The following is a 57,671-nucleotide window of genomic DNA, read 5'->3' as shown; positions in this document are numbered from 1 at the left end:
GCGCAGCACGAAGGCGGGGTCGACCTGGGCAGCCAGGTCGGCCCCCGTCCGCTCGTTGCCCCAACTCTGCGCGTTCTTCAGGTGGAAGTGGACCATCTGGCTCGTGTACCGCTCCCAGTCCCGGCGCTCGTACGAGGCGTCGACCGCCTTCTGCAGCGCCCGGAGGGAGCGGCGGTTCTCCTCCTCCAGGAGCTCGAAGCGGGGCGGGCGCCCCTTCTCCATGGCGCGCACCCAGTCCGAGTGCCCGACGGTCACCAGGAGGTCGTCGCCTACCTGCTCGCGCAGGAAGTCGATGTCGTCCTGGCCCTGCACCTTGTTGCCGACGACCGCGAGGCTCACGCCGAAGTCCCGGGCGTACTCCTTGTACTGGCGATAGACGGAGACCCCCTTCTTCGTCGGCTCGGCCACCAGGAACGTCATGTCGAAGCGGGTGAACATGCCGGAGGCGAAGGAGTCCGAGCCTGCGGTCATGTCCACGACCGCGTACTCGTCACGGCCGTCGACCAGGTGGTTCAGACAGAGCTCCACTGCTCCCGTCTTGGAGTGGTAGCAGGCGACACCGAGGTCGGCTTCGGTGAACTGCCCGGTGACCATCAAACGGACGGTGGCGTCGTCGAGTTCCACGGGCCGTGCGCACGCGTCGAACACCGGGTTCTCCTCGCGCACCCGCAGGAGCCGCGAGCCCTCACCGGGGGGCGTCGTCTTGATCATCGTGTCCGAGGAGGCGATCCGCGGATTGGAGCCCCGCAGGTAGTCCTTGATCAGAGGCAGCCGCGCGCCCAGGGCGGGCAGCTCGGCGGCCGCCGCCTCGTCGAGGCCCAGGGCGGGTCCCAGGTGCTGGTTGATGTCGGCGTCGACCGCGATGACGGGCGCGCCGGTGCTTGCGAGGTGACGGATGAAGAGCGAGGACAGCGTGGTCTTGCCGCTGCCGCCCTTCCCGACGAAAGCGATTTTCATAACCACGTAGCGTAGCGGCTCGATCACTCCGGGTGCGCCATGTGCGTGAAGAAGACCACTCCTTCGTGGAGGGGAGCCCGGAAGTACGTAGGGTCGTACTCATGAGTACGACAGCCGATCCCATTGCGGCCCTCGGGGCACTCCCCGGCGTGGCCGACTCAGTGGACTCCGTGCGCAAGGCCGTGGACCGGGTCTACGGACACCGGGTCATGCGACGCCGCAGCAACGAGATCACCTCCGAGGCGGCGCTGCGCGGTGCTCGGGGCTCCGCGGCGCTCTCCGGCGCCGAGTGGGCTCTCGAAGAGGTGCGTCGGCGCACCGACTTCAGCGGTGACGGCGAGGAGCGCACGGTCGGCGCGGCCCTGCGGCTGACCGCGGAGGCGGGCCAACTCCTGTCCATCTGGAGGCAGTCGCCGCTGCGGGTCCTGGCGCGCCTGCACCTGGTCGCCGCGGCCGACTCCGAGGAGGGTGCGGGCCGACCGCGTCTTGCGGGCGAGCCCGTCGACGAGCCGTTGGTCGAGCTTCCGCTGCCGGACGCGGACGAGGTGGCGGGCCGCCTGGAGGGCCTGTCGCAGCTGATCATCGCGGGCAGCGCGGCGCCTGCGCTGGTGACGGCGGCCGTCGTCCACGGCGAACTGATCAGCCTGCGCCCCTTCGGCTCGCACAACGGCCTGGTCGCGCGCGCGGCCGAGCGCATCGTCCTGGTGGGCAGCGGCCTCGACCCGAAGTCGGTCTGCCCGGCCGAGGCGGGATACGCGGAGCTGGGGCGGGCGGCCTATGTGGCGGCCCTCGACGGCTATGCGTCCGGCAGACCGGAGGGCATGGCGGCCTGGATCGCCCACTGTGGCAAGGCGGTCGAGCTCGGCGTCAGGGAGTCGACGGCGGTCTGTGAGGCGCTGCAGCGCGGCGCGGCGTGAGGGGCTGGCCGAAAAGGGCCTGAACAGGGTTGCGGCGGTACGGAATCCGTACCGCCGCTGGCATGTTCACCGGGTTACCAAGCGTCCTCGAAGTGTTGCCCATCAGGTCGGGACATTGCCCGTCACCTGGTGCGGCTGGCCCGTAATCGACGGGTCGACGTCGCGTGGGTGCTCGGTGTTCATGCTTCGGTCCGTGGGGCCTTTGCTGCGTTTGAAGGTGATCCTCTCGGATGTCCTTGGTCTCGCGGGCCGTTGACTCCTTTGTACTCCTGTCCTGGGATAAGCGGAAGTGCTGGCTGCACTTCTTTACTTTTAGGTTCAAACAGGAGCGAATCAGACAAGTCCGTCGGGCGGGTGCCAGATGGGCTTTCGGGGGCGTCGGGCCCGGTCAGCCGGTGGCCGCGCGGCGTCGGCTGGCGAACCAGACCAGACCCGCCGTGGCTGCCGCGGCGCCCACCGCGGCAGCGGCGACGAGGGCGGGCCTGGGCGGCGCGGGCAGGCGCTGCTTCAGGCGCACCGGACGGTGGAAGTCGAGGATCGGCCACGCGCGCGTGAGGGCCTCACGGCGCAGTGCGCGGTCCGGGTTGACCGCGAAGGGGTGCCCCACCGACTCCAGCATCGGCAGATCGGTCGCCGAGTCGCTGTAGGCGTAGCAGCGGTCGAGGTCGTACCCCTCCGACTGGGCGAGCTCCTTGACCGCCTCCGCCTTGGTGGGGCCGTACGCGTAGTACTCCACCTCGCCCGTGAAGCATCCGTCGTCCCCGACCACCATGCGGGTCGCCACCACCCGGTCCGCGCCGAGGAGCTCCCCGATCGGCTCGACGACCTCGGCACCCGACGTGGAGACGATGACGACGTCGCGGCCCGCGGTGTGGTGCTCCTCGATGAGGGACGCCGCCTCGTCGTAGATGATCGGGTCGATGAGGTCGTGCAGCGTCTCGGCGACGATCTCTTTGACCTGTTCCACGTTCCACCCGCGGCACAGCGCGGACAGGTAGGAACGCATCCGTTCCATCTGGTCGTGGTCGGCGCCGCCCGCGAGGAACACGAACTGCGCGTACGCAGTGCGCAGTACCGCTCTGCGGTTGATCAGGCCGCCTTGGTAGAACGACTTGCTGAAGGTGAGAGTGCTCGACTTCGCAATGACCGTCTTGTCCAGGTCAAAGAACGCGGCAGTGCGGGGCAAGGAGTGGTTTTCCACGAGCCCGAGCATAGGCGCCCACCATTCGGCGTAAGCTGAGGCGCGTGGGTTTGCCTGAGAAGGCTCTCGGGTACACCATGGAAGTCACGGATCGTTCGCGACCGTGCTAACCCGGTCTGGCTCCTCCCCCCCCGAGTCGGACCGTGGGGACGACCCCCGCTCTCCCCCCCGGCGGGGGTCGTCGCATGTCCGGATGGGTTTTTGAACCCTCCGCTGATCCTCTTCCGGCCCTTGAGCCGTTCTCATCCCCTTCTCGACCTTCTCGCGCCCTGCCCAAGATCCGTCACGGAGCGTAGTCGTAGGGCTGCTCTGTGGAAGTCAGCGTGAAGGCAGTGCGATGTCACCGGTATGGGTGATGGAGATATTCACAGGCGCCGTCTTGTCCACAGTTATTGACCAAGATCCACATGTTTTCCGGCGCCGCCGCACGCTGATTCCGCCCGTTCCACTCGCGAAGTTCATGGCCGGATTGCTTTGCCGGTTCTTCGCGGATGACGAGCGCGGCATTCACAGGAGTCATGTGCCAAGAGGGGGACGGGGATCGTGGGCGGAGTCATTTCGAGTGACGTGGCCGCGCAGGCCGAGGGGCGGCAGGGCGGACCGCTGATCGTCACGGAGGACGTGGAGCTGCTGGATGACCTGCTGCGGCTGTGCGCCGCGGCGGGAGCGCTGCCCGAGGTGCACCACGGAGGGCCCGAGCGCAGGAGGAGCTGGGACACCGCCCCGCTCGTCCTGGTCGGGGACGACGCGGCGGACCGGGTGCGCGGAGCCGTGCGGCGGCGCGGAGTCGTGCTGGTGGGGCGGGATCAGGACGATCCCGGTGTCTGGCAGCGGGCGGTGGAGATCGGCGCCGATCACGTGCTGGTCCTGCCGGACGGCGAGCAGTGGCTCGTGGACCGCATCGCCGATGTGGCCGAGGGCGTGGGCCGCCCCGCGCTCACCGTCGGGGTCATCGGCGGCCGCGGCGGCGCCGGGGCCTCCACCCTGGCCTGCGCCCTCGCCGTCACGGCGGCCAGGGAGGGGCGGCGCACGATGCTCGTCGACGCGGACCCGCTGGGCGGCGGCCTCGACATCCTCCTCGGCGCCGAGAGCACCGAAGGGCTCCGCTGGCCTGCCTTCGCCGCTTCGCGGGGCAGGGTCGGCGGAGGCGCGCTCGAGGAGTCGCTGCCACACGTCCATGCGCTGCGGATCCTGAGCTGGGACCGGGGAGAGGCGGTCGCGGTCGCCCCCGAAGCGGTGCGGGCGGTCGTCGCGGCGGCCCGCAGGCGCGGCGGCGCGGTGGTCGTCGACCTGCCCCGCCGGGTGGACGAGGCGGTCGCCGAGGCGCTGGCCCAAGTGGACCTGGGGCTCCTCGTGGTGCCCGCGGAGCTGCGGGCGGTCGCGGGGGCACGCCGCGTGGCCTCGGCTGCGGGCATGGCGCTGCGGGACCTGCGGGTCGTCGCGGCGCGGGGTCCGGCACCCGGCGGGCTCGACCCCGAGGAGGTCGGGGGACTGCTCGGACTGCCGCTGGCCGGTGAAGTGCCCTGGGAGCCGGGGCTTGCGGCGGCGCAGGCCGCGGGATCGCCGCCGGGGGGCGCCGCACGCGGGCCGCTCGCACGGTTCTGCACCGCGTTCTGGAGCCGCCTGCCGGCCGACGCCGTGGGAGGGGGCGTATGAGCGCGGTGGTCGGGGCCCGGATGCTGGACGGAGTGCGGCAGTGGCTCGCGGAGAGCGGCACGGAGCCGACCCCCGCCCGGGTCGCCGAAGCGCTGCGGGCCCAGGGCCGGGTGCTCGGTGACACCGAGATCCTCGGCGCGGCGGCACAGCTGCGCTCCGAGTTGGTCGGGGCGGGCCCTCTGGAGCCGCTGCTCGCGGATGCCTCCGTGACCGACGTGCTGGTCTCCGCGCCCGACCGGGTCTGGGTGGACCGGGGCGGCGGCCTGGAGCTCACGGGCATCACGTTCCCGGACGCGGCCGCGCTGCGTCGGCTCGCGCAGCGCCTCGCGGCCGTGGCGGGCCGCCGCCTCGACGACGCGCGACCCTGGGTGGACGCACGCCTCCCGGACGGCACCCGCCTGCATGCGGTCCTGCCGCCGGTGGCGGTCGGCTCGACCTGCCTCTCCCTGCGGGTCGTGCGCCCCAGGGCCTTCACCCTCGCGGAGCTGGTCGAGGCGGGCACCATCCCGCCCGGCGGTGATCGGATCCTGCGGGCCCTGCTCGACGCCCGCCTGTCCTTCCTGATCAGCGGCGGCACCGGCACCGGAAAGACGACGCTGCTGAGCGCGCTGCTGGGCCTGGTGGGCCCGAGGGAGCGGATCGTGCTGGCCGAGGACTCCGCGGAGCTGAAGCCCGAGCACCCGCACGTGGTGCGTCTGGAGTCCAGGCCCGCGAACCAGGAGGGGGCTGGCCTGGTCGGCCTGGACGACCTGGTGCGCCAGGCCCTGCGGATGCGTCCGGACCGCCTGGTCGTGGGCGAGGTGCGGGGCGCGGAGGTGGTGCACCTGCTGGCCGCGCTGAACACGGGACACGAGGGAGGCTGCGGCACGGTCCATGCCAACGCCGCAGGGGACGTGCCCGCCCGCCTGGAGGCCCTGGGCACGACCGCGGGTCTCGACCGGGCAGCCCTGCACAGCCAGTTGGCGGCCGCCTTGTCGGTGGTGATCCATCTCGTACGCGACCGGACGGGCCGCCGCCGCATGGCGGAGGTGCACGTCCTGGAGCGAGCCGCCTCAGGCCTGGTGGTGACGGTACCGGCGCTGAGATGGGGCGAGCGGGCCTTCACCCAGGAGCAGGGCTGGAACCACCTGAACACCCTGCTCACGTCCGGAGACGGGGGCGAGGACCGATGATGACCACCGCCCTATGGACAGCGGGGACGGCGATGTGTGCCGGAAGCGCAGCCTGGCTGATGGCCCGACGGAACCACGAAGCCCACCGCTCACAAAAGCTCTTCGCACCTCACACACACCAGCCGCCCCGAGCCTCGCCCTGGCACAGGCTGATCGAAGCGATCCACGGCCGGTTGCGCCCTGAATGGTGGTGCCTGGTGGCCGGGTTGGCGGTGGCGCTGCTGGGGGAGTCCGTGGTGCCGCTCGTCGTGGGCGCGGCCGGGGTGCCGTTGGCGGCGCGGGTGCGGCGGGCCCGGGAGGCGCGCGGGGACCGGGAGCGGCGTGGCGACGCGGTGATCGCACTGTGCGGGGAGCTCGCGGGTGAGGTGCGGGCGGGACGTCAGCCCGGGGAGGCGCTGCGACTGACTCTCCGCGAGCCCGTCGACGCAGGTGTCGGCCCCGGAACCGCCCGGAGCGCGGTGCTGGCGGCGGCGCGGTTCGGAGGAGACGTGCCGGAGGCGCTGCGGGCGGCGGCCCAAGAGCCGGGTGCTGAGGGCTTGCGGGGGCTGGCGGCGTGCTGGCGCGTCGCGGTGGACCGAGGCGCGGGCCTGGCCGCGGGCCTGGAGCGACTGGAGGGCGCACTGCGCTCCGAGCGGGACCAACGCGCCGACCTGAGAGCCCAGTTGGCAGGCGCCCGGTCGACCGCCGTGATGCTGGCGGCCCTCCCCTTGCTGGGCCTGCTGATGGGCGGCGCGCTGGGCGCGGACCCGCTGCGCGTGCTGCTCCACACCGGCCCGGGACTGACATGCCTCGCGGCGGGCGGAGTCCTGGAGGGCGTCGGGGCGTGGTGGGCGCTGCGCATCATGCGCGGGGCGGAGGAGCGATGAACGTTGTCCACAGGCTGGGGGTGATCGTGTGGGTATCGGCGGCCCTGCTCTGGCTGGCACTGACGGCGCTGGCAGCCCGAAGGGAAAGAGCACAGCGACAGCGCGCAGAAAGCGCCCTGCCCACGACAAGGCCCCCAGCACACCACCCCAGAAAACCATGGCCGAACCGCCTCGGGGGCAAACGGGACTGGCTCCTGGCATCCGGCACGGCGAGCGCCACCTACGCACTGCTCACCGGCCTGCTCGGCGCGCTGACAGCGGCGGCCGTCGGATACCTGACCTGGCGCCACTTCCACCGGAAGCACGCGACCCCGCAAAGCCAGGAGCCCACGAACGAGTCAGCACGAGAAGCGGCAAGCCAACTCCCCCTGGCGGCAGATCTCCTGGCGGCCTGCATCGCATCCGGGGCGAGCCCCATGGCGGCGGCCCAGGCGGTAGGGGAGTCCTTGCGGGGCCCGATCGGCGCGCGCCTGTCACACGGGGCGGCAGAGGTACGCCTGGGCGGCGAATGCTCATACGCATGGCGCCAGTTGGGCGCGATCCAAGGCGCCGCACCCCTGGCCCGCCTCCTGGAGCGCGCGGGGGACTCCGGCGCGCCGACCGCGGACCCGGTGGCCCGCCTGGCCGCGGACGCGAGGGCGGAGCGCGCCAGAGCGGCGACGGCCGGAGCACGCCGAGCAGCGGTCCTGATGACGGCCCCGGTGGGTCTGTGCTTCCTACCGGCGTTCGTGGCGGTCGGGGTGCTGCCGGTGGTGATGGGTCTGGCAGAGGGCTTGCTGAGCACGGGCTGACGAAGAGCAAGGCAGAGCACGGGCCGGGACCGAGAAGAACCCAACAACGGAGGTAGCAATGCGGGGGCGAATGATGCGAGGGCTGCGCGGTCTGAGGCGACGGGCGAGTGCGCTGGACCGGGATGCAGGGATGGTCACGTCCGAGTACGCCATGGGCTTGATCGCGGCGGTGGGTTTCGCCGGCTTGCTCTACAAGGTGGTGACGAGCGGGCAGGTCAAGGCGGCGCTGCAGGCGCTGGTGGAGAAGGCACTCGATGTCCCGTTCTGAGGCAGAGCGAAAGCGACATCGCACCGGTCTCCAAACCCCCTTCTCAGACCGGGGTTTCGTGACGGCGGAGGCGGCCGCGGTGCTGCCAACACTAATGCTCTTCACCATGGCGCTGCTCTGGACGCTGCTGGCGGCGTCCGCGCAGATCCAGTGCGTGGACGCGGCCAGGGCCGGTGCGCGGGCGGCGGCCCGACAGGACCCGGACGACGCGGCCGCGGCTGCGGCACGGCAGGCAGCGCCGCGCGGGGCACACGTGTCCGTGCGGCGCGAGGGCGACCTGGTGCGGGTCGAGGTGGTGGCGGATGCGCCGGGCCCCGAGGTGCTGGGCCTGGGCCTGCGCCTGCGGTCCGAAGCGGTGGCGCTGGCCGAGGAGACGGTGGGGGTGGCCGTATGAGAGCCGCCGGGTGGCGAGGTGCGGGCCGCGATCGGGGGGCCGCCACGGTGTGGGTGGTCGTCGCGATGGCCGTACTCGGCGTGATCTGCGGCGCGGTGCTGGCGATGACTCAGGTCGTCGTGGCCCGGCACCGGGCGGGCGGCGCGGCGGACCTGGCGGCACTCGCGGCGGCGGACCGATGGCCGACGGGCTCCACGGAGGCGTGCGCGGGGGCTGTGCGGGTGGCTGAGGCGCAGGGGGCGCGGGTCCTGCGGTGCGCGGTGCGGGGCGAGCTCTCCGAGGTCACGGCCGCGTCCTCTGCGGGCCCCTTCACCGCGACGGTCAGCGCGCGGGCGGGCCCGGCAACGTCACGAGTGGCTCTGCGCCGTCCGGCAGAGGTAGGAGCCCAAGCCCGCCGCTTCGCGGCGGATGTGCCCCACCCACGACCGGGGCGCCCCCGCGCCGTCCGGCAGAGGTAGGAGCCCACCAAGCCCGCCGCTTCGCGGCGGATGTTCCCCACCCACCCACCCACCCGTTTGCCCCGCAACGTCCAGCGGGAGTAGGGGCCCGAGGTCGCCCCCCACCGGGCCGCAGCCGCGTACGAGACGGGAGGGGACGTGGGGGTATGTGCGCACGGAGCACCGAGCACACCCTGACGGCTAGAAGGTCTTCATGCGTGGCGTAGGGATAGCGAGTACGTACATACCCCCGCGGCCCCGCACCACCGGACCGCAGCAGGCGCAGACCCCCGCCAGACACCACCTACGCCCCCACCCCCGCATCCCGCAACAAAACCGAAAGGAGCCGCACAGCCCCCCGCTTGTGCAGGGGATCGTTGCCATTGCCGCACTTGGGGGACTGGATGCATGACGGGCATCCCGCCTCGCACTCGCAGGACGCGATCGCCTGGCGCGTGGCCGTCAGCCACTCCCGAGCCGTGTGGAAGGCCCGCTCGGCGAAGCCCGCCCCGCCGGGGTGGCCGTCGTACACGAAGACCGTGGGAAGGAGCGTGTCCGGGTGCAGCGGCACGGAGACGCCGCCGATGTCCCACCGGTCGCACGTGGCGAAGAGCGGAAGCATGCCGATGGACGCGTGTTCGGCGGCGTGCAGCGCACCGCCGAGGATCTCGGGATTGATGCGCGCGGCGTCGAGCTGGTCCTCGGTCACCGTCCACCACACCGCGCGCGTACGGAGCGTACGAGGAGGGAGGTCCAGCTTGGTCTCGCCGAGGACCTCGCCGGTGATGACTCGACGACGCAGGAAGGAGACGACTTGGTTGGTGACTTCGACGGAGCCGTAGCAGAGCCGCCCCGCGCCCCACGGAATCTCGGTGTCCGTCTCCAGGATGGAGATCGCAGTCGTGTCGCGCGCGGTCGTCGAGTAGGGCGGCGAGGCCTCCTCGACGAGGGCCACCGAGTCCTCCAGGTCGAGTTGGCGCACGAGATACGTGAGCCCCTGGTGGAGATGGACCGCGCCTTCGTGCACGGTCGTGTGCGCGGCGGACGCGTCGACCGTGCCGAGCAGTCGGCCCGTGCCCTCCTCGACGATCTGGACGGGCTTGCCGCCCTCGCCGCGGATGTCGGTGAGGTCGGCGGCCCGCTCCCGGCGGGTCCAGTGCCAGGACTTCGTGCGGCGGCGGAGCAGCTTGGCGGCTTCCAGCTGAGGGAGGAGGTCTTCGGTGGCGGGCCCGAAAAGAGCCAAGTCTTCCTCGACCAAGGGAAGTTCGGAGGCGGCGGCGCAGAGGTGGGGCGCGAGGACGTACGGGTTGTCGGGGTCGAGGACCGTGGATTCGACGGGCTGCTGGAACAGCGCTTCGGGGTGGTGGACGAGATACGTGTCCAGCGGATCGTCCCGGGCGACGAGGACGGCCAGCGCGCCCTGCGCCGACCGCCCGGCCCGTCCGGCCTGCTGCCAGAGCGAGGCCCGCGTCCCCGGGTAACCGGCGATGACGACCGCGTCCAACCCCGAGACGTCCACGCCGAGTTCGAGGGCGGTGGTGGCGGCGAGGCCGAGGAGTTCGCCGGAGTGCAGGGCGCGCTCCAGGGCGCGGCGCTCCTCCGGGAGGTAGCCGCCGCGATAGGCGGCGACGCGGCGGGGGAGGGAGCGGTCGACCTCGGCGAGGCGTTCCTGGGCGATCACGGCGATCAGTTCGGCGCCGCGCCGGGAGCGTACGAAGGCGACCGAGCGGACTCCTTGGACGGTGAGATCGGTGAGGAGGTCGGCGGTCTCGGCGGTGGCTGTGCGGCGGACCGGGGCGCCCTTCTCGCCGTGGAGTTCGGTGAGCGGGGGTTCCCAGAGGGCGAAGACGAGGTCGCCGCGGGGTGAGGCGTCGTCGGCGACCTCCTTCACGGGGAGGCCGGTGAGACGCTCCGCGGACGCCGCGGGATCGGCGCAGGTGGCGGAGGCGAGGAGGAAGACGGGCTCGGAGCCGTAGCGGGCGCAGAGGCGGCGCAGGCGGCGCAGGACCTGGGCGACGTGGGAGCCGAAAACGCCGCGGTAGGTGTGGCATTCGTCGATGACGACGTAGCGCAGGGAGCGCAGGAAGGAGGACCAGCGCGGGTGGGAGGGGAGTATTCCGCGGTGCAGCATGTCGGGGTTGGTCAGGACGTAATTGGCGTACTGCCGGACCCACTCGCGTTCCTCGAAGGGGGTGTCGCCGTCGTAGACGGCGGGGCGCACCGCGTTGCCGAGTGGGGCCGCGAGCTCGCGGACGGCACGGCGCTGGTCGGCGGCGAGGGCCTTCGTGGGGGCGAGGTACAGGGCGGTGGTGCCGCGGCCGTTGGGCGCTTCTGAGCCGTCCAGGAGGGCGGAGAGGACCGGGGTGAGGTAGGCCAGGGACTTGCCGGATGCGGTGCCGGTGGCGACGACCACGGACTCCCCGTCCAGGGCGTGCTCGGCGGCCAGCGCCTGATGGGCCCAGGGGTGCTCGATGCCCGCGGCCTGGACGGCGGATATGACCTCGGATCGGATGCGGTCGGGCCAGACTGCATACCGGGCCTCACGTGGGGGCAGGTGCTCCGTATGAGTGACGCGCGATGCACGGCTCGGCCCCGCGGTGAGCCGGTCAAGAACGGTCCGCGGGGACGTGCGTGCCGGGGCGCCCGAAGAGGGTCCTCCGGGAGGAGAAATTTTGGCCATCGGCACCGAGTGTGTCACTGGCGGGATGGACAATGGTCCGAAGGCGTCGTGCACGCCTGCCGGTAAGTGATTGAATGCCATCGCGGCTGGCGATCCGTCCTGGGGGCTCTGCCGAGGTGTCCCGAGGGATGACCGCTCGATAGCAAGGTGCTGGAGGATCCGTGGACCTGTCCCTGTCGACCCGTACCGTCGGCGATCGTACGGTCGTCGAGGTCGGTGGCGAAATCGATGTTTATACCGCGCCCAAGCTGCGCGAGCAGTTGGTCGAGCTGGTGAACGACGGCAGTTTTCATCTTGTCGTCGACATGGAGGGCGTGGACTTCCTCGACTCCACCGGGCTCGGCGTGCTGGTCGGCGGCCTGAAGCGGGTGCGTGCCCATGAGGGCTCGCTGCGCCTGGTCTGCAACCAGGAGCGCATTCTCAAGATCTTCCGTATCACCGGCCTGACCAAGGTGTTCCCCATTCACACCTCGGTCGAGGAAGCGGTCGCTGCCACCGACTGAGTGGCCAACGGCTGGATGTCGACCGACTGAGCGGCCACCGACTCCGGGTCGCCACCGATCAGGTGGCGGCCGTGCGTCGGCCGACCGGCAGCCGGACCTCCCGGGCTCCGTGCCCGGGACGGCAGTACAGCAGGGGACCGGGCCTGCGGCCCGGCCCCCTGACAGCACGTGCGTTTGTCGAGGGGGATGCATGGCCACCGTTGAGCTCCGCTTCAGCGCGCTGCCCGAGCACGTCAGGACCGCCCGTCTGGTGGCGGCCGCGGTGGCGCGCAGGGCCGGGGTGGACGAGGCCGTTCTCGACGAGGTCAGGCTCGCGGTCGGCGAGGCCTGCACGCGCGCCGTCGGGCTGCATCAGAGCAACGGAGTGACGGCGCCGGTGCGGGTGGCGCTGATCGAGGACGAGAAGCAGTTCTCCATCGAGGTCGGCGACGAGGCCCCCCGTGTGGCGCCCGGTGACCGGGCGCCCGGCTCACGTCTCGACGACGGTGAAGAGGCGGAGGCCGAGGGCGAGGACGAGATGGGCCTCGCGGTCATCAGCGGCCTCGTGGACGACGTGGAGGTCACGGCAGGCGAGGCCGGCGGCCTGATCCGCATGAGCTGGCCGACGACGCCGGCGCCCCTCGTGCCCTGAAGCTCCGCCCCGCTCCACGACTCACCGCCTCACGGCTCCCGCCGCACAGCACCTCGCTCTGCGGCATCCCGCCCCGTCCCGTGGCGTCCCGCTTCCCGTTCCAGGACTTCCCGTTCCGCGACTTCGCGCCCCGCGGCTCCGGCCCCGACGTGTCCCGTTCCGTCCCGGCCCACCCTCCGGCGTACGCCCTTCGGCGCTGCCCGCCCCGCCGCCCCGACAGGCCCCGTCACCACCGCGGTGAACTGGGCCTTTTCTTTTTCTGATCATTTATGGACCTAGATCGACGATCTGCCGTCAACGGTTTTGAGGCATTACCGCTTTCGGGGCCAATCCCTGCGCGCGATCATTTGCTGGGAAGCAATCTCAGGTCAATTCCGTTTGTGGCGCTCTGTTTTGATCAGGTTCCGCTCCCTACAATCCGTCCACATCTTGAGCTCAGCCCCAGCGTCAAGGAGGACGAATGGCGGGGCTTTCTACCCCTCATCAGTTTGACCATCCCTCAACCTTCGCAGCCGCAGTCCTGACAGACGACAACCGTCTCATCGTGATGGTGATCGCGGCCGTCGCGCTCGCGGCGCTCGTCGTCGCAGGTGTGCTCGTACGACAAGTACTCGCGGCAGGCGAGGGCACCGACAGCATGAAGAAGATCGCGGCAGCGGTCCAGGAAGGCGCGAATGCCTATCTGGGTCGGCAGATGCGCACTCTCGGCGCATTCGCCGTCGTGGTGTTCTTCCTGCTCATGCTGCTGCCCGCGGACGACTGGAATCAGCGCGCCGGAAGATCGATCTTCTTCTTGATCGGAGCGGCGTTCTCGGCGACCACCGGCTATATCGGTATGTGGCTCGCCGTACGCAGCAATGTGCGCGTCGCAGCCGCCGCCCGAGAGGCCACTCCGGCAGAAGGTGAACCCGAAAAGGATCTCACCGATGTCTCGCACAAGGCCATGAAGATCGCTTTCCGCACGGGCGGCGTCGTCGGCATGTTCACGGTGGGGCTCGGTCTTCTGGGCGCCTCCTGTGTGGTGCTCGTCTACGCGGCCGACGCGCCGAAGGTGCTCGAAGGCTTCGGCCTCGGCGCCGCGCTGATCGCGATGTTCATGCGTGTCGGCGGCGGCATCTTCACCAAGGCCGCCGACGTCGGCGCCGACCTGGTCGGCAAGGTCGAGCAGGGCATTCCGGAGGACGATCCGCGCAATGCCGCGACCATCGCCGACAACGTGGGCGACAACGTCGGCGACTGCGCCGGTATGGCCGCCGACCTCTTCGAGTCGTATGCCGTGACGCTCGTCGCCGCGCTGATCCTCGGCAAGGTGGCGTTCGGTGACTCCGGGCTCGCCTTCCCGCTGCTCGTTCCGGCCATCGGCGTCGTGACGGCGATGATCGGCATCTTCGCGGTGGCGCCCCGGCGCTCCGACCGCAGCGGGATGAGCGCCATCAACCGCGGATTCTTCATCTCCGCGGTCATCTCGCTCGCCCTCGTGGCCGTGGCGGTCTTCGTCTACCTGCCGTCCACGTACGCCGACCTGGACGGTGTCACGGACGCGGCGATCAAGGGCCACGACGGCGATCCGCGGATCCTCGCGCTCGTCGCCGTAGCCATCGGCATCGTGATGGCCGCGCTGATCCAGCAGCTCACCGGCTACTTCACCGAGACCAACCGGCGTCCCGTGCGGGACATCGGCAAGACCTCGCTCACCGGCCCGGCCACCGTCGTCCTCGCCGGTATCTCCATCGGTCTGGAATCGGCCGTCTACACCGCGCTGCTGATCGGGCTCGGCGTGTACGGGGCGTTCCTGCTCGGCGGCACGTCGATCATGCTCGCCCTCTTCGCGGTGGCGCTCGCCGGTACCGGCCTGCTCACCACGGTCGGCGTCATCGTCGCCATGGACACCTTCGGTCCCGTCTCCGACAACGCGCAGGGCATCGCCGAGATGTCCGGTGACGTCGAGGGCGCGGGCGCGCAGGTGCTCACCGACCTGGACGCCGTCGGCAACACCACCAAGGCCATCACCAAGGGCATCGCCATCGCGACCGCGGTCCTCGCGGCGTCGGCGCTCTTCGGGTCGTATCGCGACGCCATCGCGACCGCGGCCAAGGACGTCGGCGAGAAGATGGGCGACGGCGCCCCGATGAATCTCGTGATGGACATCTCGCAGCCCAACAACCTGGTGGGCCTGATCCTCGGCGCCGCGGTCGTCTTCCTCTTCTCGGGGCTTGCGATCAACGCGGTGTCGCGGTCGGCGGGCGCCGTGGTCTACGAGGTGCGGCGGCAGTTCCGCGAGCACCCCGGGATCATGGACTACAGCGAGGAACCGGAGTACGGACGCGTCGTCGACATCTGCACCAAGGACGCGCTGCGCGAGCTGGCCACACCGGGTCTGCTCGCCGTGCTCACGCCGATCGCGGTCGGCTTCTCGCTCGGCGTCGGCGCGCTCGGCTCGTTCCTGGCGGGCGCGATCGGCACGGGCACGCTCATGGCGGTCTTCCTCGCCAACTCCGGTGGTGCCTGGGACAACGCCAAGAAGCTCGTCGAGGACGGGCACCACGGCGGCAAGGGCAGCGAGGCGCATGCCGCGACCGTCATCGGTGACACGGTCGGCGACCCGTTCAAGGACACCGCGGGTCCCGCGATCAACCCCCTGCTGAAGGTGATGAACCTGGTGGCGCTGCTCATTGCGCCCGCGGTCGTCAAGTTCAGCTATGGGGACGACGCCAGTGTCGGAATGCGGGTGCTGATCGCGGCGCTCTCCATGGCGGTCATCATCGGCGCGGTCTACGTCTCCAAGCGGCGCGGCATCGCCGTCGGGGACGAGGGCAACTCCGAGCGGGTGGCCAAACCGGCCGACCCGGCGGTGGTCTCGTGACCGGCCCCCGATGACCGGGTGGCCGGGTGACCGGTTGACCCGGTGATTCGGTTACTCCGAGTCGGGCTCTGCCCAACACGCGGGCGGGCGGCGCTTTTTGATGCGCCGTCCGCCCGTCGGCGCGTGCGGGGCGAGCCGTGAGCCTTATCTCGCGCTCCTCACCCTTACGCCGCTTGGTGCAAATGGCTGCAATAGGGGATGTACCAGGCCCCCGGCATGCGGATGTAGCCCAGTTGGCGTGTAAGTTCCGGGGCCGAGAGCCATGGAAGGGACCAATCCGGTGAACAAGAAGCTTGCAGCCGCACTGTCCGGCGGTGCGGTACTGGTACTCGCTTTGTCTGGGTGCAGTGACGACGGCAACAAGAAGCTGGACGACTGGGCCAAGAAGGTCTGTGACTCGGTGCAGCCGCAGTCGAAGAAGATCGCGGACGCCAACACCGCGATCCAGAAGGAGACCTCTGACAACAGCGCGCCGGCCGACGTCCAGAAGACCGACTCCAAGGCGTTCCAGGACATGTCCGACGCCTACAAGTCGATGGGCGACGCCGTGAAGAACGCGGGCGCGCCCCCGGTCGACGACGGCAAGAAGAAGACGGACGACGCCGTCAAGGAACTGAACGCCATCTCCAAGTCGTACGGCGACCTGAAGAAGCAGGTCGACGGCCTGGACACCAAGAACCAGGCGGACTTCGCCGACGGCCTCAAGGACGTCGCGGGCGACCTGGACAAGCTGAGCAAGAGCGGCAGCGAGGCGCTGGAGAAGCTCCAGGAGGGGGAGGTCGGCAAGGCGATGCGCAAGCAGGACAGCTGCAAGAGCGCGTCCGCCACGCCCTCCGCCAAGAGCTGATCCCGGGCTGATCCCGAGCTGACCCCGGGCTGATCCCGGGCTGATCCCGAGCTCACTCCGGGGCGACTGCGAGCCGACTCCTTCGGCCGCACGTTCCCGATGCTCCGATGCTCCCGATGCCCTCGGCACCCAGGCGGTGCCGAGGGCATCGGCGTGCCCGGCGGGCCACAATGGAGGGGTGAGTAACGCCAGCCTTCCCCTGCCCTCGTCCGACCGCGCCGATGCCGCCGCCGCCCTGCGCGACGCGCTGCTCGCCGCCGACTTCACCGCCGACGGGCTGCTCGACCTGCTCGGCGCCCCCGCCTACACCGCGCTCGCACGCAGTGAGACCGTGCCCGCGCTGCGGGCCACGCGCGGGGACGGGGCCCTCCCGGCGCTAGTACGCCTCTTCCTGCTGCAGGAATCGGTGCCCCACGCGCGCGTGGCGGACGTTCTGCCCGTCGACGTACTCCTGGAGAGCGACTGGCTGGCTGAGCGGGACGGCGAGCTGTGGGCGACGGTGGACGTGCGCCCGTACGGCGGACCGAGTGGTGAGGACTGGTTCATCGTCTCCGACCTGGGCTGCGCGGTCGGCGGCGCGGGCGGCATCGGCAAGCACGAGGAAGGCGTCGTCCTCGGGGTGGGCGGCGCGTCCACCACCTTGGCGGGCATCACGGTGCGCGGGCCCGTCGCGAGCGCCCTCGACCTGGGCACCGGCTCCGGCATCCAGGCCCTGCACGCCGCGCAGCACGCCACGCGCGTGACCGCGACCGACCTCAACCCCCGTGCCCTGCGGTTCACCCGGCTCACCCTGGCCCTGTCCGGCGCCCCGGAGGCGGACCTGCGGGAGGGCTCGCTCTTCGAACCGGTGGCGGACGAGACGTACGACCTGATCGTGTCCAATCCGCCCTTCGTGATCTCGCCGGGGGCCCGCCTCACGTACCGGGACGGCGGCATGGGCGGGGACGATCTGTGCCGGTCGATCGTTCAGGAGGCGGGGGAGCGGTTGAACGAAGGGGGTTACGCGCACTTCCTGGCCAACTGGCAGCACGTGGAGGGCGAGGAGTGGCAGGACCGGCTGCGGTCCTGGGTGCCGCGCGACTGCGACGCCTGGATCGTGCAGCGCGAGGTGCAGGACATCACGCAGTACGCCGAGCTGTGGCTGCGGGACGCGGGGGACCACCGCACGGACTCCGCGGAGTACGCCGCGCGGTACGACGCATGGCTGGACGAGTTCGAGGCGCGGGGCACGCGGGCCGTCGGATTCGGCTGGATCACGCTCAGGAAGACGGCCGCCGCCGAGCCTTCCGTCACCGTCGAGGAGTGGCCGCACCCCGTCGAGCAGCCGCTCGGCGACACGGTGCGGGAGTTCTTCGAGCGGCAGGAGTACCTGCGTGCGCACGACGACGCCGCGCTGCTCGCCGCGCACTTCAAGCTCGCCGACGAGGTCGTGCAGGAGCAGGTCGGGCTGCCGGGCGCCGAGGACCCGGAGCACGTCGTGCTGCGCCAGCACCGCGGGATGCGGCGGGCCACCAAGGTGGACACGGTGGGCGCCGGGTTCGCTGGTGTCTGTGATGGCTCGCTGAGCGCCGGACGGATCCTGGACGCCATCGCGCAACTGGTCGGGGAGGACCCGGTGTTGTTGCGGGACCGGACGCCCGCGCAGATCAGGCTCCTCGTGCAGCAGGGCTTTCTGCTTCCTGCGGGGACGTAACCGCTCTGCGCATCGCGCCCGATCGAAGCGCGATCGAAGCGCGATCGAAGCCCGATCGAAGGCCGATCGAAGAGGGAGAATCGGCCAACTTCCCGCCCGCACCGGGCATTTCGGATGCGACGCGGGCGGGCCGCCCGCCGTTCATCCCGATTTCGTACTCCCGATTCCCGTGCGTGTCAGCCTCCCGGCAGGGCAACTCGGCACGGGGAGGCAAGACCATGGAGAGCGGACCAGCGATCTTCGCCGGAACGGTGTTCGCACTGTTCGGCGCCGGACTGCTGATGTGGACCGGTGCGCGTGTCGCGCACCGCTCGCCGGTCGCCCAGGGTGTGAACCCCATCGCATCGGCGACGTTCGCGACGCTCGCGGGATCGGGCGCGCTGCTGCTCGGAGTGTGGTGCTTCACGCGGCTGTGAGACGGCTCGGGCGACACGGCGGAGCATTTGCTTCCGGTTGATCGGACACGCGTGGCACGGCCGCGGGACACCCGCGCCCAGGCAGGGCGGACCCCCTCTCCGAGGCCCTGCGGCCACCCGCTTCCCAGTGATCGCACAGGTGGCGCGCGGGCCCCGGCCACGCAGGGCGGCGAAACAGCGGGTCGCCACTCCGGGCGGCAGGAATGGCGGTAGTCGGGTTACCGTTCGAGTGGCCGTTGCGGGCTTTTCCCGTTTGACACGGGGGCGGGATGTACCGTCACACTCCGCAGCGACAGCGCAACGCAAGCCATGCGGGCACTGTCACCGCACAGCCACGAGCATTGCCACCGTGCAATGCGACTGGGCGGTGCCACGCGGCAGTGCGACCGATGCACTGCTGCCGCGCACTGCCACCGAGCGTCGACCGGAGAGAAGAGCGAAGTTGTCCCCGACCAGCGAGACCGCACAGGGCGGCCGCCGACTCGTCATCGTCGAGTCGCCTGCCAAGGCGAAGACGATCAAGAGCTACCTCGGCCCCGGCTACGTAGTCGAGGCCAGCGTCGGGCACATCCGTGACCTTCCCAACGGCGCCGCGGAGGTGCCCGACAAGTACACCGGCGAGGTGCGCCGCCTCGGCGTGGACGTCGACAACGACTTCGAACCGATCTACGTCGTCAACGCCGACAAGAAGTCGCAGGTCAAGAAGCTCAAGGACCTCCTCAAGGAGTCCGACGAACTCTTCCTCGCCACCGATGAGGACCGCGAGGGCGAAGCCATCGCGTGGCACCTCCTCGAGGTACTGAAGCCCAAGGTCCCCGTCCACCGGATGGTCTTCCACGAGATCACCAAGGACGCGATCCGCAGCGCCGTCGCCAACCCGCGCGAGCTCAACAAGCGCATGGTCGACGCGCAGGAGACCCGCCGCATCCTCGACCGTCTCTACGGCTACGAGGTCTCGCCGGTCCTGTGGAAGAAGGTCATGCCGCGCCTGTCGGCAGGCCGTGTGCAGTCCGTGGCCACCCGCCTCGTCGTCGAGCGCGAGCGCGAGCGCATCGCCTTCCGCTCCGCCGAGTACTGGGACCTGACCGGCACCTTCGGCACCGGCCGCGCCGGTGACGCCTCCGACCCCTCGCAGCTCGTCGCCCGCCTCACCACGGTCGACGGCAAGCGCGTCGCACAGGGCCGCGACTTCAACTCCGTCGGACAGCTCAAATCCGACACGCTCCACCTGGACGAGGCGAACGCCCGCGCGCTGGCCGCCGCCCTCCAGGACACGGCCTTCTCCGTACGCTCCGTCGAGTCCAAGCCCTACCGCCGCTCGCCGTACGCCCCGTTCCGTACGACGACGATGCAGCAGGAGGCCTCGCGCAAGCTGGGCTTCGGCGCGAAGGCCACCATGCAGGTGGCCCAGAAGCTGTACGAGAACGGCTTCATCACCTATATGCGTACGGACTCCACGACCCTGTCGGACACGGCGGTCACCGCCGCCCGTGCGCAGGTCACGCAGCTCTACGGCAGCGACTACCTGCCGGACAAGCCGCGCACGTACGCCGGGAAGGTCAAGAACGCGCAGGAGGCGCACGAGGCGATCCGCCCGTCAGGGGATCGTTTCCGCACGCCCGCCGAGACCGGCCTGACCGGTGACCAGTTCCGGCTCTACGAACTGATCTGGAAGCGGACCGTCGCCTCCCAGATGAAGGACGCGACGGGCAACTCCGTCACGGTCAAGATCGGTGGCCGCGCCGCCGACGGCCGCGACGCCGAGTTCAGCGCGTCCGGCAAGACCATCACCTTCCACGGCTTCCTCAAGGCGTACGTCGAGGGCGCCGACGACCCGAACGCCGAGCTGGACGACCGCGAGCGCAGGCTCCCGCAGGTCAACGAGGGCGACGCGCTCTCCGCCGAGGAGATCTCGGTCGACGGCCACGCGACGAAGCCCCCGGCCCGCTACACCGAGGCCAGCCTCGTCAAGGAGCTCGAAGAGCGCGAGATCGGCCGCCCGTCGACGTACGCGTCGATCCTCGGCACGATCCTCGACCGCGGCTACGTCTTCAAGAAGGGGACGGCACTCGTGCCCTCCTTCCTGAGCTTCGCCGTCGTCAACCTGCTCGAGAAGCACTTCGGGCGCCTCGTCGACTACGACTTCACCGCCAAGATGGAGGACGACCTCGACCGCATCGCGCGGGGCGAGGCCCAGGCGGTGCCGTGGCTGCGGCGCTTCTACTTCGGCGAGGGCGAGGGCTCCGGCGGCGCCGCCGACGCGGGCAACGGCGACGGCGACCACCTCGGCGGACTCAAGGAGCTCGTCACCGACCTCGGTGCGATCGACGCCCGCGAGGTGTCGTCCTTCCCGGTCGGCAACGACGTCGTGCTGCGCGTCGGCCGCTACGGCCCCTACATCGAGCGCGGCGAGCGGGACTCCGAGAACCACCAGCGCGCCGACGTCCCCGACGACCTGGCGCCCGACGAGCTGACCGTCGAGTACGCGGAGGAGCTGCTCGCCAAGCCGAGCGGCGACTTCGAGCTCGGCGCGGACCCGCACAGCGGCAACCAGATCGTCGCCAAGGACGGCCGCTACGGCCCGTACGTCACCGAGGTGCTCCCCGAGGGCACCCCGAAGACCGGCAAGAACGCGGTCAAGCCGCGCACGGCCTCCCTCTTCAAGTCCATGTCGCTCGACACGGTCACCCTTGAGGACGCCCTCAAGCTGATGTCCCTGCCGCGCGTGGTCGGTGCCGACGCGGAAGGCGTCGAGATCACCGCGCAGAACGGGCGGTACGGGCCGTATCTCAAGAAGGGCACCGACTCGCGCTCCATCGACGCCGAGGAGCAGCTCTTCACCATCACGCTGGACGAGGCCCTGGAGATCTACTCCAAGCCGAAGCAGCGTGGCCGCGCCGCCGCCAAGCCGCCCCTGAAGGAGCTCGGCGAGGACCCGGTCAGCAAGAAGCCGGTCGTCGTGAAGGACGGCCGCTTCGGGGCGTACGTCACGGACGGCGAGACGAACGCGACGCTGCGGGCGGCCGACTCCGTCGAGGACATCACCCCGGAGCGGGGTTACGAGCTCCTCGCGGAGAAGCGGGCCAAGGGCCCGGCCAAGAAGACGGCGAAGAAGGCACCCGCCAAGAAGGCGCCTGCCAAGAAGACCGCCGCCAAGAAGACGGCGGCCAAGAAGACCACTGCCGCGAAGAAGACCACCGCAAAGAAGACTGCCGCCAAGAAGACGGCCGCTTCCAAGGGTGCTGCTTCGGAGGAGTGACCCTTCAGAGAAGTGACCCTTCAGAGAAGTGGCGCTTCTGAAGAGTGATGTTCCCGTGCCGGGTGTCCTGATTTGGGCGCCCGGCACAGTGGATTCCGCGCATCTCGCCCGTCACGGGACCTGACGGTCGTTTGTTCGGGTGGCTCCGCGGGGAGCGGGTCCGTCCAGATAGGCTGGACGGATGACGCGTGCCGAGCAGCCAACGGCCGGAAACCCGGCCCCCGACGACGCCCTGGTCGCAGATTCCCGAGAGCGTGCCGTCCGCGCCTTGCTGCGCGTACCCCAGCTGAAGAGGCTGTGGAGCGCCCAGCTCGTCGACAGTGTCGGCGACGCGCTCGCGCTGCTCGTCCTGGTGATTCTCGCGCTCCAGTCGGCCATCGCCGAAGGCGCCTTCGGCGGCGGCTACCGCGGCGTCGCCTTCGCCGTGACCGCCGTCTTCGGAGCACGCGTTCTCGCGACGCTGCTCTTCGGAGCGGTGCTGCTGGGCCCGCTCACCTCGCTCACCTCTCCGGACGGCCCGCTCGACCGGCGCTGGACCATGATCGGCGCCGACGGAGTGCGGGCCGCGCTGCTCGTCGTCGCCCCGCTGTGGATCGACTGGACCCCGGACAACGCCCTCGCGGTGATCCTGGTGACGTCGTTCGTCATCGGCGTCGCCGAACGCTTCTGGACGGTCGCCAAGGAGAGCGCGGCGCCCGCGCTGCTGCCCGCACCGCCCCTGGAGGGCGCGACGGTACGGCCGCTGCCGGACCACATGGACGCACTGCGGCGCCTGTCCCTGCGTACGGGATTCCTGGCGCTGCCCATCGCGGCCGCGACCCTCGTCGGCATCACCCTCATCGGCAACCTCCTGGGCGCGGGCCTCGACTGGTTCGAGCTGCACCAGGCCGGGCTCGCCTCCTTCGTGGCGGCCGGGCTCTTCGCCGCTGCGCTGTCGATCGTCTACTTCCTCGAACTTCCCGGTACGCAGACGCCCCGCGCGCGCAGCCCGCTCGAGGGGCTGCGCAGGCCGCGTACCGGCACCGGCACCGACAAGGGCCGCACCGGCGCGATCCCGCTGTTCGTCGCGGCCTGCGCCGCCGTCGCGGGGGCCGTCGCGGCCGCCGTCGCCGTCGCCGTGCTGCACGCCAAGGACCTGGGCGGCGGACCCGTCACGTACGGCCTGATCGTCCTCGCGCTGACCGGCGGCACCGCCATCGGCATCCGCACCGCGCCGTCCCTGCTGCCCACACTCTCGCGCCGCAGGCTGCTCGCCATCGCCATCGCCCTCACCGGCATCGCACTGCTCGCCGCGGGCCTCGTGCCCGACGTGACGACGGTGCTGCTGCTCCTGGCCCTCGCCGGGGTCTGCGCGGGCGTCGCCGCGAACATCGGCCACGCGCTGCTCGACCAGGAGGTCGAGGACTACCGCAGGGCCCGCACCACGGAGCACCTCCACGCGGTCGTACGTCTCTCCCTCGCGCTCGGCGCGCTGGTGGCCCCGGTGGTCGCCGCCGCGATCGGGCCGCACCGCATGGTCAACGGCAAGTTCGTCTTCGACCACGGCGGCGCCGCGTTCACGCTCATGCTGGTCGGCGCCCTGCTCCTGCCGGTGGCCGCGCTCGTCCTGGCCAAGGCCGACGACCGACAGGGCGTCCCGCTCCGGAACGACCTGCTGGACGCGCTGCGCGGCGGCGACGACCCGGTGCAGTCCGCCTGCGCCACCGGCTTCTTCATCGCCCTGGAGGGCGGCGACGGCGCAGGCAAGTCGACGCAGGCCGAGGCGCTCGCCGAGTGGATCCGCGCCAAGGGACACGAGGTCGTCGTCACGCGCGAGCCGGGGGCGACGCCCGTCGGCAAGCGGCTGCGGTCGATCCTCCTCGACGTCTCGTCGGCCGGTCTCTCGCACCGCTCCGAAGCACTCCTGTACGCCGCCGACCGCGCGGAGCACGTCGACACCGTCGTGCGCCCCGCCCTCGAACGCGGCGCCGTGGTCATCTCCGACCGCTACATCGACTCGTCCGTCGCCTACCAGGGCGCAGGACGTGACCTGTCGCCGACCGAGGTCGCCCGCATCAACCGCTGGGCGACCGGCGGCCTCGTACCGAACCTGACGTGCCTGCTCGACGTGTCGCCCGAGGCCGCCCGCGAGCGGTTCACGGAGGCGCCCGACCGACTGGAGTCGGAGCCCGCCGAGTTCCACGCGCGCGTGCGGTCCGGTTTCCTCACGCTCGCCGCCGCCGACCCGGGGCGGTACCTGATCGTCGACGCCGCCCAGGAGCCCGAGGCGGTCACGACCGTCATCCGGCACCGGCTCGACCTGGTGCTCCCGCTCTCCGAGGCCGAGGTGAAGGCGCAGGAGGAGGCCCGCAAGGCCGCCGAGGAGGAGGCGCGGCGCAAGGCCGAGGAAGAGGCCGCGCGCAAGGCCGAGGAGGAGCGTCTGGAGCGCGAGCGCCAGGAGCAGCTCGCCAAGCTCCGTGCCGAGGAGGAGGAGCGCAAGCAGCGCGAGCTGGAGGAGGCCCAGCGCCGCGAGGCCGAGCGCCAGGCCGAGGAGGCCAGGAAGCGTGCCGAGGAGGCACGGCGCAAGGCCGAGGAGGAGAAGGCGCGGCTGCTCGCCGAGGAGAAGGTGCGGGCGGCCGAGGAGGCGCGGCGCCGCCGGGAGGCCGAGGAAGAGGCGCGGCTGCGCGCCGAGGCGGAGGAGCGTCGGCTCGAGAAGCAGCGGAAGGCCGAGGAGGCGCTGCTGCGGGCCGAGGAGGCGCGACGGCTCGCGGCGGCTTCTGCGGCGGCGGCCACGGCGGTATCGAATCCGGTTCCGGCTCCCGAGCGGAAGGCTCCGGCTCCTGCACGGAAGGCCCTTGCTCCTGAGCGGAAGACACCGGCTGCGGAGCAGCAGACGGCGGCCCCCGAGCAGCAGGCCCAGGCTCCTGAGGACAAGGCGCCTGCCGCGCCGCCCGTGCCCGACAACGAGACCACCGTGCCCACGCCCGTGGTGAAGCTCCCCTCCGGAGCGGCCGACGAGACGGCCGTGCTCCCGGCCGTCGGTGCCGAGGGGCCCGGCGCGGAGGAGACCGCGGTGCTGCCGCAGCCGCCCGCTCCGGAAGGCGCCACGGACGAGACGGCCGTGCTGCCTGCCGTGGGGCAGGACAAGGTTCCGCCGGGCTACTTCCGGGACGAGCGGCCCGCGCCCCCGTCCGACGGCGGCAACGACAGGACCCGCGAGCTGCCCCAGGTCGACGAGCAGGGAGTGCCCCGGCGGTCCCCCTCCGACTGGGCCGAGGAGACGCCGCTCGACGACCTGCCGTCGCTGGCCGACGAACTGCTCGGGTCGCACGAGGACGAGAACGACAGGGACGACAGGAACGACGAAGGCGGCGGGCGGGGTCGTCGCGGCCGACGCGGGCGCTGAGGTTGCTCAGGTCGCTGAACACCGCGGCCGGGCCGGATTGTCAGAGGCGTCCTTCACAATGGGCAGTCCGGCAGAACAGCAGAGCGCAGCGTAAGGCGGTGACCCCATGAGCGTGTGGGACGACCTGGTGGGGCAGGAGCGGGTGAGCGAGCAGCTGGGCGCCGCCGCTCGGGACGCCGACGCGCTGGTGACCGCGGCCGCCACGGGCACGCCGCCTCCGGAGTCGTCGAAGATGACGCACGCCTGGCTGTTCACGGGCCCGCCCGGCTCCGGCCGGGCCACCGCCGCCCGCGCCTTCGCCGCCGCCCTGCAGTGCACGAGCCCGGACCGCGCGCTCGGCGGCGCCCCCGGCTGCGGCTTCTGCGACGGCTGCCACACCAGCCTCATCGGCACCCACGCCGACGTGGAAGTGGTGCGCACGGACATGCTCTCCATCGGCGTGAAGGAGACCCGCGAACTCGTCAGGCGCGCACAGCTCTCGCCCGCCGTCGGGCGGTGGCAGGTCATCGTCATGGAGGACGCCGACCGCCTCACCGAGGGCGCGGGGAACGTGCTCCTGAAGGCCGTCGAGGAACCCGCACCCCGCACGGTGTGGCTGCTCTGCGCGCCTTCCCTGGAGGACGTGCTGCCGACCATCCGCTCCCGCTGTCGGCACCTGACGCTGCGTACGCCTCCCGTGGCCGCGGTCGCCGACGTGCTCATCCGCAGGGACGGCATCGAGCCGGACGTCGCGGCGGCCGCGGCGCGCGCCACACAGGGGCACATCGACCGCGCCCGGCGGCTCGCGACCGACCCGCGCGCGCGTGAGCGCAGGGCCGCCGTCCTGAAGCTGCCGATGCGGGTGGCGGAGATCGGCGGCTGTCTGAAGGCCGCCCAGGAGCTCATCGACACGGCGACCGAGGACGCGAAGCAGGTCGCCGAGGAGGTCGACGTCAAGGAGACCGAGGAGCTCAAGGCGGCGCTCGGCGGGGGCCAGGGCGGTCGGATGCCGCGCGGCACGGCCGGTGCGATGAAGGAGCTCGAGGACAAGCAGAAGCGGCGCAGGACCCGTACGCAGCGCGACAGCCTCGACCTCGCGCTCACCGACCTGACCGCGCTCTACAGAGACGTGCTCGCCCTGCAGCTCGGCTCGCAGGTGGCCATCGCCAACACCGAGGTGCAGGACATGCTGCAGCGCCTGGCCCTGGGCGCCTCGCCCGAGGCCACGCTCCGCCGCATCGAGGCCATCAGCGCCTGCCGTACCGCCCTCGACCGCAATGTGGCGCCGCTGCTCGCGGTCGAGGCGATGACGGTGGCGCTGCGGGCGGGGTGAACGTCCGGGCTCTGAACGCCCGGGCTCTGAACATCCGGGCTCTGAACATCCGGGCTCTGAACATCCGGGCTCTGAACATCCGGGCTCTGGCCATGGGTTGACGAGTTCACTCTTACGAGCGCGTTGAGTGATCACTCGCTCGCGGAGGGTTACTCTCGCGTGATGGACATCAGCAGTCGCGGCCGCCGAGGCCGTCGCAGCCGTCGCACCCGCCGCACCCGTCATCTCCCTCTCCGTACGTGCGGCATCCTGCTCGTGACCGCCGGGCTGCTCATCTCCGGCTGTTCGTCGGGGAGTTCACCGGCGGACGCCTCGCCGGCCGCGCTCTCCCGCTCGACGCCCGCGGAGCTCGCCCCGTACTACGGGCAGAAGCTGAGCTGGCGCGACTGCGGTGCGCCCGGGTTCGAGTGCGCCTCGATGAAGGTCCCGCTCGACTACGCGAAGCCCGCGGCGGGCGACATCAAGCTGGCGGTCTCCCGCAAGCAGGCCACCAAGAAGAAGGGGCGGCTCGGCTCGCTCCTGGTCAACCCGGGCGGCCCCGGCGGCTCGGCGGTCGGCTACCTCCAGTCGTACGCGGCCCTCGGCTACCCCGCGGAGGTCCGCGCCCACTACGACATGGTGGCCGTCGACCCGCGCGGCGTGGCCCGCAGCGAGCCCGTGACCTGCCTCGACGGCAAGCAGATGGACGCGTACACGCAGACCGACGTCACCCCCGACGACCGGCGCGAGACCGACGACCTGCGCACCTCCTTCCAGACGTTCGCAACCGGCTGCAAGGAGCGGTCGGCGAAGGTCCTGCCCCACGTCTCCACGATCGAGGCGGCCCGCGACATGGACGTCCTGCGGGCGGTGCTCGGCGACGACAAGCTGTCGTACGTCGGCGCCTCGTACGGGACCTTCCTCGGCGCGACGTACGCGGAGCTGTACCCGGCGCGCGTGGGCCGCCTCGTCCTGGACGGGGCGATGGACCCGTCGCTGCCCGCGCGCCGCATGAACCGCGACCAGACCGCGGGCTTCGAGACGGCGTTCCGGTCCTTCGCGAAGGACTGCGTGGCGCGCGGCGGGGACTGCCCCCTGGGCGACGAGAGCCCCGAGGACGCGGGCAAGCGCCTCAAGGCCTTCTTCGGCGGCCTGGACCGGCAGCCGCTGCCCATCGGCGCCAGCGGCGGCAGGCGGCTCGGCGAGGCGCTCGCCACGACGGGCGTGATCGCCGCGATGTACGACGAGGCGGGCTGGCCCCAGCTGCGCGACGCGCTCACCTCGGCGATGAAGAACAAGGACGGCGCGGGCCTGCTCGCCCTCTCCGACGGCTACTACGAGCGGGACGGCGACGGAAAGTACGCGAACCTCATGTTCGCCAACGCGGCCGTGAACTGCCTCGACCTGCCGCCCGCCTTCGCCACCCCGGCCGAGGTCGAAAAGGGCGTCGCCGCGTTCAAGGAGGCCTCCCCGGTCTTCGGCGAAGGCCTCGCCTGGTCCTCGCTGAACTGCGCGTACTGGCCGGTGCGGGCCACGGGGAAGCCGCACCGCATCGAGGCGAAGGGCGCGGCACCGATCCTGGTCGCAGGCACGACCCGCGACCCGGCCACCCCCTACCCCTGGGCGAAGGCCCTGGCCTCCCAGCTCTCTTCCGGCCGCCTCCTCACCTACGAGGGCGACGGCCACACGGCGTACGGCCGCGGCAGCGAGTGCATCGACTCCACGATCAACGCGTACCTCCTGAAGGGCACGGTCCCGAAGGACGGAAAGCGCTGCTCATAGGCGTTCGAAGGGGGTGTACGGAGCACCCCCGAAAACTGTGTAGACTTGGCCGCGTTGCTGATCGCACCATGGTGCGCACGGCGCGCCGCCTTAGCTCAGATGGCCAGAGCAACGCACTCGTAATGCGTAGGTCTCGGGTTCGAATCCCGAAGGCGGCTCCACTGCAAACCCGGCTCAGACACAGTCTGAGCCGGGTTTCTTGTTCTGGTAGCCCGCGCCCAGTGTCGCTACTTGTCGAGCAGGCGAGCTGTGGCCTGGGAGATCCAGGTGCCCACTGCCTCGCGGAGTGGGGTATTGGTCGCGAGCGCCTCTTCGTGGGCGAGCCAGTGTTCGCGGACTGCTCGTACTGTGTCCTCCGCCACAGCGGCGAGATGGGCATCGCAGGCGCCGAACCGTCGGTCCAACGCGCCTTCAAGCCGTTTGAAGGCGGAGAGCCTCACGCTGCTGAAGCGTTTGCTGCCGCCGAACTTCAGCCCTAGGTCCTCCGGCTCGTCACCCGGCGCGTAGGGGGCTGTCGATACCAAGTCGTACACCGGGGACAGTGAGGGGGTGCGGCCGTCACGGTAGATGAGTGACCAGTTTTTTAGGTGCGCATCGCCGTTTCCGACGGCGACGGAGAACGCGATTCGGCGTGCGGCCTCGCGGAGAGAGTCAACGTCCTGCCCTCGGTACGAAATTGCCGCGACAGTCTCGAAGGTCGACAGGTATTTGTCTTGTGGGTATTTGTCTCGCACCTGCGCAAGATCCTCAATGTGGATCCGCGATCGGATGCCGTCTTCAGCACGATCGAATCGTCGTACGGCATAGGCCCATTCCTCGGAGTTCGGCCACATACGGTCAGGTAGCCCTTCGAGCTGATCGCGATGGAGCAGGCGTACTTCGGGGGTGTCGATCCCGACTGTCTTAGCGAGCGACATGATCGCAAATTCGTTGCGCGGTACGTCCGCATGCCTATAGTCGGGGAACTTGACCAGCCAGTCGCCGAGCTCTCCGGCAGCTGGCGTTGTCAGCCGGTCGCCATGGGCAAGCATGGAGAACTTCAGAGCCACTCCCGCCAGAGAGAACCGCCAAGGAGAGTCGGCTGCCCCTGCTGGCGACTGTTCTTTACCTGCGGTGTGGTCCTGCCACTCCCAACCGTCTTCAGGTCCTTCTGCCGGAAGAACTTGGACGGCTCCTGGCAAGTCGTGGCCGACCTGTGCCAGGAGTTCCATCTCTCGGTCGAGGGAGACTCCTCGGTCGTCGGCGATCCACTCGCGCAGAGGGCCCTCGGGTAGGAGATTGGAGAACCACTTGGGCAGCCTTAGTGCCGATGCGTATGGCGCTCTGAGGTTCTCCTCGAACCGCAGGCCGAGGACGAATCGCTGTGGGTCCTCCAGATAGCGTTCATTCATTACGAATCGGGTGTAGTCCCCCTTCTGGCACAGCGTTCCGACGCGTTGTCCGTGAAGGAGAACCGCATAGTAGGTCTCGGGGAGGGCGCCCATCGTCCGAGTAGTCCGTTTCGTTCGTTGGTGGCTCCCGAAGCGGTGGTCAGTACCCCTCGGGAGCGGAGGGGACATCGGTCTCTTCGACTTCGTCGAACTCATCGTCCAGATCCAACGCATCCAGTGAGGGAGTGTCCTCGTAGTTCCACTCGGCAGCACGCTGAATGAAATCGCCCAACTGTTTGCGGACGAGTTCTTGGCGCATGGCCAGAAAGGTGCCGCGATCCTGTTCCGCCAGCGCGGCGAGATCTCGGTCGAGTTGGTGCGAGGCGAGGACAGCGTCCCAGGATTCATCGTCGATCTCTAGTGGCTGCATGGCGAGTGCTGCTGGGAGCTCGGACACGGGATCCACACCAGTGGGCAGGAACAGACGATTAGCGGGCGACAGCCTAGCCCGCGCGTCACCGAACCGGGGATAGATCATTGGCGCGGCGTTTGCTGCGGTCCTGTCCTGCTCCAGCAGAGCATTGAGACTCTGCGCGTCCAGGACCTCTCCCGTCGTCAGTGAGCGGGGACTCAGAGACCACCAGGCGCTCAGGATGATTTTCGTTGTTGCTTCATTGGTGCGGAAGCGTTCAGCGCTGGGCAGTACCGGGTCCGCGTCAGAGATGGTGTCCAGCATGGCGTGGAGTGAGCCCTCCTCGTCCTCCGGCCGGATCTTCCCGCCGAGTGTGCGGCTGAACTGTGTGAAACTCCCCCTGAAGACCATGGGGCCGACGAGTGAGAGTCGCCAGTACAACCGCCGCAGCAATCGGAGATTGTTAGGGCGCGGATGAGGAAAGTGCGAAAAGAAGCGAGTAAGAGTCACGAGCAGGGCCCTATAGGGCAGCAGGGAGATGTGAGGCACCCCGGCCTCCCGGATCAGGAAGTCGACCGCCCGAACCAGCGCTTCCTCGCCCTGGGAGAACGCCGTGGGCTCGTCCTCATCGGGGAACTCTGATTGTGTACGGCGCCCCGTCAGCGAGAACTCCACGCGGATGTCTCGCATCGGGTCGGGGCCGCGCCGTGCCAATACCGACGCCAGGACAGTGCCGATATCGATGCTGCCGAAGCCGGTCCGAGCCGCGACGTTGTCCGAGATCTTGGCCAGCGTCAGACGCTCGTCAGCGCCCTTCTCCTCGCCTGAATACAGCGCGGAGAAGATCTCGCCTCGGTTTAGCTTGCGGCCGAAGTTGTTCATGCGGTCGAAGATGTCGGTTAGAACAGCTCTGTCGTCCTGCCGCACAAGGTAAGCGGGGACCTTGTACTGCCGCAGGGCAGTGGCAACCCGCTCGGCTTCGTCGAAGTACTCAGAAGCTGTCAGACCGTCTGTCCGGAACCAGGTGAGCAGCTTCTTTAGATCGAACAGGATGGGCAGTGCGATGTGGTGCGGTTCCGACGACTGCGGGCTTTCCACGAACTCTTTCGCGGCCAAGTCGTAGTACACGTTGAAGGGCTTGTACTGATGACCCTCAGGGCTCAGGGCGTTTGCCAGGCTCGTGAGACGCTGCTGACCATCCACGACCCACAAAGACTCATCGTGCGCGGGCGCCGTCAGCTGTAGCCGCCCCAACATGAAATCCTCCGACTGCTGCCTGCGCACCCACAACAGCAGGTTGCCGATGGGGTAGCCCTTGACGATGCTGTCGAACAGGCGTAGGACGTCCTGGCTCTGCCAACGAAAGTCGCGTTGAAAGTGAGGTACGCGGATCCGTCCGCTCCAGGCGAGCGGGATCAAATCTCCGAGTTCGTAAGTGGTGGCGGTAGGTTGTGCCTCAAGCCCTCCGGGGCTGGTCGTCATGGATGTCTCCAAGGGCATGTGGGGTGATCCAGATCGGCTGCGACCTGCGGCAAGGCGATTGTTTCACGCTCTGTCTCGGTCGATCTGCCGGATTTACAAGCCCACGGAACCCTGACAGCCGTGGCTTCTCAAATCCGTGCTCGAGGATTCCGTCGAGCGGAGGGCCGGACGAGGGGCGTGAGCACTGTGTGAGCGGACAGGCTGACATCCGCTGGAGCGGTCGTCAGACGGGGCCCGATAGGCCGCTGACACGCAGCAACGAGGATTCGATGGCAGCGCCTAACATGACCCGGGACGACCTTGTCAGCCCTCGTAATGCGTAGGTCTCGGGTTCGAATCCCGAAGGCGGCTCAACTGGAACCCCAGGTCAGATTCACTCTGACCTGGGGTTTTCTGTGTTCGGTCAGGCGATCGGCTCCGGGATGGGAGCGGGGCGCGTGAAGGACTCGTGGCAGTGGTGGATCAGTTGGCGCAGGGCCGGGTTGTCCGTGGTGGACCAGGCCAGGGACAGGACGGGCTCCGTGTGGATGTCCGCGATCCTGCGGGTGGTCAGGCGGGGGCGGTGCTGGGCCACCAGGGACTCGGAGAGGATGGCGACGCCCAGGCCGCGGATGGCCAGGTCGGCGATTGCGCTGGGGGCGCCTGCCTGGAACGCGATCTCCATGTGGACGCCCGCCGCGGCGCAGGCGTCGTCGAAGACTCTGCGTACCCCGGCGCCCGTCGGGAGGCTCACCACCGAGTGGCGGGCCAGGTCTTCGAGGGTCACCTCGGGCTTTTCGCAGAGCGGGTGGCCGACGGGCATCGCGGCTACCAGGGGCTCGCGGATGATCTCGTATGCCTCCAGGCCCGGTGGGGTGGAACCGGAGGTGCTGACCAGCGCTATGTCGGCGGTGCCCGCGCGCAGTCGTTCCAGGAGGCGGTCGGAGGTGTCTTCGAGGAGGGTGATCTCCACGCCGGGGTGCCGGTGGTGGAAGGCGGACAGTGCGTCGAAGAGCGGTGTGACCGTGCATGCCGTCACCATGCCGACCACGAGCCTGCCCCGGATCAGGCCGTTCACCTCGTCGACCGCCTGACGCACGGCGTCCACGGCGGCGAGGGCCGAGCGCGCGTGTCGCAGTGCGGCCACTCCGGCGGGGGTGAGTCGGGTGCTGCGGCCGGAGCGGTCGAACAGGGAAGTCCCGAGGTCGTGCTCCAACTGCCGGATCTGGGCGCTCACTCCGGACTGGCTGATGTGCACGCGCTCCGCGGCGCGAGTGAAGTTCTCCTCTTCGGCCACCGCGACGAAGTATTCGAGCTGCCTGAGTTCCATGGCTCGTGATTCTAGTAATCGGTGATGGTATTCGTTCGGCTTCTGGTCAAATTCCGCTTGAGGGGAGATGGAGGTTTGGCGGAGGGGGGTTGGGGTGTGAGTGGGGAGGTTGGCTGTCAAGCTAATTGGGGAATTTGGCTTGAAAGTGTGTGAGTGTGGCGGGCGTGGTCGCTGTCACAGTGGCCCCACGGGGTACCTGGGCGGTAATTTAAGTAAACAACTATTCCAGGTTCCGGCGTTGTCACGAGTTCCGTTTCTGCCCTGCGCGGCGCCCATTCTGCGCATTCCATGAAGCATGTTCTGAGCAAGCCGGTGGGAATTATTGATTCCGCTTCGCGGGGGCGACGGTTGCGTGTCGATGCAGACAGGCGAACTCTGAACAGGGGGCGACGGGTTCATGTATGCGAGCGAGTCGACGGAAGCATGGGAAGTCGAGGAAGTCGAGGAAGCCGAGGAAGCTGCTGGAGCCGTGGCAGCGGTGGCAGCGGAAAAGAAGCCTTGGGAAATACGGCCGCATTCACTGCCGGTCGAACGGATACCCGTCGACCTCTTGTGGTCGGCCGACTCACCGCGGCTGGTCGGTGAGAACGTCGACCACGTCCGGGTCCTGGCCGAGGCCGGATCCGACCTGCCGCCGATCCTCGTCCACCGGCCGACGATGCGCGTCATCGACGGTATGCACCGCCTGCGGGCGACCGTGCTGCGCGGTGAGCGGGAGATCGCCGTCCGGTTTCTCGACGGATACGAGCCGGACGTGTTCATCGTGGCCGTCCAGGCCAACACCACCCACGGGCTGCCCCTGACACGGGCCGACCGCAACGCCGCGGCCACCCGCATCATCCACTCCCACCCGCAGTGGTCGGACCGCATGATCGCCTCGTTCGCCGGTCTCTCGCCCAAGACGGTCGGGAGCATCCGGCGCAGGCTCGGCGACGATCTGCCCGCCGCGCCGGTGCGCATCGGGCGCGACGGCCGGACGCGGCCGGTCGACAGCAGCAGTGCACGTGCCGCCACCGGCGAGTTCATCCGGACCCACCCCGACGCGACGCTGCGGCAGATCGCCGGGGCCGCCGGAGTCTCCCGTTCCACCGCCCGTGACGTGCGCAGGAAGTTGGCGGAGGGGGATCAGGGGCTCGGGGTGGTGGCGCGGCCGCGGCTCGTTCCCTCGCCGCACCACCAGGACGCGCCCGACCTCACCGACCTCACAGCCGTCCCCGCCCTGGGAGCGGTGGGGGAGGGGGGAGGCGTGGGAACAGTGGAGTCTGTGGGGTCCGTGGGGTCCAGGGGGTCTGTGGGGGCCATGTCGGTGGGAGATGCGGCTGGGAGTGCGGTGGGTGCCGTGGCTCTGACGGCCCGGGTCGCCTCCGATTCCGCCGTTACATCGCCCGTCTCTGCGCGGCTCACCCCTGCGGACGCGGACCTGAGCGCCGCCGCCGACCTCATTCCGATCCTGAAGCGGGACCCCTCCATCCGCTTCACCGACTCCGGCCGTCTGCTGCTGCGGCTCCTCGACGCGGCCACGCTGCCCCCCGACGAGTGGAACCGGCTCATCGAGAGCGTTCCGGCCCACTGCGTCGACATGGTGGCGAACGTGGCGCGCGCCTGCGGAGAGGTCTGGCTCAACGTCGCACAGGAAGTGGACAGTCGTGCCGGACAGCGGTGACGCCGGGGGAAACCGGCGGTAGCCGGTCGTACCGGGGGCGACTTCAGTCTCGTACGACCGTCTTCGTGCGCATCAGGAAATCGGAGAGGTAGCCGTCGTGCGGCAGCCCGGGCCGCATCCAGTGGGTCGGGTGGTCGCCGACGTACAGGTTGGCGATGGACGGTTCCGCCAGGAGCCCGTCGAGCAGCGGTTCCTGGTGCGTCAGCGCGGTGAGCACCAGGCTGTCGCGCAGCGGAGCGATTCCGTCCGCCGGGCGCCAGGGCGCCACCCAGACGCAGGGGAAGGGGAGTTCGGCGCCCAGCTGAGGGGCGTCGGCGCGGTCGAGCTGGTGGACGGCCGGGCGCAGGACCGCGCTGCCGTCACCCAGCTCGTCCGCCACCGTGTCCGCGCCCAGCCAGGCCCGGGCCCCCGCGGCACGGCGCCCCACGTACTCCGCGAGCGCCCGGGCACCGGCGGCCGGTTGTACGGGCAGCACCGCCTTCGGGTGGTCCGGCGGGAGGCTGGGCAGCGCCGAGAACCGTTCGGCGAGCGCCTCGCACAGCGGCGTCGGGTCGCCCTCCACCAGGACGGCCGTCGTGTTCACGCAGCCCGTACCGCCGCGCCCGGCGACGGAGTCCACGATGGTGTCCAGGTGGTCGCGCCAGTCCACGTCGGCCGTCAGCAGGACCTTGGAGCGACCGGGGCCCTGGAGCAGGACGGTCGGGTCCGCGCCGTACTTGCGGACCACGTCCTCGCCGCCGTACACCAGGCCCAGATCGGCGCCCCGCAGCACGGCATCCGCGCCTGCGTGGTCCGTGGGCAGCAGCGTGATCTCGTCGTTCCCGAAGCCCGCGATGCGTAGCGCGGAGACGAGCCGGTGCGGCGTGAACGGCTCGCGGCGGGAGGGCCGGACCGCGACGCGGAAGCCCAGCGCGAGCGCCTCGGGCCACAGGCTGTGGGTGCCGGGGTGGTTGCCCGCCGCGTGCACGGCGAAGGTGTCGCCGCGCCGAGTGTGGACGGCGCGGCCGCTCCTGACCAGCGGGTCCCGCCAGTCGGTGACCGCGCCCGCGGGCCGTGCCTGGGCGATGCCGGTCGCGATGTCCCGGAGCCGTTCCGCGATCCGCTCGACGGCCGAGGTGACCTCCGTGAGCGGGACGCCGCCGACGCGGCTGACCAGGAGGCGGTACTCCGCCACGCTCAGCCCGGCGACGGTGCCGGTGGCGAACAGGTCGGCCGCGGCGGCGATCCTGCGTACCCGCTCAGCGGCCGGTGCGGGGGCCGCGCGGCGGAGCGCGGAGTGGGTGCGGCTGACGAACGGCGGGGGTACGAGGCTCAGTTCGGCTGCGGGGCGGCCGGTCACGTCCGTGACCACCTGGCGGTTCCTGGCGCGGAACCCGCCGCGCGGGCCGAGCGCGTCGAGCTGTACCAGCTCCTGCACCAGGTTGCCCGTAGTGCCGTCCTGGGCGCCCGTATTGCCGTCCTGGGCGGGCGTCATCGGGGTGGGGGGCGTCGGGGTGGGTGCCATTAGTACACGCCCTCCACCACGTCCTCGTTCTCGAACCTGCTGACCGGCGCGATGTCGGCCACGGAGTCGCCGGGGCCGCCGTCGAGCGGCTCGACCCGCGTGGCGAGGTCACGTTCGAGGTTGTTGGGGAGCAAGAACGACTTGCTGACGTGGCTGGCCACGACCCGGCCGCGCGCCCCGTACGGGACCGGCCTGAGCGTCTCGGGGTCGACGACCGAGAAGGTGACGTACGGGCTCAGCGTGTCGAAGACACAGGGGTCGTCGTCGCCGAGGCCGGGGCGTTCCCCGGCGAAGCCGAGGATCATCGTGCTGCCGTAGTTCCCGGAGAAGACGGTGTCGGGGAAGATCTCCGTCCGGTACACCTGGCGGGAGTCGGGGTCGAGCTGTGTGCCGCCCCAACGGATCGCCCTGACCTTCTCGTTGATGAGCTCCACGAGTTCGTCGCGGCGCGCGATCCGGTCCAGGATCGGCGGGGTGACGGTGAGGATGCCGATGTGCTGCGAGCGCAGTACGTCCGCCGCCTGGTCGACGACGTGCTCGGCGTAGTCGTCGGCCTCGCCGCCGCGGCCCCCGGATATCAGGCGCTTCACCCAGCGCGGGTCGAGGTCGATGGTGAATCCGTGCTTGCCGTGCGTGGTTGCCGAACCCCGGAAGAACTCACCGACGATGTGCGGGCCACTGGGAACGATTCCCAGCCAGTTTGCGCCCCGCGGGAAGCCGTGGGCGTCCAGTTGCTCGCCGGTCCAGTGGAGCAGCCGTCGGCGCCAGTCGCCGTGCAGGACGACTCGTTTGGGGGCGCCGGTGGTGCCGCCGCTCTCGAACACGCCGCGTACGTCCGGGTTTTCGCCGTAGCCGCGCGGGATCAGGTCCTCGGCGCGGACCGTGCGGAGTTCGGCGGCGACATTGGGGAAACGTACGAGGTCGGCCACCGAGGAGATGTCGGTCCGCGGGTCGAAGTCCAGGGACTTCGCGCGCTCAAGCCAGTAGGGGGAGCCGGTGTCGGGACCGAAGTGCCATTCCATCGCGGCCCTGATGTATTCGTCCGGGTCGGGCCGGACGCCGGGCGGGAGGTCGAGGATGTCCCAGGTATGCGACGTCATGTGGTTGTCGTTGTCCTTCCCGGCTTTTCGCCCGACATTTTCTCTTGTGAAAGAACCGTGGCATTGGAACCGGGGCCGTTCGGGGGTGTCAACACCGCCACGGGTGTCCCGGTGATGGCTGTTCCGGTGATAGCTGTTCCGGTGGACGCTGTCCCGGCGAAAGCCGGGCCCAGGGCCTGCAGCGACGCCAGGTCGTGCAGTCCCTCGACCGTGCCCTCCGCCTCGAAAGTGGCGCGTATGTCCGGGGGCCGCCCGATCAGCGCGAGGGCGGCGTTCGGGGGCAGCTCGTCCAGCGGTGGCCGCTCGTCCGTCTCCCAGAGCATCACCGCGCCCCACCGGTTCTGCTCCCGGTCCGCGAAGTAGATCTTCAGTCGCAGGCCGGGCACCTGGGTCCAGTGGTCGAGCGTGTGGTCGCGCAGATGTGCACGCATGGACTCGATGGTCTGCGGCGTGCCGTCCAGGTGCCACCAGGCGACGTCTACCCTCATGGCAGTGCTCGCAAGACGTGACTGATCGTGTGCGGTGCGTAACTGAACATGGGTGCCTCCGTCTTCGGTGTGAGAGGGCGGGAGGGGAGAGGGAGGGGGGAGAGAGGGAGGGAGGAGAGAGGGAGGGGAGGAAGCCAGTGAGCGTACGGGGCGTTCGGCCCGGACGCCGAGGTGGCGACTGAGGAATTCCTCAGTCCCCCCGGAGGTCGTCGGTAGCAGTCCCCCCGGCGGTCGTCGGCAGCCCCCTGGCAGGCGTCCTGGTTCTCCGAACCAGATCTATTGCTTCTGGTTGCCAGAAGTAAGGGGAGTTGGACTTGCCAGATCCCCGCAGCCAAGCTTGACGGTGCTGGAAATCAGCTCTGAACGAGAGGCTCCCCTGTGTCCGAATATGAGAAGGCCTACAAGCCGGAAGACATCACGCGGCTGTTCGTCGAGCGCGCCAACAAGGGCGATGCGACCGGCGTGGCGGAGCTCTACGCGGAGGACGCGGTGGTCGCCTTCCCGCCCGGCCAGATCACCCAGGGGCGCGAGGCCATCCGCAAGCTGTGGGAAATGGCGATGACGCGCAACCCCAAGTTTGAGCCGGAGGAGCCCCTTCCGACTCTGATCAACGGTGACATCGCGCTCACGTCCACCCCGCCGAAGGACGGCACGGGTGCGCGCGCCCAGGTCGTGCGCCGTCAGCCCGACGGTTCGTGGCTGCGCATCCTCGACCAGCCCGAGTTCATCCAGCCCAAGTAACCGACTCCGGGGGAGATCAGCCATGGCCAAGCGATGGTGGACGTTGGTGGTCGTCTGTGCGTCGACCTTCATGCTCCTGCTGGACGCCACCATCGTCACGGTCGTCCTGCCGCAGATCCAGACCGGACTCGACAGCAGCTTCGCCGACGCGCAATGGGTGGTCGACGCCTACTCGCTGACCCTCGCCGCGATGCTGCTGGTCGGCGGTTCGCTGGCCGACCGCTACGGCTACCGCAAGCTGTTCATGGTGGGCCTCGCCGTCTTCACCGTCAGCTCGCTGCTCTGCGGTGTCGCCTCCTCCCCCCTCATGCTGATCCTCTCGCGTGCCGCACAGGGCATCGGCGGATCGGTCATGTACGCCACGTCGCTGGCGCTGCTCGCCCGGACCTTCACCGGGAAGGAGCGGGGCGTCGCCTTCGGCGTCTGGGGCGCGGTGACGGGCCTCGCCTCCGGACTCGGGCCCGTCTTCGGCGGGTTGATCGCGGCCAACATCAGCTGGCGCGGCATCTTCCTCATCAACGTTCCCCTCGGCATCGTCGCCATCGCGGTGACGCTGTGGAAGGTCGACGAGTCCCCGGCGCGGGGCAGGCTCAAGCTGGACTGGCCGGGCTTCGTCCTGTTCACCAGCGGTCTGGTCGCGCTGATCTACGGTCTGATCCGGGCCGGTGAGACGGAGTGGGGCAACACCGACGTCGTGATGTGGCTGGGTGCGGCCGTCGCTCTCCTGGTCACCTTCCTGATCGTGGAACTCCGGTCCGCGGAGCCCCTGTTCGACCTGTCGCTGTTCCGCACCCCGACGTTCGTGGGCGGCTCGATCGCCGCGTTCACCATGAACGGCTCGCTGTTCGCGATGCTCCTCTACCTGGTCCTCTACCTGCAGAACGGCCTCGGCTACTCCGTACTCGAATCCAGCGTGCGCCTGCTGGTGATCAGCGTGTGCGCCCTGGTGGCGTCGACCGTCGCGGGACGGCTGAGCAGCAAGCTGCCGGTGAAGTGGCTGATCGGCCCCGGTCTCCTTCTCGTCGGCATCGGCCTGCTCCTCATGTCGGGGAACGACGCGTCGAGCAGCTGGACCCACCTCATCCCCGGCTTCGTCGTGGCCGGTATCGGCAGCGGCGTCGTCAACCCGCCGCTCGCCTCCACCGCCGTCGGCGTGGTCACGCCGGACCGGTCGGGCACCGCGTCGGGCATCAACATCACCTTCCGGCAGGTCGGCATGGCCGCCAGCATCCCGATCCTCGGCTCCATCTTCACGGCGTCGCTCCACGACGACGTCCTGCGGAACCTGTCGGGCATCCCGGAGCTGGCGAGCAGCGCCCCGGGCGTCGCGGCCGCCGTCGAGCACGGCGATGTGTCGGGGCTCGGCGAGAAGGTGCCGGCGTCGATGCGGGACGAGGTCGCCGCCGCGCTGCACTCCGGTTACGCGGAGGCGCTCAACGACCTGCTGATCATCACCGGTGTACTGGCCCTGGCCGGAGCGGTGTTCGCCTTCTTCCTGATCCGCACCAAGGACTTCCTGGCCGCCAAGCCGCCGCCGCAGGACGCCGGTGGCGCCGGTGACGCCGGTGTCGAGGCGGGCGAGCCTGAGCCCGTGAAGTGACGATGCGTCAGGGTCCGGGCTCGGCGGCAGGGGCGTTACGTTCCTGAATGCGGTGGAGCGCATGCTGGATGACCGCCTGCGCCGCGGGATCGATCGTCCGGTCGTCGGGCCACGCCAGATACAGCCGCCCGTGCATGTCCGGGTCGCGGAACGGGATCAGTCGCAGATCGTCGCCCGCTGACCTGACCGCCCCCCGCGGCAGGATCGCCACGCCGAAACCGCGGGCGGCCATGTCCACCAGGACCTGCGGATCGCTGGCCGCGAAGGCGATGGGCGCGTCGATGCCCGCCGTGGCGAGGGAGCTGTCGAGCTGGCGCCGGGTGCCGCTGTCGCTCGGCAGCGAGATCAGCTGACGGGACGCCAACTCCTTGAGCAGCAGGGAATCCCGCTCCGCGTACTCGTCGTCCGCGCGCAGCACCGCGACGAGCGGGTCGGCGAGGATGACCTCCGTGCGCAGGAAGGACGGGGGCTCGACGGCCATGCCGAGGAAGGCCATGTCGAGTTCGCCGTCCTTCAGTGCGTCGACGAGGTCGTCGGTGCTGCCCTGGCGCAGTGCCACCTCCACGGTGGGATGCTCCGCCTGGAACTCCGCGAGCATGCCGGGCACGTCGAGCGACGCCACCACCGTCACCATGCCCACGTTCACCTGCCCCCGCAGTAGCCCCGCCACCTGGTCGACCGCGAGTCTGGCGTTGCGGATCGCGGCCAGCGCGGCCTTGGCGTAGGGCAGCAGGGCCTCACCGACGGCGGTGGGGCGGACCGTGCGTCCGGACCGGTCGAGCAGTTCGTACCCCAATTCCCGTTCGAGTCGGCGGATCTGCGCGCTCACGCCCGGTTGTGTCACATGGACCCTGGCCGCCGCTCTGGTGAAGTTGCCGTCCTCGACGACAGCGACGAAGTACTCGAGTTGGCGTATCTCCATAACTGACCGATCTAGGCTTCAGTACGAACAGATATTGGACGCCCGGTAAACGCCGGGACAATACTGACGGGGTCGCTCGATCAGTGTCCGCTCGACCGAGTGGAACGCCGGAAAGAGCGACCATTCAACGGCGCATTCAACGGCCAGGCAGTCGCCTTTTTTTCACGGGGATACTCGAGATTTTCCGAGTAATGCATGCTGAATTTGCGTGCCAAAATTTTCTGAGGAATTTTACAGCAGCGAAGTCGTGCTGTGAAGAGTTCGTCCGCGCCGAGCGGGCCACCGTACGTCCACTGAGGGGAGCCATCCATGGGAACCACGGGAGTTGGAGGCGCCGATTCCGGCGGCGCGGTCATCTGGGTGACCGGGCTTGCCGAGGCCGGCAAGACGACGGTCGCCCGCGAACTGGTCCGCCAGCTGCTCCAGCGCGGCCGACAGCCGATTCTGCTCGACGGCAACGAGGTGCGGACCGCACTGGGCATGATGACCTCCGGTTTCGACCGTGAAAGCCGGATAAAGACATCGATGACCTATGCACGACTCTCCCAACTGCTCGCGGAACAGGGACATCTCGTGGTCGTCGCGACCATCTCGCTCTTCCACGAGGTGCAGCGGCACAACCGGGAGAACCAGCCCGACTACTTCGAGGTGCTGCTCGACGTGCCCGTCGCGGAACTCAAGCGACGGGACAGCAAGGGCATCTACAGCGAGAACGACGACAAGGACGTGGTCGGAATCGGGCAGTCCGCCGAGTTCCCGACCGATCCCGATCTCGTGGTCACCAACTACGGGGATGTCGATCCGAAGGCCGCGGCCACCATGATTCGACTCGCGCACGAGCAGCGTTTGCCGTCCGCCGTGGCGTGAGGCACGAATTCCAAGGGCTCATAGAGCCTCACCTGGCTCACTTGGCTCACCTGGCTTTCACGGTTACTGATTCAGCGTTTCAGCGAACATATAAGGAGCTGTGCCCCGCATGACGACGACTTCGACCAAGCTCAAGCACGGAGACTTCACCGACCTGGCGAAGGACTACTCGAAGTACCGCGAGGGTTACGCGACCTCGGTGCGGGACGCGCTGATCGGCCTGGTGGGCCGCCCGGCCGCCGAGCTCGACGCCGTCGACGTCGGCGCGGGCACGGGCCTGTGGACCCGCATCGTGGCGGACGGCGGATTCCGCTCGGTCACCGCGGTCGAGCCGAACGACAACATGCGCGCCGAGGGCATCTCGGACTCCGAGGGCTACTCGATCACCTGGCGCAAGGGCCAGGGCGAGAAGACCGGACTCGATGACGGGTCGGCCGACCTCATCAGCATGGCGTCGTCCTTCCACTGGGTCGACTTCGAGGTCGGCACCGCCGAGTTCTGCCGTGTCCTGCGTCCCGGCGGCTGGTTCGTCGCGCTCTACAACCCGCGGCTGATCGAGGTCAACCCGGTGCTCGTGGACATCGAGAACGAGCTCAAGCGCCTGATGGGCGAGCGCAAGCGGATCACCTCGGCCCACCCGCAGATGGTCAAGGAGCTGTCGGACAAGTTCAACGCCAGCCCGCGCTTCGACGACGTCGTCGTGCTGGAGGGCAGGCACTCCGTCGAGCAGAGCATCGACCACTACATCGGCCTGTGGCAGTCGGTGAACGACGTACGGGTGCAGCTCGGCGTCGACAAGTTCGAGCAGTTCCTCGACTACATCCGCGAGCGCCTCGCCGACGCGAAGAAGCTTGAGGTCACCTACCTGACCAGGGCGGTCGCGGCGCGCGCCAAGAAGTGACCCGCCACCGCTCCGACTCCGCACCGACGCCTTCGGCCGAGGGGCCGCGGGGGAGAGACAGGACTTCTGACATGACCGAGGACTCCGCCCGGGAACTGCGTCCGGACGAACTGGCCCGGCGCAGTGCGCGACTGCTGGGCGAGCACGACATCGTCGTGGCCGGTGACCCGGGCTCCGGGCAGGCGCTCGTGGCCAACATCGTGTTCGAGCTCGGCTTCGACTACCTCGACCCGTACGTCGAGCCGCCCCAAGAGGCCGACGGTGTGGCGCAGTCGGTGGAGGACCGTCTCGACTACTACCGGCAGCGTCTTGCGGCCACGTCCGAGAAGAGCCAGGCGGCTCTGGACCGGGCGGCGAGCGGGGCCGTCGCAAAGAGGTTCATCAAGACGCACTTCTACCCGGAGGTGTTCGCGGAGTCCTCGGTGAACACGGCGATCCTGGTGGTGCGGGACCCGCGCGACACCATCTACTCGTCGTACAAGTGGTTCTCCTCCTTCGGCGGCTCCTGGATACCGGACGCCGCGGACATGATCGGGAAGCTCACCTACCCCGACTTCCTCGACCGCGTCAGGCTCGGGGACGGGGAGCCCTCGATCCCCGGCTGGGCCCGCTTCTACCGGAGCTGGCTCGAATCGGCGCCGGACTTCTCGAAGTTCGCCGTCGTACGGTTCGAGGACCTGAAGTCCCACCCCGTGGGCGCCATCACCGCCATGCTCGCGGCCCTGGGGCTCGCGGTGCCGCCCGAGGTGGTCGAGCAGGCGGCCGAGCGCAGCTCCTTCAAGGCGATGCGGGCCCGTGAGGACGCGGCGTCCGCGGGTGAGGGCGACACCACCAAGAACGCGCGCATCATGCGGCGCGGTCAGGTGGGGGAGTGGCGCGAGTGGATCGGGGAGGGCGACCTGCGGGAACGCTTCGCCCACCCGGGTCTGGTCGACATGGCGGCGCGCTTCGGGTACGACGCGACGCCGACGCAGTAGGCGCGTTCAGCAGTACGTTCAGCAGGCACGTTCAGCGCGGAGGGCCGGGCCACGAGTCATTTCGTGGCCCGGCCCTCCGCGGCTTTCCGGAATGGCGAGCTCCGGGGTTATGACGCTCCTGGACCGGGGAGCGATCGATCATGGCCGAGACAGTCGAAACAGCAGAAGAGGTGGCCGCGCGGCACGGGCTGCGCCCGCTGCCGGTGGAGGGCGGACTCTTCCGGCGGACCTGGGTGGGGCCGCCGGACGCGGACGGGCGCCCCGCGGGTTCGGCGATCGTCGTCCTCCTGACCACCGCCCCCGGCGACTTCTCCGCCCTGCACCGGCTGCCCACCGACGAGGTCTGGCACTTCTACGAGGGCGACGCCCTGGAACTGCTGCTCCTCGCCCCCGACGGCACCGACCGCATCGCCGTACTGGGCCCCGGCGGCGACGTGCAGCTCGTCGTCCCCGCGGGCACGTGGATGGGCGCGCGCGTGCCCGCCGACGGCGGGCGGCACGGCTGGGCGCTCTTCGGGACGACGATGGCGCCCGGTTTCGTCCCCGAGGATTACGAGGGCGGGGACGCGGGGGAGTTGAGCGCACGGTATCCGGGGCGGGCCGGACTCATTCGGGAGTTGTGCCGGGTGGGGGAGCCGTTGCGGATGGAGGCGGGGGATGAGGATGGGGGATGAGGATGGGGGACGAGGACGGGGGGACGAGAGGGAGTTGGGTGAGGCAGAGAGTGGTGAATGACGTGGGCTCCATGCGGGACGAGGCGCTGCCCGGCCTTGCGGGGCGGGTCGCTCTGGTGACCGGCGCCAGCGGGGGCATCGGGGCCGGGATCGCCTGGCGGTTCGCGCAGGCGGGGGCCGCGGTCGTCGTCCATTACCGGCGGGGCGGCGAGCGGGCCGAGGAGCTGGTTGGACGGATCGTGGCGGCGGGCGGTGACGCCGTGGCCGTGACCGCGGACCTGACGCGGGAGGAGGAGTGCCACCGCCTCGTCGAGGAGGCGCACTCCTGGCGGGGGCGGCTCGACGCGCTGGTCAACAACGCCGGGATCCAGCCCCTTCAGGCGCTCGACGGGATGTCGGCGGCGGACTGGCGGGAGCTGTCCGAGGCGAACGTGACGAGTGCGTTCTGCTGCACGCAGGCGGCCGCCGGGATCATGGCGGGCCAGGACGGCGGCGGCACGGTCACACAGATCGCGTCCATCGAGGGCTCGCACCCCGCCCCCGGCCACGCGCACTACAGCGCGTCCAAGGCGGCCCTGATCATGTTCGCCCGCTCCGCCGCCCTGGAGTACGGCCCGCGCGGCATCCGCGTCAACAGCGTCTCGCCCGGCCTCATCGACCGTCCTGGGCTCGCCGAGGACTGGCCCGACGGCGTGGAGCGGTGGGGCAGGGCGGCACCGCTCGGGCGGCTCGGGCGGCCCGAGGACATCGGCAGCGCGTGCGTGTTCCTCGCCTCGGACGCGGCGTCCTGGATCACGGGGACGGATCTGGTGGTGGACGGCGGGGTGGGGGCGCGGCCGACCTGGTAGGCCCCGGCCGGTGGGCGAGCTCAGCGGTCCAGGCGGGCCAGCCAGGTGCGGACCGCGGAGTTGAAGTCGTCGGGGCGCTCCAGGTTCGGCAGGTGCGCCGCCGACTCGACGATGTGCAGCGTCGAGTCGGGGAGCACGGCGTGCATGGCCTCGGCGTCGGAGACCGGCGTGAACGCGTCGTCGCGGCCCACGACGACGAGCGAGGGGACGTCGGCGCGGGCCAGCAGGTCGCGGTAGTCGGGGCGCTCGGCCCGGCCGCGCAGGGCGGCGGCCGCGCCTTCCGGCGGGGCGGACAGCATCAGGCGGTGGACGTACGCGGACACCTTCGCGTTGTACGGAGCCACCATCTTGTCCCGCACCTCGTCCGCGTACCCCTTCATGCCCTCGGCGAGGAGGCGGTCGGCGAGGGCGTTGCGGAACACCTTGCCGTCCGCGGTCTCGGCCGCGGGGGACGTGTCCGCGAGGAGCAGCCCCGTGATGCGCTCGGGGAAGAGGCGGTAGCACTCCATGACGAGTTGGCCGCCCATGGAGACCCCGCCGAGCGCGAATGCGCGCACGCCCAGGTGGTCCATGAGGGCGGCGATGTCCTCGGCGAAGGTGGCGAAGCCGGTGGTGCCGGGCACGACGGTGGACGCGCCGTAGCCGCGGAGGTCCGGGGTGATCACGCGGTGGGTCGCGGTGAACGCGGCGCGCTGCGGGGTCCACATCGAGCGGTCGAAGGGGTGACCGTGGAGGAGGACGAGGGTGCCTCGGGTGCGGTCGTCGCCCGGGTGGTCGCCGCCCAGGTGGTCATCGCCCGGGTGGTTGTCGCCCGGGTGGTTGTCGTCATAGCCGATGGTGATGCCGTTGACCTGTGCGGTTGCCATGCCGGGAGGCTAGGCGGGGGGCCGGGGGCGTGCAATGGATTACGTACGTCTTGAGGGGGATGGCGCGTACGACCTCTGTCTTCCGGTGGGGGCGGAGGTTCGTCCTCCGGCCGTACGAAATCGGGGGCGCGGGGCCGAAGACTGGTGGCATGCCCCCGCACATGACCGTGAACAAGAAGAAGGCCGGTGTCGTCGTCCTCACTGCGGCCGGATGTCTCGCCGCCCTGGGGACCGTCGCCGTCGCGGCGCCCGCGTTCAAGGACAGCGCGCTGATGCCGGACGCGGTGAGCGAGCACGTCTTCAAGGAGAAGACGAAGTCCTTCGCGACGGCGGCGGACGCCCCGGCGCCGGGGTCCGAGAAGGGCGATGGCGGCTTCGTACTGCCGTCGTGGATCCCGAAGGACGCCAAGAACGTCAAGGTGAAGGTGAAGACGACCGGGGAAGCCAAGCTGATCCGCTTCACGGTGGGCGGGACCGGACCGGGAGCCGGCAAGGGGTGTGGCGGTGCGGAGGAGCCCCGGGGCGAGGCTCGGGGCGAGGCCCGGGGCCTGGTCGGTGCGCCGCGGCTCGACGCGCCGTGGTGGCCCGACCGGACCCCGCGGGACGCCCGCGCGGAGTGCGGGGACCGCTACCAGTACCGGGTCGCGCTCCAGGGGAACACGGCCTACGCCTGGACGAACGGAGAGCTCTCGTCAGGAGGGCGATAGGGCCCGGCCCAGAGTGGCAGCCACTTATGAGGATCCTGTCAGGCCGCCGTCCCGATCCCATTTGCCTTACCGGAACCGGACGGGCGGTGCCTATCCTCAACGCCATGTGCGCTTTTGTCCTGGTCGCGGAGGACGACGAGAAACAGGCCGAGCTGGTCCGCCGTTATCTGGAACGCGAGGGCCACGAGGTCGCCGTCGTCCATGACGGGTCCGCCGCGCTCGCCGGGGTGCGGCGGCGGCTGCCGGACCTGCTGATCCTCGACGTGATGATGCCGGGCACCGACGGCCTCGCGGTCACCCGTTTCCTCCGGGACGGGAACGGGCCCGCCGAACTGGCCCGCCTCCCGGTCCTGATGCTGACCGCCCGCTCGACCGAGGACGACCTCCTCATGGGGCTCGACACGGGCGCCGACGACTACCTCACCAAGCCGTACAGCCCGCGCGAGCTGATGGCCCGGGTACGGACGCTGCTCCGCCGCGCGGGCGGCATCCACCCGCCGCTGCCCGGCACCGACCGGCGGATCCTGCGCGTGGGCGGCCTCGTCGTCGACCCGCTGCGGCACGAGGTGACGGTCGACGGACGGCACGTCGAGTGCACGCCGGGCGAGTTCGAGCTGCTCACCGTTCTCGCGGAGGAGCCGGACCGCGTCTTCACCCGGCCACAGCTGCTCGACCGGATCCACGGATCGTCGGGCTACATATCCGCGCGCACGGTCGACGTGCACGTCCTCAACCTCCGCAAGAAGATCGAATCCGACCCGCGCCGCCCCGACCGCCTTCTGACGGTCTTCGGGGTCGGTTACAAGCTGACGGGTGCGGGTGCGGGTGCGGGTGCGGACGCGGACGCGGATGCGAATGCCGGTGTGGACGCGGAGGCGGGTCCGGGCGGCGGGCGCGTGGGTGCCGGTGGGGCGGGGGCGCGGCGTGGCGCGTGACGTTCCGCTCCGGAAGAGCCTGCTGGCCCGTCTCCTCGCCGTGTCCGTGCTGGTCTCCATCGGCTCCATCGCCGCCACCGCATGGCTCGCCGCGCAGACCACGTCCGGCGCGCTCCGGCAGGAGCAGGGGCAGGTCCTCGCCGACGACACCCGCATCTACGACAGGCTCCTCGGCGTCGGCGCGGGCGCTCCGCAGTGGCGGGACGCCGACGAGGCCGTCCGTGAACTGTCCCGGCAGACCGGCCGCCGTATCGCCCTCACCACGCAGGATCGCAAGATCATCGCGGACTCGGCGGCCCCTCCGAAGCGGGGCGGCTCGCAGGCGGGTGGCCAAGGGCAGGGGGAGGGGGAGGGGGCCAAGGGTGGCCAGGGCGGCAAGGGCGGCCAGGGCGGCAAGGGCAGCTCCGCCAAGGGCAGCTCCGCCAAGGGAACCGCCCCCGCAGATCCGGATGCCTCCAAGTCCTCCTCGGCCAAGGACGAGAACGAGACCGACAACAACGAGACCGACAACAACGAGACCGGCAACAACGAGACCGACAACAACGGCACCAAGCCCGCCCCCCTGCCCCCGACCGCCTCCGCCGTCCTCGACCCGCTCGCCGTCGACAGCGCGCTGGCCCCGGGCCGTGCGGACGAGGCGCCGTCGGACCAGGACGCCACGGCCGACCGCATCGACCCCCGCGCGGTCGGCCCCTACCGCCTCACCAAGGCGGAACGTACGCGGCTGAAGGACGCCACCGACCGACGCGCGGCCTGTCTGACGGACCTTGGCATGAACCCCCAGGTCGTCGTCGGCCCCAGCGGACGCCCCACCATCAGGGTCGACAACGACCCGGGCGAGTTCCTGCAGACCCAGTGCCGTACGCCGCCCCTCGAAATGCCCACCGAGACCGAGCAGAAGGCCCTCAAGAAGCTCAACTCCCTCACCGGCGCCTGCCTGAAGCGGCAGGGACTCGACCCCGTCCCGGTCGGCCTCGACCTGGAGGGGCGGACCGGTCCGAAGCCCGTCGCCGCCTCCATCGGGGCGATTCCCGCCGTGGGTCCCGACGGGCCCGGCGGCGAGCCCACGTCGATCCGTCCGTACGCAGGGGCCGTCGGGCCGGAGGCCACCACCGCCGTCACCGCGTCCTGCGTCGACACCGCGCGCCGCGAACAGCTCGGCCCCTACGTCTCGTCGCCCGCGCTGCTCTTCATCACCAGCTCCGACGGCTCCCGGAGCACGCCCGGCTTCAGCCTCTCCCGGGCCAACACCATCCGCCTGGCCGGGCTCGCAGCCGCCGTCCTCGCCGTCACCGTCGCCGTCACCGCGCTCGCCGCGACCCGGCTGACCCGGCCGCTGCGCGCGCTCACCACCGCGACGCGGCGCATGAAGGCCGGTGAGTCGAGTGAGCCGGTCCCCGAGCGCGCCACCCGCTCGGCGGGCGAGATCAGCCAACTGGCCGCCGCCTTCAACGACATGGCGGCCCATCGGAAGGCCCTCGAGGAACAGCGCAAGGCCATGGTGAGCGACGTGGCGCACGAACTGCGCACCCCGCTGTCCAACATCCGCGGCTGGCTGGAGGCCGCGGAGGACGGTGTCGTCGACACCGACCCCGAACTGGTCACCTCGCTCCTCGAAGAGGCCCTGCTGCTCCAGCACATCGTCGACGACCTCCAGGACCTGGCGGCCGCCGACGCCGGTACGCTCCGGCTGCACCGCGAGCCGGTGCGCGCCGCCGAGATCGCCGACCAGGTCGCCGCGGCGCACCAGGCGCGCGCGGACGGCGCGGGGGTGCGGCTCAGGGCCACCGCGTTCGGCGACCCGTGGGTGACGGCCGACCCGCTGCGGCTGCGCCAGGCGATCGGCAACCTCGTCTCCAACGCCGTCCGCCACACCCCCGAGGGCGGCAGCGTCCGCATCAGCTGCCGCACCACGTCCGATGCGGTGCTGATCGAGGTCGCCGACACGGGCACCGGCATCGCGTCCGCCGATCTGCCGCACGTCTTCGACCGCTTCTGGCGGGCGGACAAGTCGCGGACCCGCGCGACGGGCGGCAGCGGGCTCGGCCTGTCGATCGTGCGGAAACTGGTGGAGGCGCACGACGGGACGGTGTCGGCGCAGAGCATCCCGGGGAAGGGCTCGCTGTTCACGGTGCGCTTGCCGGTGGGGGCGAGGGTCGACCCTGGGCAGTCCACGGGGGAAGGGCTCGTGCGGGAAGGGCTCGTGCGGGAAGGCCATGTGCGAGAAGAGCTCGTGCGAGAAGGGCTCGTGCGGGAAGGGCCCGTGCGGGAAGGGCCCGTGTAGGCAGCGCGAAAGCCCCGGTCGTTCACCTCCGACGACCGGGGCTCTCTCGGCTACGGACCCGGCCGCGGCGGCGACACTCCCCCGAGCTACGCGCTGTGCGCGAGTACCGGCGGGCCAGGTCCGATGCGGCGATCAGATCAGGCCACGCCAACAGATCGCTAACATGTGGCCAACGGTCCTCCGGCACCCACTGCGGGACACGGCAGTACGGCACGGGGAGACGGCGTTGAGTGAGCGATGCGGACTGCGGTTCGGTCTGCTCGGGGCGCCTGCCGTGTACGACGCCGAGGGCGTGCCGCACCCCGTGCGCAGCGCGAAGGGGCGCGCCCTGCTGGCCGCGCTGCTGCTCGAACCGGACAGGGTCGTCTCCCTCGGCGCGCTCAAGGAAGCCCTCTGGGGCGACTTTCCACCCGCGTCCGCGCAGGCGTCCCTCCAGAACCACGTGACCCGGCTGCGCCGCCTCCTCGACGACCCGCAGCGGCTGCACGCGGTCCCGCCGGGGTACCGGCTCCGGGTCGGCGAGGGCGAGCTGGACGTCCGGGTCTTCGAGCGCCTGGTCAGGCAGGCGCGGGCCGCGCACGCGGAGCGGGACTGGGCGCGGGCGGCGGCCTGCGCCACGGATGCGCTCGCGCTGTGGCGCGGCACGCCGTTGAGCGGCCTCCCCGACTCGCTGGACGGCCATCCCCTCGTACCCCGCCTGGAAGAGGCACGCCTCCTCGCCCAGCAGTGGCGTTACGACGCCGAACTGGAACTCGGCACCGGCCTCGCCGCGCTCGCGCCCGAACTGGCCTCCCTCGTCGCGGAGTACCCCCTCCACGAGGTCTTCCACCGCCAGCTGATGCTGGTGCTCCACCGCACGGGCCGCCAGGCGGAGGCCCTCGCCGTCCACCGCGAACTGCGCCGCAGGCTGGTCGAGGAGCTCGGCGTGGAGCCGGGGGCGGGGGTGCGGGACGCGCATCGGGAGGTGTTGCGGGGGTCGGCGGGGTCGGCGGGGGCGTCGGAGCCGTCGGAGCCGTCGGGGACTTTGGGGGCGTCCGAAGGTGCAGGAGAGTCCGAAGGTTCGGGGCAGTCGGAGGCCGCGGGGGAGTGCGCGCCTTCCCGCTCCGAAGGGCAGGGTGAGCCCGACGGTGGGGGCAAGGCCGGGTCGGTCGACCCTGCTCGGCCTGCCCAACTTCCGCCCAGCCCTGCGCACTTCACCGGACGTCACGACACCGTGCGGTCCCTTCGGCTCGCCCTGGCCGGTGGCCCCCGGGGTGGCTCCCGGGCAGACCCCCGGGTGAGCCCCCGCGTCGCCGTCGTCTCCGGCATGGCCGGTGTCGGCAAGAGCGCGCTCGCCGTGCACGTCGCGCACGCGCTGCGGGAGGAGTTCCCGGACGGGCAGCTCTACGTCAACCTGCGCGGCGCCACGCCCGGCACGACCCCGCTCACCCCGGGGCAGGCCCTCGCCGCGCTCCTCCGCGACCTCGGCGCCGAGCCCCGGTGCGCCCCGGACGGCGCCGAAGACCCCGCCGCGGAAAGCGCGTTGCTCCGCTCGCTGCTCGCGCCGACCCGCACGCTCATGGTCCTCGACGACGCCGCGACGGCCGCGCAGGTGCGGCCCCTGCTGCCCGCGGGGCCCGGCTGCGCGGTCATCGTCACCAGCCGCTCGCCGCTGACCGCCCTCGACGGCGCGGACCGCTTCCCGCTGGACCCCCTCTCCGACGGGGACAGTGCCGCACTCCTGCGTGCCGTCTCCGGCCGCGCCGGGCTCGACGCCGGACATCCCCTCGTCGAACTCGCGGGCCGCCTCCCCCTCGCCCTGCGCATCGTCGCCGCCCGTCTCGCCGCCCGCCGCGCCCTCACCCCCGACGCCCTCGCCGAACTCCTCACCGTCAGCGGCGGCCGCCTGCACCACCTGGAGTACGACGACCTGAGCGTGCGCCGCTCCCTCGCCGTCGCCCTCGACGCCCTGCGCACCTCTGACCGCGAGGCCGACCGCGATGCGGCCCTCGCCCTCGCCCGGATCGGCGCGGTCGACCTGCCCACGTACGGAGTGCCACTCCTGGCCCGCCTGCTGGGCACCGGCGAACTGCGCGCGGGCGCGGCCCTGGACCGCCTCGTCGACGTCGCCCTCCTCGACGAGACGTCCTACGGCCGCTACACCCCGCACGATCTCGTACGCGACTTCGCGAGGGAGACGGCAGCGGGCGACGTGGGCGCAGGCGCAGGCGCAGGCGTGGACCTGGACCTGGACCTCGTAGAGGAGGCCTTCCGCTGGTACGCCGAGTCCGCCCGGCGCACCCTCCTGGCCATCCTGCCGACCGGCCTGGACCGCACGGACCGCCTGCGCGGCGTGGAATCCCGACTCGCACGCCCCGGCCGGGACGACGCCGACGCGGGCCCGCCCCTCTCCGCCGAGGCCGCCTTCGCCTGGGGAGACACCGAACTCGCGAACATCCTCGCCCTCGCCGAACGGCACCACGACCCCGCAGGCCTGCTCCCCGTCCTCGTCCGCTGCCTCTTCCCCTACCTCCAGCGCCGCGGCCGCCTCACCGAACTCGCCGCGCTCGGCACGCTCGCCCTGAACGCCGCCCGCCGCCAGGGCGACACCGCCGCCGAGGCCCAGGCCCTCACCGACGCCGCGGGCCTGCACTTCATGTCGGGGCGGAGCAGTGAGGCCCTCGCCCTGAACGACGAGGGCCTCACCCTCTGGCGCGCGCTCGGCCTCGTGTCCTGCGTACGCCGCGGCCTCAACAACCGCGGCCTCCTCCTCGAAGGCCTCGGCCGCCACGCCGAGTCCGCCGAGGCCCTCCACCAGAGCCTGGACCTCGCCAAGGAACTCGCCGACCCGCTCAGCGAGGCGATCACCCTCAGCCATCTCGGCAACCTGTACGAGCACACGGACGCCCGCGCCGCCATCACCCACCACGAACGCAGCCTCGCCATCGGCGACACCATCGGGCACGCCGTCGTACGGCAGTCCGCCCACTGCAACATCGGCTACGCCCACCTCACCCTCGGCGAACCGGCCGCCGCGCTCGACCACTTCGAGGAGAGCCTGCGCCTGCACGGCGAGTACGAGGACTGGCACGGCGCGTCCCAGGCCCGCCTCGGCCTCGTCCGCGCCCTGCGCGGCCTCTCCCGCGCCGCGGACGCGACACGCGAGTGCACCGTCCTCCTCGACCGCGCCGAACAACGCGGCGACACCCACATGACCGGCCTCGCCCGCCATCAGCGCGGGCTCCTTCTCCACGCGGCGGGGCGCGAGCAGGAGGCGTACGAACAGTGGCGGACGGCGCTTCGGGCGCTGGACGGCACGGACAGCAAGGTGGCCGACGAACTCAGGGCGCTACTGTCGGCTTAGCGCCATGCGGTGTCCCTGCGGTGTCACTTCGCGTCCGCGTAGCACTCCACGATCGCCGTGGTGAACGGGAAACGGACCGGTGTCTCCCCGAACGCGATCCGGCCCGCGAGATCACCCGCCTCGCGGACGGCGCGCGCCACCGTCTCCGCCTCCTCGGCGGGGCAGTGCACGATGACCTCGTCGTGCTGGAAGAACACGAGCTCGGCCCGGAACCCGCCCTCCGCGATCGTCCGACGCAGGGCGGCCAGCATCAGCAGCGCCCAGTCCGCCGCGCTGCCCTGCACGACGAAGTTGCGCGTGAAACGGCCTCTGGCGCGGGCGTTGGTCGAGGCGTACCCAGGCGTGAACTCCCCGTCGGAGGAGCCGGGTCCTCCCGCATCGCCGCCGCCCGGCGCCGTCCGTCCCTGGGCCGGGGCCTCCTGAGGGATGCCCGCCTCGTCGTCCTCCCCGGCGCCCGCCGCCGGTGGGCTCGTCCGGCCCAGCCAGGTCCGCACGAGCCTGCCCTCCTCGCCCGCCTTCGCCGCGTCGTCGACGTACGCGACGGCCAGCGGGAAGCGGCGGCGGAGTGCGGCGAGGTTCTTCAGGCCGTCGCCGGACGTCTGTCCGTACACCGCGCCCAGCAGCGCGATCTTCGCGTGCTCGCGGTCGCCGGAGAAGGCGCGGTCGGACAGGCGGGTGTACAGGTCCTCCTCGCTGCCCGCGACCTCCATCAGGCCCCGGTCGCGGGAGATCGCGGCGAGCACCCTCGGCTCCATCTGGTCGGCGTCGGCCACGACGAGCCGCCATCCCGGGTCGGCGACGACGGCCCTGCGGATCACCTTGGGGATCTGCAGCGCCCCGCCGCCGTTGGTCGTCCAGCGGCCGCTGACCGTGCCGCCCGGGGTGTACTCGGGGCGGAACCGGCCGTCGTGCACCCAGTCCTGGAGCCAGCTCCAGCCGTGGGCCGTCCAGATGCGGTACAGCTTCTTGTACTCGATGAGGGGCTTCACCGCGGGGTGGTCGAGCTCCTCCAGCTCCCAGCGGCGCGTCGACTTCACCCTGATACCGGCCTGCGCGAAGGCCTTGACGACGTCTGCGGCCAGGTCCGGGCGGACGCGGCGGCCGAACGCGGCGGACACCTCGTCGGCTAGCTCGGCGAGGCGGCGGGGCTCGCCCCGGCCCGCATACCGCTCGCCGAGCATTTCGTTCAGGAGCTCGCGGTGGACGTCGGCGCGCCAGGGCAGGCCCGCGGTGTTCATCTCGGCGGCCACCAGCATGCCCGCGGACTCCGATGCGGTGAGCAGGCGCATGCGGCCGGGGTGGGCGGTGGCGTCGTGTCTTCGCTGCTGCTCGGCGTGCACCTCGACGAGCTCTTCGAGCGTGACGGGGGTGCCGCTGGGGCGGGGCTCGAAGAGGGAGTCCTGGGTGCCGGGCTCGGCGGCGCGGGGTGGGGGATCGGGGGGTACGGGGGTGTGGCGGAGCCTGGCGAGGGCTGCGGCGGCGGAGCGGGGCTCGCCCAGGCGGCCCTCGTGGCCCAGGAGGAGGAGCTCGGCGGCCTCGATGTCGTAGCAGCGGTCTACTCGGGTGCCGGAGGCGAGGAGGCGCGGGTAGATCTCGGCGGTGGACCGCCAGACCCATCGGTCCACGTCCGGCCGCGTCCGGACGGCTTCGGCGAGGTCGGGCTCGTGGACGACGGGGCCCGCGGGCAGGCCGTCGTCCCCGAGAACGACGAGCTCAGCTCCTCCGCCCTCGGCAACACCAATGACCCACCGCCGACCCATACGGCGAGTCTCGCACCCGGCACTGACATTGCTGACGGTGCACGCTTCGGGCCTGCTTGTGGGTGCGGGGCCGTGGGGGTATGTACGTACTCGCTATCCCTGCGCCGCGCCTGTAGACCTTCTGCCCGTCAGGGTGTGCTCGGTGCTCCGTGCGCACATACCCCCACGTCCCCTCCCGTCTCGCTTGCGCCTGCGGCCCGGCGGGGGCGGACGGCCTCCCCGGCCCCGCTCACCTGGGCCGGCCGCAGTGGTTCCCCACCCGCCCGCGCCTGCAGGCCGACGGGGCCGGAGGACCTCGCCGAGCCCGCCCGCCTGGACGGCCACGGTGATCCCCCACCCGCCCCCGGCTGCGGCCCGGCAAGGACGGAGAGCCTCCCCGAGCCCACTCACCTGGACGGCCACGGTGATCCCCCACCCGCCCCCGGCTGCAGCCCAACGGGGACGGAGGCCCTCCCCGGGCCCGCTCACCTGGACGGCCACAGTGATCCCCCACCCACCCTCGGCTGCAGCCCGACGAGGTCGGACGGCCCTCCCCGGGCCCGCTCACCTGGACGGTCACGGTGGTCTCCCACCCGCCCCCGGCTGCAGCCCAACGGGGTCGGACGGCCCTCCCCGGGCCCACTCGCCCGGACGGTCACGGTGATCCCCCGCCCGACCGCACCTGCGGCCCGACGGGGTCGGAGGACCTCCCCGAGCCCGCCCGCCTGGACGGCCACGGTGATCTCCCACCCGCCCGCCCCGCCCGCTGCGGGGTTTCCCCACCCACCCGCCCCCCCTTGGGGCGCTGAGGCCCCCCACCCCCCACCCCCACCCTGCCCCTGGCGTGAGGGGGGGCAGCCCCGGCCCCTACCCCCGCTGGACGTCGCAGGGCAAACGGGTGGGTGGGTGGGAAACATCCGCCGCGAAGCGGCGGGCTTGGGGCTCCTACGGCCGCTGGACGTCGCGGGGGGACGCACCCAGAACCGCACCCCGTCCGGAGGACCCCCGCGTGCGGGGAGCGAACACCGCTGCAAAGCTCGTCGCATGCGAGTCGCGCTGGCACAGACCGACTGCGCCCTGGGTGACGTCGGGCAGAACCTGGAGACCGCGCGGGACCACATCGCCCAGGCCGCGAGCCAGGGCGCAGACCTCGTCGTCTTCCCGGAGCTGAGCCTGCACGGCTACCACTTGGGCGGCCTGGAGAAGGACTCGTCGATCACGACGGACGACCCGCGCCTGCTCGCGTTGCAGGACGCCGCGGGCCCGGAAGGACCGGACATCCTCGTGGGCCTCCACGAGCACACCGCCCTGCGTGCGTACAACACCGCGGCGTACTACGCGAACGGCCGCCTCCTGCACGCCCACCGGAAGCTGTACCTCCCCAACTACCTGGCGTGGGAGGAACGCAAGCACGTCAGCCCGGGCCAGCACCTGCGCGCGTACGACCTGCCCGGCGGGCACGGCCGCGCCGCCACCCTCATCTGCAACGACGCGTGGCAGCCGGTGCTCCCGTGGCTCGCCGTGCAGGACGGCGCCGAGGTCATCGTCGTACCGACGAACAGTGCGGCGAGCCTGGACCCCGAGGCCATGGATACCGGTCTGTACTGGGACACACTGCTCTCGTACACCGCCCGCATGCTGCAGTGCTGGGTCGTCTTCGTGAACCGGGTCGGCAACGAGAACGGCGCGACGTTCTGGGGCGGCTCCCGCGTCGTCGACCCGCGCGGCACGGTCGTCGCGCAGGCCCCGAAGTGGGAGCCGGGCCTGGTGACGGTCGACATCGACGTGCACGAGGCGCGTCGCCAGCGCCGCGCCGTACCGCTCGTCGCGGAGGCGCGGCTCGGCATGGTCGACCGAGAGGTGCGCCGCCTGATCGACGAGGGCGGCGACAGCTGAACTCATCCACAGCCTGTGGATGAGTTCAGGGTCTCGCCCGAGGTATCCCCCGACCCCACATACCCTGACCTCATGGAATCGGTGATCGACAGGGCATTCGCGGCGGCGCTGTACGGCGACGGCGACGACGGTCTGGACACCGGAGCGTCCCTTCTGGCGGCCGCCCCCGAGGCGGACGCCGACCTGCGCCGCCGCGGCGAGGAGTACCTGCACCGCGCCTGGCGCCACGGCTGGCAGCCCGCCGACGTGATCCGCCTGGTCCGCCGCGACCTGGACGACCCGCACGTACGCCTGACCGCGGACCTCATCCGCGAGGAGACCGCCCGCTACGCCCACCTCCCGCCCCGCTGGCCCGCCCAGCTCGCGGACCTCGGGCCCACCGGCGAGCCCGCCCGCGCAGGTGACCGCTTCACCCGCGCCACCACCCACCTCCAGCTCTACCGCCTCCTCCTGCGCCTCCCCCCGATCGAACCGGCGGGCCCGCCGCCCGGCGACACCGTCCCCGGCCCGGTCCACGGCGAGCCCCGCACGCTCACCCGTATCCGCGCCCTCCTCGCCAAGGCCGAGGCGACCAACTACCCGGAGGAGGCCGAGGCGCTCACCGCCAAGGCGCAGGAGCTGATGGCGCGGCACTCGCTCGACGAGGCGCTCCTCGCGGCCCGCACCCACGCGAAGGACGTCCCTGGCGCCTGCCGCATCGGCGTGGACGCCCCGTACGAGACGGCGAAGGCGATCCTGCTCGACGCGGTCGCCGCCGCGAACCACTGCCGTGCGGTGTGGAACGAGGCGTACGGCTTCTCGACCGTCGTCGGCTTCGAATCCGACCTGGAGTCGGTCGAACTCCTCCACACCTCCCTCCTGGTACAGGGCACCGCGGCGATGACCAAGGCGGAGGCCGGGCAGCGTGCCGGGGGCCGCAAGCGCACGAAGACGTTCCGGCAGGCGTTCCTGATGGCGTACGCGAACCGCATAGGCGGACGCCTGGCCGAGGCGGGCGAGCACGCGGTGCGGGAGGCGGCGACAGAAGCGGAGAG

General features: G+C 70.9%; 44 protein-coding genes and 1 tRNA gene (2 of these 45 only partly in view). 33 read left to right on the top strand and 12 right to left on the bottom strand.

Annotated elements, in window-relative coordinates; translation table 11 throughout:
- On the bottom strand, positions 1 to 957 hold the 5' portion of the coding sequence (locus tag ABZV77_RS35710) for an ATP-binding protein (RefSeq protein ID WP_356266329.1). Its footprint begins 24 nt before the window's first position; only the first 957 of its 981 coding nucleotides appear in the window; it begins with the start codon at positions 955 to 957; its stop codon lies off the left edge, out of view.
- A 101-nt stretch (positions 958 to 1,058) separates the two neighbouring features.
- Between ABZV77_RS35710 and ABZV77_RS35705 the strand changes: the two genes are divergently transcribed.
- The gene (locus tag ABZV77_RS35705; protein WP_356266327.1) at positions 1,059 to 1,874 is read left to right on the top strand and encodes an oxidoreductase; all 816 of its coding nucleotides are present in this window, start codon (positions 1,059 to 1,061) and stop codon (positions 1,872 to 1,874) included.
- Positions 1,875 to 2,262: 388 nt separating this feature from the next.
- Here ABZV77_RS35705 and ABZV77_RS35700 read toward each other — a convergent pair whose 3' ends face one another.
- Complete coding sequence (locus ABZV77_RS35700; RefSeq protein WP_306332732.1) at positions 2,263 to 3,087, bottom strand: HAD-IB family hydrolase; 825 nt, start codon at positions 3,085 to 3,087, stop codon at positions 2,263 to 2,265.
- A 531-nt stretch (positions 3,088 to 3,618) separates the two neighbouring features.
- On the opposite strand from ABZV77_RS35700, the gene ssd reads away from it, so the two are divergent.
- Genes ssd through ABZV77_RS35665 form a run of 7 tightly spaced genes read left to right on the top strand, consistent with a single transcriptional unit; the run spans position 3,619 to position 8,680 of the window.
- Positions 3,619 to 4,731 carry a septum site-determining protein Ssd gene (ssd, locus tag ABZV77_RS35695; RefSeq protein WP_356266325.1) on the top strand — a complete coding sequence of 371 codons (1,113 nt, stop codon included), beginning with the start codon at positions 3,619 to 3,621 and terminating at the stop codon, positions 4,729 to 4,731.
- On the top strand, positions 4,728 to 5,903 hold the full coding sequence (locus ABZV77_RS35690) for a TadA family conjugal transfer-associated ATPase (RefSeq protein WP_356266323.1): 1,176 nt from the start codon (positions 4,728 to 4,730) through the stop codon (positions 5,901 to 5,903). Before ssd ends, ABZV77_RS35690 begins: the two co-directional genes overlap by 4 nt.
- Entirely contained in the window at positions 5,903 to 6,769 is an 867-nt protein-coding gene (locus ABZV77_RS35685) for a type II secretion system F family protein (RefSeq protein ID WP_356266321.1), read from the top strand. Before ABZV77_RS35690 ends, ABZV77_RS35685 begins: the two co-directional genes overlap by 1 nt.
- Positions 6,766 to 7,560, top strand: a complete 795-nt coding sequence (locus ABZV77_RS35680) for a type II secretion system F family protein (RefSeq protein WP_356266319.1) — start codon at positions 6,766 to 6,768, stop codon at positions 7,558 to 7,560. The genes ABZV77_RS35685 and ABZV77_RS35680 overlap by 4 nt, the downstream gene beginning before the upstream one ends.
- Before the next feature lie 58 nt (positions 7,561 to 7,618).
- Positions 7,619 to 7,828, top strand: coding sequence for a DUF4244 domain-containing protein (locus tag ABZV77_RS35675; RefSeq protein WP_356266317.1), 210 nt, complete (start codon positions 7,619 to 7,621; stop codon positions 7,826 to 7,828).
- Complete coding sequence (locus ABZV77_RS35670; RefSeq protein ID WP_356266315.1) at positions 7,815 to 8,222, top strand: TadE family type IV pilus minor pilin; 408 nt, start codon at positions 7,815 to 7,817, stop codon at positions 8,220 to 8,222. Before ABZV77_RS35675 ends, ABZV77_RS35670 begins: the two co-directional genes overlap by 14 nt.
- Positions 8,219 to 8,680 carry an Rv3654c family TadE-like protein gene (locus tag ABZV77_RS35665; RefSeq protein ID WP_356266313.1) on the top strand — a complete coding sequence of 154 codons (462 nt, stop codon included), beginning with the start codon at positions 8,219 to 8,221 and terminating at the stop codon, positions 8,678 to 8,680. The genes ABZV77_RS35670 and ABZV77_RS35665 overlap by 4 nt, the downstream gene beginning before the upstream one ends.
- A 283-nt stretch (positions 8,681 to 8,963) precedes the next feature.
- On the opposite strand, the gene ABZV77_RS35660 is transcribed toward ABZV77_RS35665, so the two are convergent.
- Positions 8,964 to 11,420: a DEAD/DEAH box helicase gene (locus ABZV77_RS35660; RefSeq protein ID WP_356266311.1), complete on the bottom strand. Its 2,457-nt coding sequence runs from the start codon at positions 11,418 to 11,420 to the stop codon at positions 8,964 to 8,966.
- An 80-nt stretch (positions 11,421 to 11,500) separates the two neighbouring features.
- On the opposite strand from ABZV77_RS35660, the gene bldG reads away from it, so the two are divergent.
- The 11 genes from bldG (at position 11,501) to ABZV77_RS35605 (ending at position 28,170) form a co-directional block, all read left to right on the top strand.
- Positions 11,501 to 11,842, top strand: coding sequence for an anti-sigma factor antagonist BldG (gene bldG, locus ABZV77_RS35655; protein WP_003975386.1), 342 nt, complete (start codon positions 11,501 to 11,503; stop codon positions 11,840 to 11,842).
- Positions 11,843 to 12,032: 190 nt separating this feature from the next.
- On the top strand, positions 12,033 to 12,473 hold the full coding sequence (locus tag ABZV77_RS35650; protein ID WP_356266309.1) for an ATP-binding protein: 441 nt from the start codon (positions 12,033 to 12,035) through the stop codon (positions 12,471 to 12,473).
- Between the two features lie 460 nt (positions 12,474 to 12,933).
- Positions 12,934 to 15,336 (top strand): sodium-translocating pyrophosphatase, encoded by a 2,403-nt coding sequence (locus ABZV77_RS35645; RefSeq protein ID WP_356266305.1) that lies wholly within the window; start codon positions 12,934 to 12,936, stop codon positions 15,334 to 15,336.
- Between the two features lie 262 nt (positions 15,337 to 15,598).
- A complete protein-coding gene (locus ABZV77_RS35640; protein ID WP_356266303.1) occupies positions 15,599 to 16,183 on the top strand; it encodes a small secreted protein in 585 nt (194 codons plus the stop codon).
- 178 nt (positions 16,184 to 16,361) lie between these two features.
- Entirely contained in the window at positions 16,362 to 17,876 is a 1,515-nt protein-coding gene (locus ABZV77_RS35635; RefSeq protein WP_356266301.1) for a class I SAM-dependent methyltransferase, read from the top strand.
- A gap of 218 nt (positions 17,877 to 18,094) precedes the next feature.
- Complete coding sequence (locus tag ABZV77_RS35630) at positions 18,095 to 18,292, top strand: hypothetical protein (RefSeq protein ID WP_055567456.1); 198 nt, start codon at positions 18,095 to 18,097, stop codon at positions 18,290 to 18,292.
- A 442-nt stretch (positions 18,293 to 18,734) separates the two neighbouring features.
- Positions 18,735 to 21,551, top strand: a complete 2,817-nt coding sequence (topA, locus tag ABZV77_RS35625; protein ID WP_356266299.1) for a type I DNA topoisomerase — start codon at positions 18,735 to 18,737, stop codon at positions 21,549 to 21,551.
- A gap of 181 nt (positions 21,552 to 21,732) precedes the next feature.
- Entirely contained in the window at positions 21,733 to 24,936 is a 3,204-nt protein-coding gene (gene tmk / locus ABZV77_RS35620; protein ID WP_356266297.1) for a dTMP kinase, read from the top strand.
- A 106-nt stretch (positions 24,937 to 25,042) separates the two neighbouring features.
- Positions 25,043 to 26,248, top strand: coding sequence for a DNA polymerase III subunit delta' (locus ABZV77_RS35615; protein WP_356266295.1), 1,206 nt, complete (start codon positions 25,043 to 25,045; stop codon positions 26,246 to 26,248).
- A 162-nt stretch (positions 26,249 to 26,410) separates the two neighbouring features.
- Positions 26,411 to 28,009 carry an alpha/beta hydrolase gene (locus ABZV77_RS35610; RefSeq protein ID WP_356266293.1) on the top strand — a complete coding sequence of 533 codons (1,599 nt, stop codon included), beginning with the start codon at positions 26,411 to 26,413 and terminating at the stop codon, positions 28,007 to 28,009.
- Positions 28,010 to 28,093: 84 nt separating this feature from the next.
- Positions 28,094 to 28,170 (top strand) — tRNA-Thr (locus ABZV77_RS35605).
- 66 nt (positions 28,171 to 28,236) lie between these two features.
- Here the strand turns inward: ABZV77_RS35605 and ABZV77_RS35600 are convergent.
- The 3 genes from ABZV77_RS35600 to ABZV77_RS35590 form a co-directional block, all read right to left on the bottom strand.
- A complete protein-coding gene (locus tag ABZV77_RS35600) occupies positions 28,237 to 29,493 on the bottom strand; it encodes a type II toxin-antitoxin system HipA family toxin (RefSeq protein ID WP_356266291.1) in 1,257 nt (418 codons plus the stop codon).
- Positions 29,494 to 29,539: 46 nt separating this feature from the next.
- Positions 29,540 to 31,273, bottom strand: coding sequence for a DUF262 domain-containing protein (locus tag ABZV77_RS35595; protein WP_356266289.1), 1,734 nt, complete (start codon positions 31,271 to 31,273; stop codon positions 29,540 to 29,542).
- A 403-nt stretch (positions 31,274 to 31,676) separates the two neighbouring features.
- Positions 31,677 to 32,582 carry a LysR substrate-binding domain-containing protein gene (locus tag ABZV77_RS35590; RefSeq protein WP_356266287.1) on the bottom strand — a complete coding sequence of 302 codons (906 nt, stop codon included), beginning with the start codon at positions 32,580 to 32,582 and terminating at the stop codon, positions 31,677 to 31,679.
- Between the two features lie 478 nt (positions 32,583 to 33,060).
- Here ABZV77_RS35590 and ABZV77_RS35585 point away from each other — a divergent pair, with 478 nt between their 5' ends.
- A complete protein-coding gene (locus ABZV77_RS35585; protein WP_356266285.1) occupies positions 33,061 to 34,245 on the top strand; it encodes a ParB/RepB/Spo0J family partition protein in 1,185 nt (394 codons plus the stop codon).
- 43 nt (positions 34,246 to 34,288) lie between these two features.
- Here the strand turns inward: ABZV77_RS35585 and ABZV77_RS35580 are convergent, their stop codons facing one another.
- Genes ABZV77_RS35580 through ABZV77_RS35570 form a run of 3 tightly spaced genes read right to left on the bottom strand, consistent with a single transcriptional unit; the run spans position 34,289 to position 37,337 of the window.
- Entirely contained in the window at positions 34,289 to 35,719 is a 1,431-nt protein-coding gene (locus ABZV77_RS35580) for an aldehyde dehydrogenase family protein (RefSeq protein WP_356266366.1), read from the bottom strand.
- A 29-nt stretch (positions 35,720 to 35,748) separates the two neighbouring features.
- Entirely contained in the window at positions 35,749 to 36,849 is a 1,101-nt protein-coding gene (locus tag ABZV77_RS35575; RefSeq protein ID WP_356266283.1) for a phenazine antibiotic biosynthesis protein, read from the bottom strand.
- A complete protein-coding gene (locus ABZV77_RS35570; RefSeq protein ID WP_356266281.1) occupies positions 36,846 to 37,337 on the bottom strand; it encodes a hypothetical protein in 492 nt (163 codons plus the stop codon). The genes ABZV77_RS35575 and ABZV77_RS35570 overlap by 4 nt, the downstream gene beginning before the upstream one ends.
- A gap of 378 nt (positions 37,338 to 37,715) precedes the next feature.
- Here ABZV77_RS35570 and ABZV77_RS35565 point away from each other — a divergent pair, with 378 nt between their 5' ends.
- Positions 37,716 to 38,078 (top strand): nuclear transport factor 2 family protein, encoded by a 363-nt coding sequence (locus ABZV77_RS35565; RefSeq protein WP_055563924.1) that lies wholly within the window; start codon positions 37,716 to 37,718, stop codon positions 38,076 to 38,078.
- 22 nt (positions 38,079 to 38,100) lie between these two features.
- On the top strand, positions 38,101 to 39,678 hold the full coding sequence (locus tag ABZV77_RS35560) for an MFS transporter (RefSeq protein ID WP_356266279.1): 1,578 nt from the start codon (positions 38,101 to 38,103) through the stop codon (positions 39,676 to 39,678).
- A gap of 7 nt (positions 39,679 to 39,685) precedes the next feature.
- Here the strand turns inward: ABZV77_RS35560 and ABZV77_RS35555 are convergent, their stop codons facing one another.
- Complete coding sequence (locus tag ABZV77_RS35555; RefSeq protein WP_356266277.1) at positions 39,686 to 40,600, bottom strand: LysR family transcriptional regulator; 915 nt, start codon at positions 40,598 to 40,600, stop codon at positions 39,686 to 39,688.
- Between the two features lie 309 nt (positions 40,601 to 40,909).
- On the opposite strand from ABZV77_RS35555, the gene ABZV77_RS35550 reads away from it, so the two are divergent.
- From ABZV77_RS35550 to ABZV77_RS35530, 5 genes are all read left to right on the top strand, one after another.
- On the top strand, positions 40,910 to 41,467 hold the full coding sequence (locus tag ABZV77_RS35550) for an adenylyl-sulfate kinase (RefSeq protein ID WP_268772645.1): 558 nt from the start codon (positions 40,910 to 40,912) through the stop codon (positions 41,465 to 41,467).
- 109 nt (positions 41,468 to 41,576) lie between these two features.
- Complete coding sequence (locus ABZV77_RS35545) at positions 41,577 to 42,368, top strand: class I SAM-dependent methyltransferase (RefSeq protein WP_356266275.1); 792 nt, start codon at positions 41,577 to 41,579, stop codon at positions 42,366 to 42,368.
- Positions 42,369 to 42,439: 71 nt separating this feature from the next.
- Positions 42,440 to 43,345, top strand: a complete 906-nt coding sequence (locus tag ABZV77_RS35540) for a sulfotransferase domain-containing protein (RefSeq protein WP_356266274.1) — start codon at positions 42,440 to 42,442, stop codon at positions 43,343 to 43,345.
- A gap of 140 nt (positions 43,346 to 43,485) precedes the next feature.
- Positions 43,486 to 44,019: a cupin domain-containing protein gene (locus tag ABZV77_RS35535; protein WP_356266272.1), complete on the top strand. Its 534-nt coding sequence runs from the start codon at positions 43,486 to 43,488 to the stop codon at positions 44,017 to 44,019.
- Positions 44,020 to 44,090: 71 nt separating this feature from the next.
- Positions 44,091 to 44,867 carry a glucose 1-dehydrogenase gene (locus ABZV77_RS35530; RefSeq protein WP_356266364.1) on the top strand — a complete coding sequence of 259 codons (777 nt, stop codon included), beginning with the start codon at positions 44,091 to 44,093 and terminating at the stop codon, positions 44,865 to 44,867.
- A gap of 20 nt (positions 44,868 to 44,887) precedes the next feature.
- Here ABZV77_RS35530 and ABZV77_RS35525 read toward each other — a convergent pair whose 3' ends face one another.
- The gene (locus ABZV77_RS35525; RefSeq protein ID WP_356266270.1) at positions 44,888 to 45,733 is read right to left on the bottom strand and encodes an alpha/beta fold hydrolase; all 846 of its coding nucleotides are present in this window, start codon (positions 45,731 to 45,733) and stop codon (positions 44,888 to 44,890) included.
- 149 nt (positions 45,734 to 45,882) lie between these two features.
- Between ABZV77_RS35525 and ABZV77_RS35520 the strand changes: the two genes are divergently transcribed.
- The 4 genes from ABZV77_RS35520 (at position 45,883) to ABZV77_RS35505 (ending at position 53,002) form a co-directional block, all read left to right on the top strand.
- Positions 45,883 to 46,440, top strand: coding sequence for a hypothetical protein (locus tag ABZV77_RS35520; protein ID WP_356266268.1), 558 nt, complete (start codon positions 45,883 to 45,885; stop codon positions 46,438 to 46,440).
- Between the two features lie 104 nt (positions 46,441 to 46,544).
- Positions 46,545 to 47,375: a response regulator transcription factor gene (locus ABZV77_RS35515; RefSeq protein WP_356266266.1), complete on the top strand. Its 831-nt coding sequence runs from the start codon at positions 46,545 to 46,547 to the stop codon at positions 47,373 to 47,375.
- Positions 47,296 to 49,659 carry an ATP-binding protein gene (locus tag ABZV77_RS35510; protein WP_356266264.1) on the top strand — a complete coding sequence of 788 codons (2,364 nt, stop codon included), beginning with the start codon at positions 47,296 to 47,298 and terminating at the stop codon, positions 49,657 to 49,659. The genes ABZV77_RS35515 and ABZV77_RS35510 overlap by 80 nt, the downstream gene beginning before the upstream one ends.
- Before the next feature lie 226 nt (positions 49,660 to 49,885).
- Positions 49,886 to 53,002 carry a BTAD domain-containing putative transcriptional regulator gene (locus ABZV77_RS35505; protein ID WP_356266262.1) on the top strand — a complete coding sequence of 1,039 codons (3,117 nt, stop codon included), beginning with the start codon at positions 49,886 to 49,888 and terminating at the stop codon, positions 53,000 to 53,002.
- 23 nt (positions 53,003 to 53,025) lie between these two features.
- Here ABZV77_RS35505 and ABZV77_RS35500 read toward each other — a convergent pair whose 3' ends face one another.
- A complete protein-coding gene (locus ABZV77_RS35500) occupies positions 53,026 to 54,762 on the bottom strand; it encodes a bifunctional 3'-5' exonuclease/DNA polymerase (protein WP_356266261.1) in 1,737 nt (578 codons plus the stop codon).
- Positions 54,763 to 55,785: 1,023 nt separating this feature from the next.
- Between ABZV77_RS35500 and ABZV77_RS35495 the strand changes: the two genes are divergently transcribed.
- On the top strand, positions 55,786 to 56,637 hold the full coding sequence (locus ABZV77_RS35495; protein WP_356266259.1) for a nitrilase-related carbon-nitrogen hydrolase: 852 nt from the start codon (positions 55,786 to 55,788) through the stop codon (positions 56,635 to 56,637).
- A 72-nt stretch (positions 56,638 to 56,709) separates the two neighbouring features.
- A protein-coding gene (locus ABZV77_RS35490; RefSeq protein WP_356266257.1) for a DUF2786 domain-containing protein crosses the window boundary here: on the top strand, positions 56,710 to 57,671 show its 5' portion. The gene runs 214 nt beyond the window's last position; 962 of the gene's 1,176 nt are visible here — the first part of the coding sequence; the start codon lies at positions 56,710 to 56,712; its stop codon lies off the right edge, out of view.

This window comes from Streptomyces sp. NPDC004732 (genome assembly GCF_040609235.1).
Taxonomy (GTDB): Bacteria; Actinomycetota; Actinomycetes; order Streptomycetales; family Streptomycetaceae; genus Streptomyces.
This window is presented reverse-complemented; position numbering and strand designations above follow the sequence as displayed.

Bases quoted from the DNA above. Each gene is read 5' to 3' on its own strand.
- ABZV77_RS35705 (WP_356266327.1), top strand. From the start codon at position 1,059: ATGAGTACGACAGCCGATCCCATTGCGGCCCTCGGGGCACTCCCCGGC.
- ABZV77_RS35700 (WP_306332732.1), bottom strand. From the start codon at position 3,087: ATGCTCGGGCTCGTGGAAAACCACTCCTTGCCCCGCACTGCCGCGTTC.
- ABZV77_RS35690 (WP_356266323.1), top strand. From the start codon at position 4,728: ATGAGCGCGGTGGTCGGGGCCCGGATGCTGGACGGAGTGCGGCAGTGG.
- ABZV77_RS35685 (WP_356266321.1), top strand. From the start codon at position 5,903: ATGACCACCGCCCTATGGACAGCGGGGACGGCGATGTGTGCCGGAAGC.
- ABZV77_RS35680 (WP_356266319.1), top strand. From the start codon at position 6,766: ATGAACGTTGTCCACAGGCTGGGGGTGATCGTGTGGGTATCGGCGGCC.
- ABZV77_RS35675 (WP_356266317.1), top strand. From the start codon at position 7,619: ATGCGGGGGCGAATGATGCGAGGGCTGCGCGGTCTGAGGCGACGGGCG.
- ABZV77_RS35670 (WP_356266315.1), top strand. From the start codon at position 7,815: ATGTCCCGTTCTGAGGCAGAGCGAAAGCGACATCGCACCGGTCTCCAA.
- ABZV77_RS35665 (WP_356266313.1), top strand. From the start codon at position 8,219: ATGAGAGCCGCCGGGTGGCGAGGTGCGGGCCGCGATCGGGGGGCCGCC.
- ABZV77_RS35660 (WP_356266311.1), bottom strand. From the start codon at position 11,420: ATGGCATTCAATCACTTACCGGCAGGCGTGCACGACGCCTTCGGACCA.
- ABZV77_RS35650 (WP_356266309.1), top strand. From the start codon at position 12,033: ATGGCCACCGTTGAGCTCCGCTTCAGCGCGCTGCCCGAGCACGTCAGG.
- ABZV77_RS35645 (WP_356266305.1), top strand. From the start codon at position 12,934: ATGGCGGGGCTTTCTACCCCTCATCAGTTTGACCATCCCTCAACCTTC.
- ABZV77_RS35640 (WP_356266303.1), top strand. From the start codon at position 15,599: ATGGAAGGGACCAATCCGGTGAACAAGAAGCTTGCAGCCGCACTGTCC.
- ABZV77_RS35630 (WP_055567456.1), top strand. From the start codon at position 18,095: ATGGAGAGCGGACCAGCGATCTTCGCCGGAACGGTGTTCGCACTGTTC.
- tmk (WP_356266297.1), top strand. From the start codon at position 21,733: ATGACGCGTGCCGAGCAGCCAACGGCCGGAAACCCGGCCCCCGACGAC.
- ABZV77_RS35615 (WP_356266295.1), top strand. From the start codon at position 25,043: ATGAGCGTGTGGGACGACCTGGTGGGGCAGGAGCGGGTGAGCGAGCAG.
- ABZV77_RS35610 (WP_356266293.1), top strand. From the start codon at position 26,411: ATGGACATCAGCAGTCGCGGCCGCCGAGGCCGTCGCAGCCGTCGCACC.
- ABZV77_RS35600 (WP_356266291.1), bottom strand. From the start codon at position 29,493: ATGGGCGCCCTCCCCGAGACCTACTATGCGGTTCTCCTTCACGGACAA.
- ABZV77_RS35595 (WP_356266289.1), bottom strand. From the start codon at position 31,273: ATGACGACCAGCCCCGGAGGGCTTGAGGCACAACCTACCGCCACCACT.
- ABZV77_RS35590 (WP_356266287.1), bottom strand. From the start codon at position 32,582: ATGGAACTCAGGCAGCTCGAATACTTCGTCGCGGTGGCCGAAGAGGAG.
- ABZV77_RS35580 (WP_356266366.1), bottom strand. From the start codon at position 35,719: ATGACGCCCGCCCAGGACGGCAATACGGGCGCCCAGGACGGCACTACG.
- ABZV77_RS35575 (WP_356266283.1), bottom strand. From the start codon at position 36,849: ATGACGTCGCATACCTGGGACATCCTCGACCTCCCGCCCGGCGTCCGG.
- ABZV77_RS35570 (WP_356266281.1), bottom strand. From the start codon at position 37,337: ATGAGGGTAGACGTCGCCTGGTGGCACCTGGACGGCACGCCGCAGACC.
- ABZV77_RS35560 (WP_356266279.1), top strand. From the start codon at position 38,101: ATGGCCAAGCGATGGTGGACGTTGGTGGTCGTCTGTGCGTCGACCTTC.
- ABZV77_RS35555 (WP_356266277.1), bottom strand. From the start codon at position 40,600: ATGGAGATACGCCAACTCGAGTACTTCGTCGCTGTCGTCGAGGACGGC.
- ABZV77_RS35550 (WP_268772645.1), top strand. From the start codon at position 40,910: ATGGGAACCACGGGAGTTGGAGGCGCCGATTCCGGCGGCGCGGTCATC.
- ABZV77_RS35545 (WP_356266275.1), top strand. From the start codon at position 41,577: ATGACGACGACTTCGACCAAGCTCAAGCACGGAGACTTCACCGACCTG.
- ABZV77_RS35540 (WP_356266274.1), top strand. From the start codon at position 42,440: ATGACCGAGGACTCCGCCCGGGAACTGCGTCCGGACGAACTGGCCCGG.
- ABZV77_RS35535 (WP_356266272.1), top strand. From the start codon at position 43,486: ATGGCCGAGACAGTCGAAACAGCAGAAGAGGTGGCCGCGCGGCACGGG.
- ABZV77_RS35530 (WP_356266364.1), top strand. From the start codon at position 44,091: ATGCGGGACGAGGCGCTGCCCGGCCTTGCGGGGCGGGTCGCTCTGGTG.
- ABZV77_RS35525 (WP_356266270.1), bottom strand. From the start codon at position 45,733: ATGGCAACCGCACAGGTCAACGGCATCACCATCGGCTATGACGACAAC.
- ABZV77_RS35520 (WP_356266268.1), top strand. From the start codon at position 45,883: ATGCCCCCGCACATGACCGTGAACAAGAAGAAGGCCGGTGTCGTCGTC.
- ABZV77_RS35515 (WP_356266266.1), top strand. From the start codon at position 46,545: ATGTGCGCTTTTGTCCTGGTCGCGGAGGACGACGAGAAACAGGCCGAG.
- ABZV77_RS35510 (WP_356266264.1), top strand. From the start codon at position 47,296: ATGCCGGTGTGGACGCGGAGGCGGGTCCGGGCGGCGGGCGCGTGGGTG.
- ABZV77_RS35500 (WP_356266261.1), bottom strand. From the start codon at position 54,762: ATGGGTCGGCGGTGGGTCATTGGTGTTGCCGAGGGCGGAGGAGCTGAG.
- ABZV77_RS35495 (WP_356266259.1), top strand. From the start codon at position 55,786: ATGCGAGTCGCGCTGGCACAGACCGACTGCGCCCTGGGTGACGTCGGG.